General features: G+C 66.2%; 50 protein-coding genes and 1 pseudogene (1 of these 51 cut by a window edge). 17 read left to right on the plus strand and 34 right to left on the minus strand.

What is annotated here, in order from left to right:
* Nucleotides 1-266: 266 nt before the first annotated feature.
* Nucleotides 267-1190 carry a putative protein N(5)-glutamine methyltransferase gene (locus ACR65J_RS19630; RefSeq protein WP_440172220.1) on the minus strand — a complete coding sequence of 308 codons (924 nt, stop codon included), beginning with the start codon at nt 1188-1190 and terminating at the stop codon, nt 267-269.
* Between the two features lie 154 nt (nt 1191-1344).
* Between ACR65J_RS19630 and ACR65J_RS19635 the strand changes: the two genes are divergently transcribed.
* Both ACR65J_RS19635 and ACR65J_RS19640 read left to right on the plus strand, forming a co-directional pair.
* Nucleotides 1345-2406, plus strand: a complete 1062-nt coding sequence (locus ACR65J_RS19635; RefSeq protein WP_440172222.1) for a lactonase family protein — start codon at nt 1345-1347, stop codon at nt 2404-2406.
* A gap of 186 nt (nt 2407-2592) precedes the next feature.
* A complete protein-coding gene (locus tag ACR65J_RS19640; RefSeq protein WP_440172224.1) occupies nt 2593-5745 on the plus strand; it encodes an alpha-amylase family glycosyl hydrolase in 3153 nt (1050 codons plus the stop codon).
* A 69-nt stretch (nt 5746-5814) separates the two neighbouring features.
* Here ACR65J_RS19640 and malQ read toward each other — a convergent pair whose 3' ends face one another.
* The gene (gene malQ / locus ACR65J_RS19645; protein ID WP_440172226.1) at nt 5815-8037 is read right to left on the minus strand and encodes a 4-alpha-glucanotransferase; all 2223 of its coding nucleotides are present in this window, start codon (nt 8035-8037) and stop codon (nt 5815-5817) included.
* A 368-nt stretch (nt 8038-8405) separates the two neighbouring features.
* Here malQ and ACR65J_RS19650 point away from each other — a divergent pair, with 368 nt between their 5' ends.
* The 3 genes from ACR65J_RS19650 to ACR65J_RS19660 all read left to right on the plus strand — a co-directional run bounded on the left by ACR65J_RS19650 (nt 8406) and on the right by ACR65J_RS19660 (nt 10442).
* Entirely contained in the window at nt 8406-9452 is a 1047-nt protein-coding gene (locus ACR65J_RS19650) for an aldo/keto reductase (protein WP_440172228.1), read from the plus strand.
* 76 nt (nt 9453-9528) lie between these two features.
* A complete protein-coding gene (locus ACR65J_RS19655) occupies nt 9529-10053 on the plus strand; it encodes a DUF488 domain-containing protein (protein WP_440172230.1) in 525 nt (174 codons plus the stop codon).
* Between the two features lie 92 nt (nt 10054-10145).
* Nucleotides 10146-10442 carry a DUF3040 domain-containing protein gene (locus ACR65J_RS19660; protein WP_440172231.1) on the plus strand — a complete coding sequence of 99 codons (297 nt, stop codon included), beginning with the start codon at nt 10146-10148 and terminating at the stop codon, nt 10440-10442.
* 45 nt (nt 10443-10487) lie between these two features.
* Here ACR65J_RS19660 and ACR65J_RS19665 read toward each other — a convergent pair whose 3' ends face one another.
* The 10 genes from ACR65J_RS19665 to ACR65J_RS19710 form a co-directional block, all read right to left on the minus strand.
* The gene (locus ACR65J_RS19665; RefSeq protein ID WP_440172233.1) at nt 10488-11498 is read right to left on the minus strand and encodes a DMT family transporter; all 1011 of its coding nucleotides are present in this window, start codon (nt 11496-11498) and stop codon (nt 10488-10490) included.
* A complete protein-coding gene (locus ACR65J_RS19670; protein WP_440172235.1) occupies nt 11495-12106 on the minus strand; it encodes a TetR/AcrR family transcriptional regulator in 612 nt (203 codons plus the stop codon). The genes ACR65J_RS19665 and ACR65J_RS19670 overlap by 4 nt, the downstream gene beginning before the upstream one ends.
* Before the next feature lie 65 nt (nt 12107-12171).
* Nucleotides 12172-12807, minus strand: a complete 636-nt coding sequence (locus ACR65J_RS19675; RefSeq protein WP_440172236.1) for a gluconokinase — start codon at nt 12805-12807, stop codon at nt 12172-12174.
* On the minus strand, nt 12804-13880 hold the full coding sequence (locus ACR65J_RS19680; protein ID WP_440172239.1) for an L-idonate 5-dehydrogenase: 1077 nt from the start codon (nt 13878-13880) through the stop codon (nt 12804-12806). The genes ACR65J_RS19675 and ACR65J_RS19680 overlap by 4 nt, the downstream gene beginning before the upstream one ends.
* Nucleotides 13880-14650 (minus strand): SDR family oxidoreductase, encoded by a 771-nt coding sequence (locus ACR65J_RS19685; protein ID WP_440172241.1) that lies wholly within the window; start codon nt 14648-14650, stop codon nt 13880-13882. The genes ACR65J_RS19680 and ACR65J_RS19685 overlap by 1 nt, the downstream gene beginning before the upstream one ends.
* Before the next feature lie 54 nt (nt 14651-14704).
* Nucleotides 14705-15658: a 2-hydroxyacid dehydrogenase gene (locus ACR65J_RS19690; RefSeq protein WP_440172244.1), complete on the minus strand. Its 954-nt coding sequence runs from the start codon at nt 15656-15658 to the stop codon at nt 14705-14707.
* 46 nt (nt 15659-15704) lie between these two features.
* Nucleotides 15705-16466 carry an SDR family oxidoreductase gene (locus ACR65J_RS19695; protein ID WP_440172246.1) on the minus strand — a complete coding sequence of 254 codons (762 nt, stop codon included), beginning with the start codon at nt 16464-16466 and terminating at the stop codon, nt 15705-15707.
* 141 nt (nt 16467-16607) lie between these two features.
* A complete protein-coding gene (locus ACR65J_RS19700) occupies nt 16608-17621 on the minus strand; it encodes a 5-oxoprolinase subunit C family protein (protein WP_440172248.1) in 1014 nt (337 codons plus the stop codon).
* The gene (locus tag ACR65J_RS19705) at nt 17618-18349 is read right to left on the minus strand and encodes a 5-oxoprolinase subunit B family protein (protein WP_440172250.1); all 732 of its coding nucleotides are present in this window, start codon (nt 18347-18349) and stop codon (nt 17618-17620) included. The genes ACR65J_RS19700 and ACR65J_RS19705 overlap by 4 nt, the downstream gene beginning before the upstream one ends.
* 2 nt (nt 18350-18351) lie before the next feature.
* Nucleotides 18352-19137, minus strand: coding sequence for a LamB/YcsF family protein (locus tag ACR65J_RS19710; RefSeq protein WP_440172252.1), 786 nt, complete (start codon nt 19135-19137; stop codon nt 18352-18354).
* A 392-nt stretch (nt 19138-19529) separates the two neighbouring features.
* Between ACR65J_RS19710 and nac the strand changes: the two genes are divergently transcribed.
* Entirely contained in the window at nt 19530-20480 is a 951-nt protein-coding gene (gene nac, locus ACR65J_RS19715; protein ID WP_440172254.1) for a nitrogen assimilation transcriptional regulator NAC, read from the plus strand.
* 122 nt (nt 20481-20602) lie between these two features.
* Nucleotides 20603-20845, plus strand: a complete 243-nt coding sequence (locus ACR65J_RS19720) for a hypothetical protein (RefSeq protein WP_307487537.1) — start codon at nt 20603-20605, stop codon at nt 20843-20845.
* A 150-nt stretch (nt 20846-20995) separates the two neighbouring features.
* Here the strand turns inward: ACR65J_RS19720 and ACR65J_RS19725 are convergent, their stop codons facing one another.
* Together ACR65J_RS19725 and ACR65J_RS19730 are read right to left on the minus strand one after the other, a co-directional pair.
* Nucleotides 20996-21691 (minus strand): 4-carboxy-4-hydroxy-2-oxoadipate aldolase/oxaloacetate decarboxylase, encoded by a 696-nt coding sequence (locus ACR65J_RS19725; RefSeq protein ID WP_306863596.1) that lies wholly within the window; start codon nt 21689-21691, stop codon nt 20996-20998.
* Nucleotides 21692-21736: 45 nt separating this feature from the next.
* The gene (locus ACR65J_RS19730; protein ID WP_440172256.1) at nt 21737-22945 is read right to left on the minus strand and encodes an aspartate transaminase; all 1209 of its coding nucleotides are present in this window, start codon (nt 22943-22945) and stop codon (nt 21737-21739) included.
* 332 nt (nt 22946-23277) lie between these two features.
* On the opposite strand from ACR65J_RS19730, the gene ACR65J_RS19735 reads away from it, so the two are divergent.
* The 3 genes from ACR65J_RS19735 (at nt 23278) to ACR65J_RS19745 (ending at nt 27934) form a co-directional block, all read left to right on the plus strand.
* On the plus strand, nt 23278-23841 hold the full coding sequence (locus tag ACR65J_RS19735; protein ID WP_440172258.1) for a hypothetical protein: 564 nt from the start codon (nt 23278-23280) through the stop codon (nt 23839-23841).
* 265 nt (nt 23842-24106) lie between these two features.
* Nucleotides 24107-26284, plus strand: a complete 2178-nt coding sequence (locus tag ACR65J_RS19740) for an amylo-alpha-1,6-glucosidase (RefSeq protein WP_440172260.1) — start codon at nt 24107-24109, stop codon at nt 26282-26284.
* 270 nt (nt 26285-26554) lie between these two features.
* Nucleotides 26555-27934 (plus strand): MFS transporter, encoded by a 1380-nt coding sequence (locus ACR65J_RS19745; RefSeq protein ID WP_440172262.1) that lies wholly within the window; start codon nt 26555-26557, stop codon nt 27932-27934.
* Between the two features lie 328 nt (nt 27935-28262).
* Here ACR65J_RS19745 and ACR65J_RS19750 read toward each other — a convergent pair.
* Nucleotides 28263-28367: pseudogene (locus ACR65J_RS19750) on the minus strand (SDR family NAD(P)-dependent oxidoreductase); the annotation flags it as partial.
* 196 nt (nt 28368-28563) lie between these two features.
* Here ACR65J_RS19750 and ACR65J_RS19755 point away from each other — a divergent pair.
* The 4 genes from ACR65J_RS19755 (at nt 28564) to ACR65J_RS19770 (ending at nt 32546) form a co-directional block, all read left to right on the plus strand.
* On the plus strand, nt 28564-29040 hold the full coding sequence (locus ACR65J_RS19755; RefSeq protein ID WP_440172264.1) for a hypothetical protein: 477 nt from the start codon (nt 28564-28566) through the stop codon (nt 29038-29040).
* Nucleotides 29041-29050: 10 nt separating this feature from the next.
* Nucleotides 29051-30982 (plus strand): glycoside hydrolase family 15 protein, encoded by a 1932-nt coding sequence (locus ACR65J_RS19760; RefSeq protein ID WP_440172266.1) that lies wholly within the window; start codon nt 29051-29053, stop codon nt 30980-30982.
* Nucleotides 30983-31055: 73 nt separating this feature from the next.
* Nucleotides 31056-31355: a DUF4193 domain-containing protein gene (locus ACR65J_RS19765; RefSeq protein ID WP_141158469.1), complete on the plus strand. Its 300-nt coding sequence runs from the start codon at nt 31056-31058 to the stop codon at nt 31353-31355.
* A gap of 120 nt (nt 31356-31475) precedes the next feature.
* Complete coding sequence (locus ACR65J_RS19770) at nt 31476-32546, plus strand: quercetin 2,3-dioxygenase (protein ID WP_440172269.1); 1071 nt, start codon at nt 31476-31478, stop codon at nt 32544-32546.
* 75 nt (nt 32547-32621) lie between these two features.
* Here ACR65J_RS19770 and ACR65J_RS19775 read toward each other — a convergent pair whose 3' ends face one another.
* Genes ACR65J_RS19775 through ACR65J_RS19790 form a run of 4 tightly spaced genes read right to left on the minus strand, consistent with a single transcriptional unit; the run spans nt 32622 to nt 37417 of the window.
* A complete protein-coding gene (locus ACR65J_RS19775; protein WP_440172272.1) occupies nt 32622-33857 on the minus strand; it encodes a DUF3500 domain-containing protein in 1236 nt (411 codons plus the stop codon).
* A complete protein-coding gene (locus ACR65J_RS19780) occupies nt 33835-35574 on the minus strand; it encodes an FAD-dependent monooxygenase (protein WP_440172274.1) in 1740 nt (579 codons plus the stop codon). Before ACR65J_RS19780 ends, ACR65J_RS19775 begins: the two co-directional genes overlap by 23 nt.
* Nucleotides 35575-35600: 26 nt before the next feature.
* The gene (locus ACR65J_RS19785; RefSeq protein WP_440172276.1) at nt 35601-36476 is read right to left on the minus strand and encodes a fumarylacetoacetate hydrolase family protein; all 876 of its coding nucleotides are present in this window, start codon (nt 36474-36476) and stop codon (nt 35601-35603) included.
* 59 nt (nt 36477-36535) lie between these two features.
* A complete protein-coding gene (locus ACR65J_RS19790; RefSeq protein ID WP_440172279.1) occupies nt 36536-37417 on the minus strand; it encodes an alpha/beta hydrolase fold domain-containing protein in 882 nt (293 codons plus the stop codon).
* Nucleotides 37418-37653: 236 nt separating this feature from the next.
* Between ACR65J_RS19790 and ACR65J_RS19795 the strand changes: the two genes are divergently transcribed.
* On the plus strand, nt 37654-38439 hold the full coding sequence (locus ACR65J_RS19795) for a MerR family transcriptional regulator (RefSeq protein WP_440172281.1): 786 nt from the start codon (nt 37654-37656) through the stop codon (nt 38437-38439).
* A 3-nt stretch (nt 38440-38442) separates the two neighbouring features.
* Here ACR65J_RS19795 and ACR65J_RS19800 read toward each other — a convergent pair whose 3' ends face one another.
* The 9 genes from ACR65J_RS19800 to ACR65J_RS19840 form a co-directional block, all read right to left on the minus strand.
* Nucleotides 38443-38925 carry a hypothetical protein gene (locus ACR65J_RS19800; protein ID WP_440172284.1) on the minus strand — a complete coding sequence of 161 codons (483 nt, stop codon included), beginning with the start codon at nt 38923-38925 and terminating at the stop codon, nt 38443-38445.
* Nucleotides 38922-41387 carry a molybdopterin oxidoreductase family protein gene (locus tag ACR65J_RS19805; protein ID WP_440172286.1) on the minus strand — a complete coding sequence of 822 codons (2466 nt, stop codon included), beginning with the start codon at nt 41385-41387 and terminating at the stop codon, nt 38922-38924. Before ACR65J_RS19805 ends, ACR65J_RS19800 begins: the two co-directional genes overlap by 4 nt.
* Before the next feature lie 141 nt (nt 41388-41528).
* Nucleotides 41529-42545, minus strand: a complete 1017-nt coding sequence (locus ACR65J_RS19810; protein WP_440172290.1) for a bile acid:sodium symporter family protein — start codon at nt 42543-42545, stop codon at nt 41529-41531.
* 111 nt (nt 42546-42656) lie between these two features.
* Nucleotides 42657-44219, minus strand: coding sequence for an o-succinylbenzoate--CoA ligase (gene menE, locus ACR65J_RS19815; RefSeq protein ID WP_440172292.1), 1563 nt, complete (start codon nt 44217-44219; stop codon nt 42657-42659).
* Nucleotides 44220-44226: 7 nt separating this feature from the next.
* Nucleotides 44227-45552 (minus strand): MFS transporter, encoded by a 1326-nt coding sequence (locus tag ACR65J_RS19820; RefSeq protein ID WP_440172294.1) that lies wholly within the window; start codon nt 45550-45552, stop codon nt 44227-44229.
* Between the two features lie 124 nt (nt 45553-45676).
* Nucleotides 45677-46132, minus strand: coding sequence for a MaoC family dehydratase (locus ACR65J_RS19825; RefSeq protein WP_440172296.1), 456 nt, complete (start codon nt 46130-46132; stop codon nt 45677-45679).
* 53 nt (nt 46133-46185) lie between these two features.
* Nucleotides 46186-47415 (minus strand): acyl-CoA dehydrogenase family protein, encoded by a 1230-nt coding sequence (locus ACR65J_RS19830; protein WP_440172298.1) that lies wholly within the window; start codon nt 47413-47415, stop codon nt 46186-46188.
* A gap of 1 nt (nt 47416) precedes the next feature.
* Nucleotides 47417-48307, minus strand: coding sequence for an amidohydrolase family protein (locus ACR65J_RS19835; protein ID WP_440172300.1), 891 nt, complete (start codon nt 48305-48307; stop codon nt 47417-47419).
* 2 nt (nt 48308-48309) lie between these two features.
* The gene (locus ACR65J_RS19840; RefSeq protein ID WP_440172302.1) at nt 48310-49251 is read right to left on the minus strand and encodes an SDR family NAD(P)-dependent oxidoreductase; all 942 of its coding nucleotides are present in this window, start codon (nt 49249-49251) and stop codon (nt 48310-48312) included.
* A 130-nt stretch (nt 49252-49381) separates the two neighbouring features.
* Between ACR65J_RS19840 and ACR65J_RS19845 the strand changes: the two genes are divergently transcribed.
* A complete protein-coding gene (locus ACR65J_RS19845; RefSeq protein ID WP_224027260.1) occupies nt 49382-49849 on the plus strand; it encodes a MarR family winged helix-turn-helix transcriptional regulator in 468 nt (155 codons plus the stop codon).
* A 102-nt stretch (nt 49850-49951) separates the two neighbouring features.
* Here ACR65J_RS19845 and ACR65J_RS19850 read toward each other — a convergent pair whose 3' ends face one another.
* From ACR65J_RS19850 to ACR65J_RS19875, 6 genes are all read right to left on the minus strand, one after another.
* Nucleotides 49952-50431, minus strand: coding sequence for a hypothetical protein (locus ACR65J_RS19850; RefSeq protein ID WP_440172304.1), 480 nt, complete (start codon nt 50429-50431; stop codon nt 49952-49954).
* A 160-nt stretch (nt 50432-50591) separates the two neighbouring features.
* Nucleotides 50592-51308 carry a Pr6Pr family membrane protein gene (locus tag ACR65J_RS19855; RefSeq protein ID WP_440172306.1) on the minus strand — a complete coding sequence of 239 codons (717 nt, stop codon included), beginning with the start codon at nt 51306-51308 and terminating at the stop codon, nt 50592-50594.
* A 148-nt stretch (nt 51309-51456) separates the two neighbouring features.
* Nucleotides 51457-52281, minus strand: coding sequence for a class I SAM-dependent methyltransferase (locus ACR65J_RS19860; RefSeq protein WP_440172309.1), 825 nt, complete (start codon nt 52279-52281; stop codon nt 51457-51459).
* A gap of 105 nt (nt 52282-52386) precedes the next feature.
* Nucleotides 52387-52854 carry a DUF3237 domain-containing protein gene (locus ACR65J_RS19865; RefSeq protein WP_440172311.1) on the minus strand — a complete coding sequence of 156 codons (468 nt, stop codon included), beginning with the start codon at nt 52852-52854 and terminating at the stop codon, nt 52387-52389.
* Nucleotides 52851-54596 (minus strand): CocE/NonD family hydrolase, encoded by a 1746-nt coding sequence (locus ACR65J_RS19870; protein WP_440172314.1) that lies wholly within the window; start codon nt 54594-54596, stop codon nt 52851-52853. The genes ACR65J_RS19865 and ACR65J_RS19870 overlap by 4 nt, the downstream gene beginning before the upstream one ends.
* Nucleotides 54597-54627: 31 nt before the next feature.
* Nucleotides 54628-55998: an MFS transporter gene (locus tag ACR65J_RS19875; RefSeq protein ID WP_440172316.1), complete on the minus strand. Its 1371-nt coding sequence runs from the start codon at nt 55996-55998 to the stop codon at nt 54628-54630.
* Nucleotides 55999-56168: 170 nt separating this feature from the next.
* Here ACR65J_RS19875 and ACR65J_RS19880 point away from each other — a divergent pair, with 170 nt between their 5' ends.
* On the plus strand, nt 56169-57040 hold the 5' portion of the coding sequence (locus ACR65J_RS19880; RefSeq protein WP_440172318.1) for a PaaX family transcriptional regulator. It continues 64 nt past the right edge of the window; only the first 872 of its 936 coding nucleotides appear in the window; its start codon is at nt 56169-56171; its stop codon lies off the right edge, out of view.

Here is a 57040-nt window from a genome sequence, read left to right on the forward strand (position 1 = left end):
CACATTCATCCCCCCACCCCACATCGACCCCACCCAAACACCCCAACAAAACCACTACTTCAAACCACCCCCACCACTCCACCAACGACAATGAAATGTCCGCGGAGGCCTGCTTCCTTGGTGGCGGCCCGACGGTCCCCTGCGGTCAGACATGAGTTCATTCGCACCAGAGGGCCCCTGTAATTGACCGCACCAGAGGGGCGCCGTGATTGACGTAAAGCGGAAGTCGAGGATCTACGGGCCGGGGCGTTGCGGTGATGCCGGGATCAAGGGCCATCAGCTTGCCGGTGAACGGCGCCACCGGGGTGCTGCCGCCGCACTCCCTCCACCGTGCGGCGCCCGACCACCACAGTCCCGCCCAGTTCTTCCGCCCGCACTGTGCGCACAGTGAACCCGGCTGCGGCCAGGATTTCGGAGGTGCCCCCGGCCTGTCGCTCGCTGGTCTCGATGAGTAGATGACCGGAGGGAGCCAGCCACTTCATGGCGTCGACAACAATCCGCCGATGAAAGTCCAGCCCATCGGACCCGCCGTCCAATGAAACGACCGGCTCATACAGCCGAGCTTCCGGCGGCATCATTCCGATGGCCTCGGTGGGTACATAAGGAGCGTTGACGGCGAGCACCCGGACCTGGCCTTGCAGCGCGGGCGGGAGGGCCGCAAACAGGTCACCCGCATGAACGTGGCCGCCCAGCGGTTCCAGGTTCCGCCGGGCGCACCTCACGGCAGCAGGCTCGATATCCGCCGCGTGCAGCTCCACCTGCGGGGCATGGCGAAGAATTGCAGCCCCGACCGCCCCCGAGCCGCAGCACAGGTCCACCACAACCGGGGAGACCGGCAGTAAATGGTTCTGCAACAAGACAAGGGCCTGGTTGACCAGCAGCTCCGTGCGGCGCCGGGGTACGAAAACCCCGGGCTCAACCAAAACCCGGCCGCCGGCAAACTCTGCCCAGCCCAGGACCTGCTCCAGGGGGACGCCCTCCATCCGGCGCTGGACATTCCGGGAGAGTTCAGAGGGGCCGGAGTCCTCAGCCAGCAGAAGCCGGGCTTCCTCTTCGGCGAAAACACAGCCTACAGACCGCAACTGGGAGACGATCCGGTCGAAACCCAGCGGCGGGGACTGGCCATGGACATCCCGTAGTCCAGCAGGAAGCGGAGCAGCGCCTTCCGGGCAGCCGACGGGCACCTTCACGCCGGCTAGGCCCGGATCTCCGAAGAACGTCGGAAGGCCTTCGAAATGAATGAAACCATAACCACGACGCATCTCCCTTCCGCACTGCCGGAAATCCCATGCTAATCAGTGGCCCGGTACCGTCAACAGGGCCAAGTGTTGGCAGGATTGGACCATGACCAACGGGGCAGCCATCAGCAATGCAACCAGCAACATCATTTGGGTCGGTACGTACACCGCGGATGGCGGCGGCCGCGCGGACGGCATCGGCGCTGTCCGTGAGCACCCGGACGGCAGCCTCGAATGGTTAGGGACGGCAGTCGAGGCGCAATCGCCGTCGTTCGTTGCTGTCCACCCAACACTTCCCGTGGTGTACGCGGCGGCCGAGCAGCGCGGGAAAGTCAAGGCATACCGCCGCCACGGCGAAGCCGCCTTGGAACCCTACGGGAATCCGCAGCCTGCCGGCGAGGCCACCTGCCATGTCGCCGTCGACCCCCACGGCCGCTTTGTCACCGCGGCGTGCTGGGGCGACGGGCAGGTCCTCCTTTACGAGCTGGATTCCGACGGCGGCATGACCGGGCGGTTCCCCGCCGCGCCCTCGGTTGATCCCCACGCCGCCCTTTCTCCCGGTGCCCCGAGGCAAAGCCGGGCCCATGCCAGCCTGGTGCTCCAGGATGGCCGCATCATGACCACGGACCTGGGCCATGACACCCTCCGCATTTGGAACTACCAGCCGGGCGCGGGACTGGTGGCCGACCACGAGGTGGTCCTCCCCGCCGCCAGCGGCCCGCGGCACATGGTGGAACACCCAAGCGGGAACGTCTTCATCGTGTCGGAATACTCGGTGGAGGTGTTCGTGGTCCGGCCCGAGGCAGGCACCTTCGAGTTGGTATTCCGGGGACCCGCAACCGTCGGCGGAAGCCAGGAAGGCGATTCTGCCGCTGAAATCTGCCTCGGCCTCCAGGGGAACTTCGCCTACGCCGGCGTCCGCGGCTCGAACCTCATCAGTGTCCTGGAAGTTGGCGGGGAAGGTACGGAGCTCATTCCTGTCAAGGACTTTGACAGCGGCGGGAACTGGCCGCGGCATCACCTGCTCCGTGAAAACTGGCTCCACGTGGCCCACGAACGCTCGGACAACATCACCACGTTTGACTTGGACCCCATCACCGGCCTCCCAGGACCGGCACTGCACAACCTGCAGACCCCGTCACCCACCGCATTGGTGGCCGCCGACTAGCAGGACCCTCCCGCAGAACTTCCCAGTACGCTGCGTTCCCTAAACACTGGAGTAATCCAGTGCAAGCGCTTACAGTTGTGACTTGATTCACATGGACAGCATGCTGTCTTTTGGAATCCTCCTGCCGCATCCCCATGTCAACGGCATGCCTGTACAGCAGCGCTGCTTCCCAGGAAGGTCTCACCCTTGTTATTCCGCACCCCTCCCGGCGCACCCCCACGCGCCAAACTGCCGGCAAGCCCGGCAGGAACACAACCCCCCGCCGCTGGCCTACCCACCGGCAGGCGACTCGCAGCCACGTCGGCCGCCGGCCTCCTGGCCGCCGCCGTTGCCGTTTCCGCGGCAGTCCTTCCTGCCCACGGCGCTCCTGGTTCCGACGATCCGGGCTTGAAGGATGCCCGCGGCAAGGGCCAGGCATCCGCATCGGCCCTCCATTCGCTCCGTGGTCCCGTGACGGATGAGAACTTCTACTTCGTCATGGCGGACCGGTTCAGCAACGGCAGCACCGCCAATGACCAGGGCGGGCTGGGCCCAGACCCCATGGTCTCCGGCTTTGATCCCACAAAGAAGGGCTTCTACAACGGCGGCGACCTCGCAGGCCTGCGCAGCAAGATCGACTACATCCAGGGCCTGGGCACCACGTCGATCTGGCTGACCCCCAGCTTCAAGAACAAGGCAGTCCAGCCCGAGGACAAGTCAGCCGGCTACCACGGCTACTGGGTCACCGACTTCACCCAGATCGATCCGCACCTGGGCACCAATGACGAACTCAAGGCCCTCATCAACGAAGCCCACGCCCGCGGCATGAAGGTGTACTTCGACATCATCACCAACCACACGGCGGACGTCATCGGCTACCAGGAAGGGGACCGCAAGGGCTACGTCTCCAAGGACGCCGTCCCGTACAGGACGGCCTCCGGCGAAGCATTCGATGACCGCGACTACGCCGGAACCGGAACCTTCCCCCAACTGGACGCCAACACCTCATTCCCCTACAAACCCGTCCTGGCTCCCGGCGAAGAGAACCTCAAAGTGCCGGCTTGGCTGAACGACCCCACGCTGTACCACAACCGGGGCGACACCACCTTCACCGGCGAGGACTCCATGTACGGGGACTTCTTCGGCCTGGATGACCTCTTCACCGAAAATCCCAAAGTGGTGCACGGCATGGAAGACATCTACGAGTCGTGGATCGGCGACTTCGGCGTGGACGGCTTCCGGATCGACACCATGAAGCATGTCAACAACGAGTTCTGGCAGGAATTCGGTCCCAACGTCCTCAGCTACGCCAAGGAGCATGGCAAGGACGAGTTCTTCATGTTCGGCGAGGTCTTCGACACCAGCAAGAGCTTCACCTCGCAGTTCACCACCCGCAACAAGATGCAGGCAGTCCTGGACTTCCCCTTCCAGGACGCGGCCCGCAACTTCGCCTCCAAGAGCCAGGACGCCACGGCGCTGCAAACCTTCTTCGCCGGCGACGACTGGTACACCGACGCCGACTCCAACGTCTACGAACTGCCCACCTTCCTGGGCAACCACGACATGGGCCGCATCGGCAGCTTCATCAGCCAGGACAACCCCGCCGCCAGCGACGCCGAGAAGGTATCCCGTGACGAACTGGCCCACGAGCTGATGTACTTCTCCCGCGGCAACCCGGTGGTCTACTACGGCGACGAGCAGGGCTTCACCGGGCCGGGCGGTGACCAGGACGCACGCCAGACACTCTTCGCCAGCAAGGTGCCGGAGTACCTCGACGACGACCTGCTGGGCACGGACGCCACCCACGCCACGGACAACTTCAACCAAGGCCACCCGCTGTACGCCAAGATCCACGAACTGGCAGCCCTTACCAAGGAACACCCGGCGCTGCGGAACGGCGCCCACCAGCACCGCTACGCCTCGGACGGACCGGGGATCTACGCCTTCTCCCGCACCGATGCGCAGGACCAGCGCGAATACGTGGTGGCCCTGAACAACAGCGCCCAGCCACAGACGGCGGCAATCCCCACCTACATTGCCAAGCGCAGCTACACGCGGATCTACGGCGAAGGGGCCGACGAGGCCAAAACCTCGGAAGACGCCAAGCTGACGGTGACCGTGCCGCCGCTCTCCGCCGTCGTCTACGAATCCTCGGGGCGGATCCCGCACTCAAAGGCTGCACCCGCCGTCGCCCTCCAGCAGCCGGCTCCAGCGCAAAGTGACAACGGGCGCATCAACGTAACGGCCGACGTCGACGGTACTTCGTTCTACGAGGTCACCTTCGAAGCAAGGACGGCAGGCGGCGCATGGCAGCAGATCGGCACGGACGACACTGCTCCGTACCAGGTGTTCCACGACGTCGCGGCACTGGACGCCGGCACGCCCCTGGAGTACCGCGCCACCGTGCTGGACAACGGCGGGCACACCGCCACCAGCCGGAGCCGTTCGGCAAGCGTCCCCGCGCCCGTCCTGGCCCTGCAGAAGCCGGCCGAGGGCAGCAGCGTGGAAGGCAAGGTGGAACTAAGTGCCACCGCCGATCCGGAGAAGGCCAGCTATGTGGTGTCCTTTGAGCGGAGCGTGAACGGCGGGGAGTGGACGGCGGTGGGGACCGATTCGTCGTCGCCCGTGTACTCGGCAACCGATGATATCTCCGCCCTGGCTGATGGCACCAAGGTCCAGTACCGGGCCGCCATGACCGGCACGGGCTTCAGCGTCACCAGCGGCATCAGGACCGTCACGGTAGGCCAGGCGCCGCAGCCTGACTCGGTCACGGTGGCCGGATCACTGAACCAGGCCATGGGCTGCACGGCGCAGTGGGATCCGGCCTGCCCGCAGGCAAAGATGGTCCTGGACCCGGCGGACCGCATATGGCGGCTGACCGCGAACCTGCCGGCCGGGAAATATGAGTACAAGGCCGCGCTCAACGGCAGCTGGGACGAAAACTACGGTGCCGACGGCCAGCTGAATGGCCAGAACATCGTGCTGGACCACCCCGGTGGCCGGGTCACCTTCAGGTACGACAACAGCACGCACCTTCTCAGCGCCGTCTACGCGTCACAGCAGCCATCTGCCGTGGCAGCGGCCGGAAGCATGGACAGCGAGCTTGGCTGCGCCTCGGACTGGGAACCGTCCTGCGCCCAGGCGCAGTTGGTGCTGGACCCTGCAGACCTCGTCTGGAAGCTCACTGTGCCGGACCTGCCGGCGGGAAGCTATGAGTTCAAAGCGGCCCTGAATAAATCCTGGGAAGTCAGTTACGGGGCCGGCGGGGCAACGCCTGGGGCCAACATCGTGTTTGAGCACGACGGCGGCCCGGTCACCTTCCGGTACAACCACTTTACGCACGTGATCACTGCAGGCTAGGCCTGCGGAACAAACACCAGGGCCCCGCCGCTTAAGGAAGCGGCGGGGCCATGGTGCTTAACCAGCTGTTCAGGACCCGTGTATGGCCCCCTCCACCGCGGCGAGCAGTGCGTTGAAACGCTTATTGGCGGGAAGGTCGTCCAGGTAGACGGGCCTGCCGTCCGGGCCGCCCAGCGGAACCTGCCAGTTGGGGTACAGCGCCTCGGTGGTTCCCGGCTGGTTCTGGACCCGTCGCTCCCCCACCGCGTCCACCAGCGCCACCCCCAGCAGCACTGACGGCGCCTGGGCCAGCAGGAGGTGCAGCGCCTCGATGGTGTGCTCCTCCGCCGACTGTGCACCGGCCCCGCCAGCAGTCCCCTCGGAGAGGTACCCGCGTTCGCGCAGCAGGGCAAACATCTTCTCCAGCGACGCGTTGTGCTCGGCGCGTTCCTCCTGTTCGGACCGCTCCAGCAGGCCCAGCCGGCTGCGCAGACCCACGTGGTCTCCGGCCAGGTAGCCGGCCGTGGGCGGGAGGTCGTGGGTGTTCACGCTGGCGAGCGCCTGCATTCGGTACTTCTCCGGCGCAAGGGGTGAATCGCCGTCGTACTCAAACCAGAGGATGGAGGTGCCCAGGATGCCACGGGCGGCGAGGTAGTCACGCACCCAGGGCTCGAAGGTGCCCAGGTCCTCCCCGATGACCACGGCCCCGGCGCGGTGGGCTTCCAAGGCGAGGATTCCGATCAGGGCCTCATGGTCGTACCGGACATAGGCACCGTCCCCGGGGGCGTTCCCCATGGGGATCCACCACAGCCGGAACAGGCCAAGGATGTGGTCCACGCGGATGCCGCCGGCATGCCGGAGCACGTTGGCCAGCATGTTGCGGAACGGTTCATAGCCGGCCTCGGCCAGGCGCGCCGGGTGCCAGGGCGGCTGGCCCCAGTCCTGGCCCTGCTGGTTGTACATATCCGGCGGCGCGCCAACGCTGGTGTTCGGGGCCAGTACACCGCCCAGCGTCCACGCGTCGGCACTGCTGTGGTCCACGCCGACGGCGAGGTCGTGCACCACGCCCAGCCGCATGCCGGAGTGGAGCGCCGCCTGCTGGGCGTTTTCCAACTGCTCGTCACAGATCCACTGCAGCCAGCGGTGGAACCCGATCCGGTCCGCCAGCTTCTCACGCAGCGCCTCCGCCTCCGGTCTACCGATGGCGTAGGCCGGATCCGTCCACAGGGCATCGCCCGGCGGCAGGTCCTCGCGGATGGCGGACCACAGCGCAAAATCGTCCAGGCCGCTGCCGGAGATGCGGCAGAATTCATCGAACGCTGCCTGCCGGGAGGGCGAGCGCCGCGTGTGGTACAGCATCTCCAGTGCTTGCAGCTTGGCTGCGAAGACGGCGTCCCGGTCCAGCCGTTCGCCTTCCTTGTTCAGTCCTGCCACTTCCTCGTGCAGCTTTTCCAGCGCCGCACGTTTCCGGGGCCGGAGGTACGCCAGCTCGGGGATGGCCTCCACGCGGATGTACAGGGGGTTGAAGAACCGGCGGGTGGAGGGCGAGTAGGGCGAGGGCTGGACGGGCGGAACGGGCTCGGCGGCGTGCAGCGGGTTGACCAGTACGTAGTCGGCACCTCGGGCGCCGCTGATCGCCGCCAGGTCCGCCAGGTCGGCAAAGTCCCCGATGCCCCAGGACCGCTTCGACCGGAGCGAATACAGCTGCGTGGCCAGCCCCCAGCCGCGGCGCTCCTCCAGTGGCTTGGCGGTGCCCAGCCGGGCGGGCGTAACCACCAGGACGGCAGTGGCCGTGGCACCCTCCGACTCTGCCTGCAGGGTGTGCCAGCCCAATGGCAGGTCCTCGGGAAGGGAGAACGTGGCACGTCCGGTGGAGACGCCGTCGACCTCCCTGGGCTCGATCCAGAGGTCCTGCTGGGCTGCTTCCCGCGATCCCGCTCCGCCTTCAAGGATGATGCTCAAGCTCGCGGTGGCACCGTCCCGTACGTGGACCGGCACCTGCGCCGGTTCGCCCTCCTTGACGACGACGGCGGGCGGCAGCATCCGGCGCCAGGGCGCCAGTTCCACCTCGGCCAGGGCGGCCTCGATCTGCTGGTTGGTGTGCGCCTGCACTCCCAGCGCCGCCAGCACCTTGATCAGCGTCGGCTCGGCGACGGAGTGGGGAAGGCCGTCCCAGCCCTGGAAGGACGTGCCCACGCCATGCGCGTCGGCCAGCTGCTGCAGCAGGTGCGGATCCACCGGCCCCGTGGCATCGGCTGGAGGGCCTGCGGGAATCGGTGGCCGTGCTGCGTGCTGCTGGTCTGAAGCCGTCATGGGTGTCCGCCTCGTCTGTGATGGTCCCGGAACTTACAGTGCTGCCTGTCGTGCCGGGCGCTCACACCCCAGTGCACAACCGTTGGTTCAGATTATTGCAGGGCGGCGCGGAGGCGAAACCCACGCCGCAGCCAGGCGCGTCAAGACGGGCTTAAGGTGTGGATCCTGGCTGCTACGGATGGAAGTGCGGGGTCACGCTCCATCGCTTACGCGGCCCGGCTGCTCGCCACAAAACGTCATCCCGGCGGTCCCGGTTACTCCATGCGACGAAAAGCGAAGGACTAAAACACGAATCTGCGGCTGCCTGCCGAATCTGTGTAGCGTCGTGACCGATCCAGGGCACGGCAACTGAGTGGAGGAGACCGGAGATGAGCCTTAGCGAGCTGCGGGTGTTCGGACGGTCGGGTACTCCCATCAGTCCCCTCACCCTTGGGACCATGAATTTCGGCGAGGGGACCGGCAATGGCCAGGGCGCCCCCACGGGGGCTGATGAGGGCATCCGCATCATCCATGCAGCACTGGACGCCGGCATCACCGCGATTGATACCGCGGACGTCTACTCGCAAGGTGAATCGGAGCAGGTGGTGGGCCGTGCGCTGCGCGGCCGCCGGGATGACGTCTTCCTGGCCACCAAGTTCCACGGCCAGATGAGCCCCAACCCGGCGCACTCCGGAAACTCCCGGCGCTGGATCACCCAGGCGGTGGAGGGCAGCCTCCGCCGGCTGCAGACGGACCGCATCGACCTCTACCAGGCGCACCGGCCGGACTACAACACGGACGTCCTGGAAACCATCACAACCCTGAATGACCTGATCCGCCAGGGCAAGATCCTGTACTACGGCACCTCGGTGTTCACGCCGGCACAGCTTGTGGAGGCGCAGTGGCTGGCCACCACCAACCACCTGGTCCCGCCGCTGGGCAACCAGGTTCCGTACTCCATGCTGGTCCGCGGCAACGAACGCGATGTGCTGCCCATCGCCCAGCAGTACGGGCTGGGTGTCCTTGCCTACGGCCCGTTGGCGGGCGGCTGGCTTTCGGGCAGCTTCGTCCTGGAATCGGGCAGGCCGCCCACCCGGGTCCACACGCTTCCCGGCCGGTACGACCTGTCCGGGCCATCCAGCGAGCGCAAGCTGCTCGCCGCAGACTCGCTGGCCCGCCTGGCTGACAAGCTGGAGATGTCACTGGTGGACCTGGCCGTTGGGTTCGCCCTGGCCCACCCCGCCATCAGCAGCGTGATCATCGGCCCGCGCAGCGAGGAACATCTCCAGGCGTACCTGCGCGCGGCGGACGTCCGGCTGGGCGAATCGGTGCTGGATGCCATCGACGACCTGGTGCCCCCGGGAACCAACTTCGTGGAGCGGGACGCGGGCGCCATCGTGCCGTCCATCGAGTTCGCGGAATTACGACGCCGGTAACCGGCTTTCCGGGGCCTGATGCCACAATGCCGCGGAACCGGGGCACGGCGGAAGGCACCTGCCTATGATGGCCGGGATGGAAACGCTGTTCACGATCGGCCACGGCACCGCCTCCCAGGAGGACTTCACAGCGCTGCTGCAGACCGCGGGGGTGACGTCGCTGGTGGATGTGCGGATCGGGCCGGGCAGCCGCAAGCATCCGCATTTCGGCAAGGACCAATTGGCCGTGTGGCTTCCGGAGGCTGGCATCGGCTACCGCTGGGAGAAGCGGCTGGGCGGCTTCCGCAAGCTGCTCCCGGACTCTCCGGATACGGCCCTTCGCAATGAGTCATTCCGCGCATACGCCGGCTATATGCGCAGCGATGACTTCCTGACGGCCGCCGCTGAGCTGGTGGCCGCTTCCCAAGCGGCACGGACCGCCATTATGTGCAGTGAAACCCTGTGGTGGCGCTGCCACCGCCGCCTCATCTCGGACCACTGCGTCCTGCTGGCCAGCCTGCCCGTTGAACACCTGATGCCGCCCGCCAAGGCAGTTCCGCACGTTCCCACCAAAGGCGTACGGGTATTGGGGAATGAGCTGCGCTACGACGTCCTGGAATGAGGGCAGCCTGGGCCGTTGAAACTATTGACTAACCGGTAGAAGGCTCCTACGGTCGATACCGTCACCGCCTCCCAGGGAAACAGGGGCCCGCCATGCCAATGTCCGATGAGGAGCGACGCCTGCTCAAGGAGCTCGAACTGGGGCTGATCGCGGACGATCCCCATCTGGCCATGGAGTTGCTGTCCGGCTACCCGGCGCGCCGTTTCCCCGCAGGCCTGTTGCCGGGGATGGTGTCGGCGCTGATCGGCATAGTGCTTATCGTCGCCGGGGCCGGGATCCCCGCTCCGGGTGCGGTAGTGCTGGGGATCCTGCTGCTGGGGCTGGGCGCCTGCCTGCTGCTGGGCCCCACGGTCCTGGCCCGGAGTGCTGGGCGGCAGCGCACCGGCTGATCCCGCAGCGGTTCCTGCCCCAGTGCGTTATCTATGCCGTTGCCTTCATTGCTTTGTCGGGCGTGGTCCTGGCATTGCCGCCGCCAGCCCTGGAGTTCCTTTTGGTTCTGCTGCCGGGCGGGTGCGTGGGGTTAGGATGAACAGGCTGGCCAGAACGACGGCGGCGCCAAGCCAGCCGAGTGCCGGAAGCCTTTCGCCCACCACGAGTACCGCCAGGACGGCAGCCACCACGGTTTCCAGCAGGGAGATGCTGGTGGCCGTGCTCGCCCCCACCCGGGCCAGGCCCCAGCCGAACAGGAGGTACCCGGCAAACATCGGCACCACTGCCATGTAGGCACCCACGCCCGCGTAGCCCCAGGACTCCAAAAGCGGGCCGCCCGTCAGGGCGAGGACAGGCATCAGGAGGAGCCCGCCCAGCCCGAAGATGCTTCCCATGGCCGCCCTGGGGGTGACCCCTTGACCGGTGAGGCGGTGTGCCGCCCAGGAATACAGGGCATACGTGGTGCCGGCCAGCAGCCCAAGGAGGATTCCCACCGTTGAACCCCAATCCGTGAACGCTCCCGCAGCCGCCGGCGCAGCTGCGGGAGAAACTGATCCTGCCGGGGCGTGACCGGCTAAGGACAGCAGCGCGGAGCCGCTGACTCCCAGCAGGGCGCCAAGAATCCATCGCCGGCTCAGCGGCTTCCTGTCCGCGAAGCGTTCGATGAGGGCTGCGGCGACGGGGGCCGAGCCGATCGAGACGACGGTTCCCACTGCCACGCCGGAGAGGTGCATGGAGCTGTAGAAGGCCAGCGGGTAGGTGGCCACCGCCGCGGCACCGAGCGACAGCAGGCGCCACCGTTCGAGCAGGCTGCCTGACTGGACGGCGATGTGCCGTGCGGCGAAGAGGGCCTGCAGCAGGCCGCCCAAGCCCATTGCGACGGCGCCAATCGCCAGTGGACTCACGGCGGGGGCAAAGGTGGCTGCGGTCCCGGTGGTACCCCAAAGGACGGAGGCAGCCACAATGGACATCGCTCCCCACAGCTGTGCCTTGGGATGGCTGCGGCTGGTGTTCATAGGGCGTCCAGCAGCTGTCCGGCGATGCGGCCGGCTTCCTTCAGCGGGCCGTCGTAGCCTTCCAGGCCGGCCCTGGCCATGGCGCCTTCGAGCAGGAACGCCAGGTGCGCAGCGATTGCGGGGGCCTGTTCTTTCCGGCCCGGCAACAACCCCGCCACGTGCCGCGCGAGGAGTTCCTGCACTTCTTCCTTGTGGCGGCGCACAGCGTCCCTGCCAGGGTCCCCGGCCGGCAGTTCCGCCGCGGCGTTGAGCAGGCCGCAGCCCCGGAAGCCGTGCTCGTAAGCGAAGTTGGCGTGGTCCAGATAGGCATCGAAGACCGCCAGGACCTGGCCACGCGGTGTCGTCGCCGTTTCCAGCCGCTTGCGGTAGAGCCTCAGCCATTCCTCGTGGCGGGCCTCCAGATATGCAGCCACCAGGTCCGCTTTGGAACTGAAGTTGTTGTAGAGGCTCTTCTTGGCCACTCCAGCCTCGGCAGTGATGGTGTCGATCCCGGTGGCGGCGACACCATTCGCATAGAAAAGGCGCGCTGCAGCCTCGAGCAGGAGCTCGCGGGCGGGAGGCCGCGCAGGGCTCGAGCGGGAAGGGGTCGAGAGGCCTGAAGCAGCCATGGGCACTCCTCGCAAAGGTGGTAGGTAGACCAGTCTACCTACCACCCACATTTCAAGGAAAGTCCTCAGGCGGAGCGGAGAGCGTCCAGGGAAGACACGGGTCTTGCCTGCGCCATCGGTTCACCTGCCTCGAGCTGCCGGACCACCGATTCCACGAGGACATCGAGAGGCTGCGTGATGTCGGCAAGAACGTGGGCTTCGCCCTCCTCCAGGTCCTCCAGCGCGGCGAACTGCGAGTCCAGCAGCGTGCGCGGCATGAATTCGTGGGCGCGGGCGTCCATCCGCACCCCGATGGTTTCCGCGCTGCCGGCGAGGTGGACGAACACCAGGTCCGGCGCGTAGCCGCGCAGCAGGTCACGGTACCGGCGCTTGAGCGCGGAGCAGGCGACAATCGGCGGCACTGCTGGCCCGCCGTCGTCCGTTCCTGCAAGCAGGCCGGTCTCTCCTGCAAGCACGCCGTTTTGTTCCGCAGGCAACACACCCTGTCCTGCAAGCAGCCCGCCCAGGACGGCGAGCCATGGTTCCCGGTCGCTGTCGGTCAGCGGAATCCCGGCGCCCATCTTTTCCTTGTTGCCGGCCGGGTGGAAGTCGTCGCCGTCGAAGAACGGCTTGCCCAGGCGCCGGCCCAGGAGGGCACCAACGGTGGACTTGCCGCAGCCGGAGACTCCCATCACCACCAGCGGAGGCAGGTGCCCGCTCATTGGGCCTGCCCCGCATCGCCGAAGGAGAGGAGCACCTTGCCGGAGCTCGTGGAGTCCCTGGCTACTTCGAAGGCGTGGAGCGCGTCGGCCAGCGGGAATTCGTGCGTGATGACGGGCTCGATGTGCAGGGTCCCGTCGGCCAGGGCAGTGATGACGTCGTCGATTTCATCGTTGAAGCGGAAGGAGCCCAGCAGTTGAAGTTCGCGGGTGATGGCCAGGGAGATGGGCACCGGCTGCATGCCGGTGGGCAGCAGCCCCACCATCACCACGGTGCCGCCGCGCACCGCGCCGCGGATGGCCGAGGCCAGCCCGTGGTGGTTGCCGGAGGATTCGATCACGACGTCGGCCTCCACGGTGGCGATGGCTTCGGTGTCCGCGGCGTTGATCACCTGGTCGGCGCCCACGGCCGTGGCGATCTCCAGCGGTTTGGGATGGAGGTCGACGGCGGTAATCCGCGCGGCGCCGGCACGCTTCAGGACGGCGACGGCGAGGGCACCGATGGGGCCGGAGCCGATGACCAGCGCAGTTTTGCCGCGGACATCCCCGGCCCTGGACACTGCGTGCCAGGCGACGGACGCGGGTTCGATCAGTGCCGCGGTGCGCAGGTCGATGCTGTCCGGAAGCGGGCGGAGCATCCGGACAGGCAGCGTGACGTAACGGCTGAATGCACCATCCTTGTGCGGGTAGCGGGCGGCGCTGCCAAGGTACGTGCAGCCCGGCGACAGGTTGGGCCGGTCCGCCGGGTAGCGCGCGGCGCCGGGACCGGGCGTTGCGGGGTGGACGGCGACGGCGGTCCCTGCCTGCGGACCGGAGCCATCCGCCGCTGCGCGCACCACCACGCCGGAGATTTCGTGGCCCAGGACCAGCGGCGCCTTGAGGATGGACTCCCCCGCCGCACCGTGCAGCCAGTAGTGCAGGTCCGAGCCGCAGATCCCGCCGTAGAGGACCTCAACCACCGCTTCGTCAGGTGCGGGCTTGGGCAGCGGGACCTCGTCGATCCGCAGGTCGCCCGCGGCATGGGCCACCAGCGCCGGCCCGGTGGCGGGCAATGCGATATCAAGGGACGTTGCCATCAGACCACCACCGTCATTCCGCCATCGATGAAGATGGTCTGTCCGTTCACGAAGTTGGAGCCGTCCGAGGCCAGCCACACCACCGGACCGGCCAGGTCCTCCACGGTGCCCCAGCGGTGGGCCGGCGTCCTGCCGAGGATCCAGGAGTTGAACTCCTCGTCATCCACCAGGTTCTGGGTCATTTCGGTGTGGATGTAGCCCGGTGCAACGGCGTTGATCTGCAGCCCTGACGCTGCCCATTCGGCGGTCATGGCGCGGGTGAGGTTCCGCAGGCCACCCTTCGCGGCGATGTACGGGGCGATGGTGGGACGGGCAAGGTCGGCCTGCACGGAGCAGATGTTGATGATCTTGCCCCGGCCCCGGCCGATCATGTGCCGGGCGGCTTCGCGGCCCACCAGGAAGGCGCTGGTGAGGTCAGTGGAGAGGACGCGTTCCCAGTCGGCCACGTCCAGGTCCAGCATGGGGACCCGGTGCTGGATGCCGGCGTTGTTCACCAGGATTTCCAGCGGACCCACGTTGTCCTCGATCCAGCGGATGCTGCGGGCGGCAGCACCGTCGTCGGTCACATCGAAGGCGATGCTGTGGATCCGGCCCGGCGGGAACTCCGCCGCCATGGCAGCCGCTGCATCCTTGAGACGTTCTTCGTTGACGCCGTTCAGCACCACCGTCGCCCCGGCGTCGGCCAGCGCTTTGGCAAGGGCCGAACCGATGCCCCTGCTCGAACCGGTGACCAGGGCTACGCGCCCCGTGAGATCAAAAAGCCCTGTCATATCCTGGCTACTTCCTCTTCATAGTCGTTTTGCATCAGATCCCGGCGGCGGCCGTTAGAACGGGCCCTGCTGGAAGGGCCCGTTCTGCACCAGGTTGGCCGGGGTTTGGCCGGCGGCCAGCGCCTCGAGCTGCTGCTTCAGGAGTTTCAGGATCCGGGGCTCAAAGGCCGAGGCGTTGCCGCCCACGTGCGGGGTGATGAGGGCGTTCTCCGCGGACCACAGCGGGTGGCCGGCGGGAAGCGGCTCCGGATCGACCACGTCGATGGCGCACTGGAGGCGGCCGGAGACCACTTCGCGGGTCAGGGCCTCGGTGCTGATGACGGCGCCGCGGCCCACGTTCACCACCAGGGCTCCGTCGGGCAGGGCGGCCAGGACGTCCCGGCCCACCAGATGGTGGGTGTTGTCATTCACGGGCAGGACGGAGACCAGGATGTCGTGGTCCGCGGCGAGGGCCACCAGTTCGTCCGGGCCATGGACCTGCCCGTCGGCGTCCGTGCGGGCCGTGCTTCCCACCCGGGTGATAGTGACTTCGAACGGTTCCAGGCGGCGGGCCAGTTCCTTGCCGATTCCGCCGATGCCCAGCAGCAGGACCTTGCGGTCGGCCAGGGACTGGCGGCGCTGCGGCTTCCAGCTTTCGACCTGTTGGTCCTTAACGGCCTGGTCGATGCCGCGCAGCTTGGCGAGCATGAGGCCAACGGCCAGTTCCGCGGTGGCAGCTGCATGGACGCCCGAGGCGTTTGCCACTGCGGCGCGCGGACCGGCGGCCTCGCAGACGCCGTCGTACCCTGTTGACTGCGTCTGCACAAACTTGAGGTCCGGGACCTTGCCCAGGGAACCCAGCACTGCCCCGGCATTGATGTAGGGCAGAATGACGCCGTCGATGCTGCCCAGGTCCCCACCGGGGGCTTCCTTCATGTCCCATACCACCCCGTGCAGGCCGCCGGGAAGCGGCGACAGGTCAGCCAGGAGCTGGGGGTCGGGAAAGCTGACGGTGTGCACGTGCTGCATTGGTGGGGACCTATCGGTTGGTGGTGGTTGAAGAGCGGGACGGGTGTCAGGCGGTGGGCTCGCGGCGGTCGAAGGTCAGGCCGCCCGGGACCTGGAAGGTGGGCATGAGTTCAAGCATGCCAACATTCACGTGCCGCGGCGTCTCAATGGCGTAATCAAGGGCGTTAACAATGTCGTCGGTAGTCAGCGATTCGTAGCCTTCGTAGTACGTCTTCCAGGCTTCTTCCATGGCCTCGGGGCTGCCGCCCAGGTTGCGGCCGAAGATTTCGGTTTCCACGCGGCCCGGGCAGATTTCGGTGACCCGGATGCGCTTGCCCACGGTGTCGTTGCGGAGCTGGCGGGAGATCTGGTGCACGGCGGCCTTGGTGGCGTGGTAGACCGTGTGGCCGTAGAAGTTGTAGACGCCGGCGATCGAGCTGATGTTCACCACGTGGCCCAGGTCGCGCTCCACCATGCCGGGCAGCACCAGCCGGGTGAGCTGCAGCAGCCCGCGGAGGTTCACGTCCACCAGCTCGTCGATGTCCTGCTCGGAGGAATCCAGGATGTTGCCGGGCCGGGACACACCCGCGCAGTTGACCAGGACGTCCACTTTCAGGTCATTGACGACGGCGGTCAGGGCGGCGGTGTCTGTCAGGTCCACCACGTGCGGGACGACTCCCGTACGGTCCGCCAGTTCAGCGAGGCGTTCCTCATTGCGGGCCACCGCGTGGACGGTGAGGCCGCGCTTGGCCAGCCGTTCGGCGATGGCGGCGCCCATGCCGGTGGATGCACCGGTGACGAGGGCGGTGGTGTAGTCGGAAAAAGGCATTGGTACTCCAAAAAGTGCGAATGGGCGGGCTCTTGCGTCCGGCAATGGGCTGGACGTAGTAGCCCCGGGTTGGCAGGGGTTAGGGATCGCGTAGCGGTTTGTGGGCGCGGTCCTTGGCGGTGGGAAAAGCATTCATGATGTTCAGGCTCCTGACGCTGGGCTGAGTTCGTACCAGCGCTGGCCGGCGCCGATCCCGAGGAGACCGAAGACTGTGTTGATGGTGTTCCGTAATTTGTCCAGTTCCAGGCAGGCTGTGCGGTGCATGGCTGTTGCTTCAGCGACGGTTGTCTTTCTGAAGGTGACGGTATGTCCAGGCCTGGCTTGGGCCAGGAGGTCCAGGGAGCGGCTTGTGACCACTGCCAGGACCGGGTAGCCCGCCGTGACGCCGCGTCCCCGGTGCAGCACCAGCAGTTCCTCCCGGGATGGGACCTCGATGGCTCCGACCGGAACGCCGCGGGAGAGCACTTCGGACGTGAGCTGGCGCTCGGGAAGGGCACCACCGAGCCGCAGTCCGATGTGGTTGCTGCGGGGGCTTACGGTGTACTGCGTGGTGAACAGCAAGTCGGCCGTGTCCCCGAATTCCGCCACGTCCGGCCCGTCGGTGACATCGATGACCGGGTTGGTGGTGAAGTCGGGTTTGGTGAGGCCCAGCCGGAACAGCGGCAGGCCAAAGTGTGGCTGGGTGATCGGCGCGGTGGTCTTCCGGGTTTCCAGGCGGAAGCCCTCCACGAGCTTCAACCCGAAGCCCACCACAGTGTCAGGGGCGCAGCTGACCAGCAGGCTGGGGACCGTGAAGGATCCGTGGACGGCGATGTAGGCCCGGAGACCGGTGCGGATTCCGCGGACAGTCACTGTTTCGCCAGCCCGGACAGATACCGGCTCCCATTGCGGGCATTCACGGCCGCCCACCGTGAGGTCCAGGGGTGCACCGGTGACCGCGATGAGCAGGTCGGTGGTGGCCCGCATCCGGAAGTCCAGCGCGGTGAGTTCCAGCAGGGGGTCGTTGTCTTCGTTGCCGGCAAGGATGTTCGCGGCTTTGGCGGAGTACTGGTCCAGGGCGCCGTTGACGGGGAGGCCGTAGGCGGGGCCCTTCGTCCGGCCGAGGTCGGTGACCACGGAGTGGCCAGGCTGCAGGATGATCAGTGACCCGGTCATGGCCTTGCCTCCAGGAACTGCCCGGCGAAGTTTCCGAAGTCCTCGGCGGGAATGCGGTAGAAGCGCAGTTCGTCGCCGGGAACGTAGGGCACCAGGGGTTCGCGTGCTGCGTCCAGGACCGTCAAGGGGGTCTGGCCGATGACGCACCAGCCACCCGGCGCCACTGCGGGCGCGATGACGGCCTGGCGTCCGGCCACGGATACGGCACCGGCGGGAACGGACAGCCGCGGGTCCTTGAGCCTGGGAACGGGGGCCGGGAAGTCCGGCCCGTCCATCATGGGCGATCCTGCCGGGGCCCCAAGGCAGCGGATGATGTAGGTTTTGGCCGTGTGCCTGGCGATGACGTCCTCAATGTCGAGGCCTTGGTGCTCTGCCACGCGGTCCAGGTCGGGCCCGTAGTCGCCGCCGTACACCACAGGCACTTCGAATTGGCGCGGTTCCCGCAGGGTGGTACCAACAAAGTCCAGTTGGCGCATTCCGAGGAGGACGAACGCCCGGACCTGGCGCGCTGAGGTGAGGTAGGGGTCGAATTCGACCAGGACGGAGTCGTAGGTGGGAACGGCGCCGTAAATGCCGTCGACGCCGGCGGTAGCCAACCAACCCGCAAGGGAGTGGACGGTGGACCAGTTCGCTTCCGCGTCACCGGACCGTGCCACCACGCGCAGGGCGGCGTCACCTGACTCGTAGATGTCCAGCGTTGTCCGGCTGGTCGTCGTTGTGGCGGCCATGGTCAGGAAACCCTCTGCTTTGCAGAGAGGACCTCTGCCAATGGGGCGATGGTGATGCCTGCGGCGATCAGTTCGCGGCGGATCAGGCGGGCCAGTTCGACGGCGCCCGGGTTGTCGCCGTGGAGCAGCACCGTGTCTGCCTGGATGGCGATGTCCCTGCCGGAGGCAGTCTCGATGAGGCCTTCGGTGACCATCCGCACGGTGCGCTGGACGATGACGGAGGGGTCGTGGATTACGGCGCCGGGCTCGCTGCGCGGCACCAGTGTCCCGTCATCCTGGTAGGCGCGGTCCGCGATGCCGACGATGGCCACCCGCAGGCCGCGCTCTACCGCCGCGGTGGCGAGTTCACCGTCCTGCGCCAGGATGATCAGCTTCGGGTCCACCCGGACGGCGGCATCGGCTACGGCTCCGGCATAGTCCGCCCGGGTTGCCACCAGGTTGCCCAGGCGGCCGTGCGGTGCCAGGTGGGAGACGGAACCGCCGTGGTAGGCGGCAAACGCCGACAGGGCTCCCAGCTGGTAGATGACGTCGGTGCGGACTTCGTCAGCTGTGAGGTCCATGGCCCGGCGGCCGAAGCCGCGGAGATCCGGGAAGCTCGGATGCGCACCGATGCCGACTCCCGTCCTGACACATTCAGCCACGGTGGCGTCCATAATGTCAGGGTCCCCTGCGTGGAAGCCGCAGGCGATGTTGGCGCTGGACACGATTTCCAGCAGGGCTTTGTCGTCACCCATCGAGTAGGCGCCAAAACCTTCACCAAGATCCGCTACGAGATCGACTGTGGGCATTACGGGCCTTCCTCTGCTGGTACTGCTGGTGTAAATCAGTGTGGCATCGGGATAGGAGCCACACAAAGACGAATGCGGTATCACGCTATAGGGAACAGTTATGACCTTCTCCGGGCGCTATGGCAGCCCAAAGAATGTACGGGGTCCTTATTTCGTGACTATAAGAATGATGCTTCCAATAAACCGTTTTCCTGCTTATGCGCAAAACATATGCCGCCATCAAAATCGGCGATGGCTGGGGCGGGGATAGAATGTTCTGGTCACTGGAAAGTCATCTGCAATTAACCTATGCCCGAGACTCGGATCACACAAAGACGTAATGCCTGTCCCGCCATAGCGCCAACGTATGACCCCGCATGCTGTATCGTCCCCGGCTGGAAAAGAGGAGCTCTATGGACACCCGGAAGCTGGCGTACTTCGTGAAGATCGTCGACTCAGGAAGCATCACGAAGGCGGCCGCCGCCCTCCACGTGGCCCAGCCGGCGCTGAGCCAGCAGGTGTCGGCCCTGGAAACGGAGCTGAAGCAGCGGCTCCTGATCCGGAGCAAGCAGGGCGTGGAGCCGACGGCGGCCGGCCATACCCTGTACCGGCACGCGCAGACCATCCTGCGGCTCGTGGAGCAGGCCAGGATCGATGTGGCAGCTTCAGGGGCGGCGCCTTCCGGCCGCGTATCCATAGCAATCGCCCCCTACAGCATGGCGTCCAGCTTGACCCCGAGGATTATCAGCGAGGTGGGGCGGCGCTACCCCGACATCGTGCTGCACCTGACCGAGATTTACGGCGGCGTGCTCAGTGAGGCCATCAAGAACGGGCGGCTGGACATGGCACTCATCTACGAGCCGGGGCCCATTCGCGGGGTGCAGTTCACCACCCTGATCGTCGAGGACCTGTACCTGATCGTGAACTCCCGGCGGGAGCTCCCGGTAGCGGCAGACGCGGACACGATCACCCTGGACGAGGTGGCCGACGTCGGGCTCTTCCTGCCGGAACAGATCCACACGCTGCGGCAGGTGGTTCAGGCGGGCATCGACAGCAGGGGCCTGAAGTTGAAGCTGGTGGGCGAGGTGGAATCGGTCCCCTCCCTCACCCGGCTGCTCCGTACGGACCTCGGAGCCACCATCCTGCCAAAGTCGGCTGCGGACGCCCTGTTCCACGAGGAGGACTTCCGGGTGCTGCGGATCGTTGAACCCGCGCTGCAGTGCAGGATCGCACTCTGCACTCCTGACCACGAGCCCTTGTCCGAAGCCGCGTCTGCCGTCCTGCTGGTACTCAAGGAAATGCTGCAGGAAATACTCCGGAGTAAATATTCCGCGCTCCCCACCACGCCGTTCACGGCATCATAAGCGTGCCTTATCAGGTCACTCTGCTTTAGTCTTATTCAGGTAATTCAGCAGGTCCTAGGATAAAAGCCATAAAGGTTCGCCAAAGGCGCAACCGCGGCAATTAATTTCCCTGGAGTCCCGCCATGAAAAAGATCACCAGCGTGCAGTACCGGAAATCGGCTGAAAGAAGGATCCAGCTCAAAGCCGGCACCGGTTCCCACTGCCCCACCAACGGCTTCTGGCGTCCAGAGGACGCGCCCGCCACGGAACCGGTCTTCGTGTTCGAGGGAAGCATGATGCCACCCGGAAAACGCGGCTCCACGATGTGGTACCTGGACGACGCCCAGGTGGGACCGCCCGCCCACCTGCTGCCCGGCATGAACTGATCGGCTCATTGACTTTAGAGCGGCAAGAGGAAAGGCCCGGGGTTCCGAAAGGAACCCCGGGCCTCTGTCGTATAAACCCCATCGATTGCTGAGTATCTGCCGTTATGAGGGCTCAAAACGGCAATTACGCAGCAATCGATGGGTGTGGAGCTACAGCGCTGGCTCCAGTTCGGCGTCCTCCACCAGCAGGCCCTTGGCCTTCAGCACGTCCGTCAGTTTGCACAACTCGATGGTGGTGCCGCCTTCCTTGTAGCGGCGGATGAGGTCGTCCTCAGCGTCCACGCGCGCCTGCGACAGCTTAATGACTTCCTCGATCTCATCCTTGCGGACCACCACCACGCCGTCGGCATCACCCAGCAAGACATCGCCCGGGTAGACAATTTCGTCGCCGAACACCAGCGGATGGTTGATGGGGCCAATGGTTTCCTTGACGGTCCCCTTGATGCAGACACTGCCGGAGAACACCGGCAGTCCGAGTTCAATCAGGTCCTTGGTGTCGCGGACACCCGAATCCGTGACCATACCGGCCAGGCCTTTCGCCTTCATGGCGTTGCCCAGCACGTCGCCAAACGTCCCGGCTTCCTCGTACTCCCCGGCTGCCACCAGGACAACGTCGCCCTTCTGGGCGTAATGGATGGCCACCTGGAGCATCAGGTTGTCCCGCGGGGCGCAGACCACGGTGACGGCGGGGCCGCAGAAGGACATGCTGCGGTCGATCGGCTTGATCTTCGAACTCAGGGCACCTTTGCGGCCCTGTGCTTCGTGGACTGTGGCGGAGGAGAACTTGGAAAGCCGCTGAACGGCGTCTTCGGAAGGCCGGTCGAATTTCGTCTTGACGTGGATCATGGGGTGCTCCTGTTGTTGGAAAGCGTGGGTAATGTGATAGTCGGGTCAGGCCAGAGCCGTGACGGCCTTTTCGATGGCAGCGATGGATTCCTCGATCACCGGCAGCCCGGTGGCGTAGGAAATCCGGAAGTAGGGGCTCAGTCCGTACGCCGAACCCTGGATGACGGCAACAGACGCCGCTTCCAGCAGGTACAGCGTGAAGTCCTCGTCGTTGGTGATCTGCCTGCCGTCGGGCGTCGTCTTGCCGATGACCCCGGTGCAGTTGACGTACGCGTAAAAGGCACCTTCCGGCGTCGTGCACTGCAGGCCCTTGACGGCGTTCAGCCCGGTAATTGCCGCATCGCGCCGTTCGCGGTACACCTCGACGCTCTCGCGGACGAATGCCTGGTCTCCGGTGAGAGCCGCGGCGGCAGCTGCCTGGCTGATGGAAGACGGGCACGAGGACATCTGGGACTGCAGCTTGTTGATGGCAGCCACCAGGGCCGCCGGTCCGCCGGCGTAACCCAGCCGCCATCCGGTCATCGCGTAGGCCTTGGAGACCCCGTTGGTGACCAGCACACGGTCCTTAAGCTCAGGGGCAACGGCCACGAGACTGGTGATGGGCTCATTGCCGAAGTGGATCTCGTCGTAGATCTCATCAGTGAGGACGTAAACGGCAGGGTGGTCCGTGAGGACGGCGGCCAGGCCTGCCAGTTCTTCGCGGGAGTACACCGCTCCGGTGGGGTTGGAGGGCGTGTTGAGGATGACCCACTTGGTGCGCTCCGTCAGTGCCCCTGCCAGTACCTCAGGGGTGAGTTTGAAACCGGTGTCCTCACCACAGGAAACGATGACGGGGGTGCCTTCGTTGGCGAGCACCATGTCCGGGTAGGAGACCCAGTACGGTGCGGGAACGACAACCTCGTCGCCTGCATCGAGTGTGGCCATGAACGCGGTGAAGATGACCTGCTTCCCGCCCCCTCCGATGGTGATCTCGCCGGGCCCGTACTGCTGGCCGGTTTTGCGATGCAGCGTCTGCAGGATGGCCTTTTGCAGTTCGGGCGTCCCGGTGACCGAGGTGTACTTGGTTTCACCGCGGCCGATGGCTGCGATGGCAGCGTCCTTGATGTGCTGGGGCGTGTCGAAATCCGGCTCGCCGACCGTCAGGTCCAGGATCCGGCGGCCCTCGGCCTTGAGTTCCCGCACGCGGGCCGCCGCGGCAACGCTGGGTGAGGATTTGATACGGGTTACGCGTGATGCGGGCACGAATTCAGGCATGGTTTCTTCCAGGCTTCCGGTACGGATGAGGGTGGCTCATTCGAGCCTAGGGAAGGAGCCGCCCTCTTGGATAAGACCTAAAGTGCGTGGACAGATAAGCAGCCCTTATGACAGGAGCAGCCAGAACTTTCGCCTATTGCTCCACGCACTTTCGGTATTGCCTTCCAGGCTTGCCGACGGCGTAACCTCCAGGGTGGATAACGGGCCCGATGAAGGCACAGCATCGGCCCCCGCGACGCCTTCCAGGCCGGCAGGCCGAACCGCGGGAGAGGTACGCCCGCCGGCGTGAAGCCGCGCGGGCATGGAAACACCAACGGAGACAAGGAGCAGAGGTGCCCGGCAGAGAGATTAAGGAACGGATACCTCCGCGTACAGCCAGCACCGGGACGGGCGGGGCCGGCGTAGCAGCGTACCGGTACCGGGGCGTCCCGAAGCCGGACCCCGCCCCGGCCCGCGCCCAACAAGCCCTGGCCATGCTGGCCCAGCTGCGGACGACCCTCGCACTTCGCTCCAGCAGGGTACGTGCCCTCACCGCCGAGCTGGGTGACTGCCTTGCCCAGGCCGTGTGCGATGGTGTGAAGGTTGCCGCCGTCGCGAAGGCCGCCGGCCAGCCTGCCGCCAGTATCCGGTCTGCCACGCTGGCACGCGGCGAGCTGTACCCGTCCGGCCAAACCCGAAGCGGGCATCTTCACCTCATTGCGGGATTGGCTTCGGAGCTGGCGGCAGCCGAAGGCGCCCGGAGTGATGCGGAAGAACAACGAACGCAAGTACTGGCCCTGGCCAGGAAAGCCCAGCTCCTTGACGACTACCAACTTGCCGGGGCAAGCGGCCTGAAGTCCGACGAAATCCGCAAAATGACCAGGGGCGTCGGCTTGCGTGTGGCCCAGCCGCAATGATCGTCCCGGCTGATCCGCTGCCGGCGGGCTTCCGCCCTCCCAAAGAGTCCTCATGCGTCGCCCACCTCGGCCTGGCGGGCCGTGTATCAACTGAGGCGCACTCGTCATACCAGTCCCTTGCCCGCCGGTATGGAGGAGTCCCGGCGCAGCTTTGCCTCTCCGCTCTGGCGACGACTGGCAAGCAAGCGTAGCGTCTTTTCCAAGAGGCCGCCGCAAGCACGGTGTCTGCTTTTCGGCGCTTCGGTGAGCCGCGGAGGAGGCCGGAATGGTGGGATGGAATGCGGATACGGCCGCCGGTCCGCTAGGAGCCGGCTCTATGACGTTGGTCGAGGGCTCATCCTTCTGTATTTCGTCATCGAACGGGGATATTCAGGCCGATCGTCCGCATGGCCTCTTCGTGGCTGACGTCAGGATCCTTTCAATCTGGCGACTGACAGTGGGCGGACAGGCGCTTGAAACACTCACGGCGGAGACAAAGGAGCCCTTCCGTGCAGCATTTGTAGCAAGGATCCCACGGTCCGATGGCTACGCGGACAGCCCACTGATCGTGGAACGGCTGCGGGAGGTCGGGGCCGGCCTCCAGGAGCAGCTCACCATCTACAACTACTCCCAGGAGCCGGCCGAGTGCCTCGTCGTCCTGGAAGTAGGGGCCGACTTCGCGGACCTCTTCGAAGTGAAGGAAGCACGGATCCGGCGACGGTGGGAGGAAACACAGGAAGCCGACGATGGACTGCTCACCATTCGGGGCAGTTGGCAGGACGTCCGCAAAGGCACCGCTATCCACGCACCTGGTGCCGAAATTTTCGGTAACACCGTCCAATATCGGGTGTCAGTACTCGCTCATGGGCAATGGAGCACGGTCCTGACCGTTCTGCCCACTGACGATGGAGACCACGCACCGGCTTTCGCCCATTCCGGGGGAGACACCCTGTCCCCCCGAGACCGCCGGCGGCGGGAATGGGTGGCAAAAATCCCCATACTGCAGGTGGCCAACCGTTCGGTGGAACGGACCCTGCGCCGCAGTTATGACGATTTGGGCGCTCTTAGAATCGAGGACCCCGACCATCCGGAGCGGGTTGTCGTCGCCGCCGGGGCACCCTGGTTCATGACCCTGTTCGGAAGGGACTCCTTGTGGGCCTCGGTGATGGCGTTGCCGGTAGACCCGTCGCTCGCCTTGGGCACACTCCAGACCCTCGCCGACCGCCAGGGCTCCGTGGTGGACCCTATGACCGAAGAGGAGCCAGGCAAGATCCTCCACGAGGTCCGGCTCGATGTCTCCAGCGGCCTGTCCTTGGGCGGCAAGTCGAACTACTACGGCAGCGTGGACGCCACTCCCTTGTTCCTGATGGTGCTTGGAGCGGTGAGCCGGTGGGGATTCGCAGCCGATACCATCCAGGCTCTCTTACCCCACGCCGACCGGGCAGTGGACTGGATCGTGAACTACGGCGACAAGGACGGCGACGGCTTCGTTGAGTACCAACGGCTCAATGACCAGGGACTGATCAACCAGGGATGGAAGGACTCCTGGGACGGCATCAACTTTGCCGATGGAACCCTGGCGGAGCCGCCGGTCGCGCTTTGCGAGGTACAGGCCTACGTCTACGTCGCCTACCTCTCACGTGCATGGCTGGCCTACGACGCCGGTGACATCACCTTGGGCAAAGACCTCACGGGCCGCGCTGCCCGGCTGAAGAAGCAGTTCAACGAGCAATTCTGGATCCCCGAGCGCGGCTACTACGCCATCGCCCTCGATGGCAGGAAACGGCAGGTCGATGCCTGCGCCTCCAACATGGGACACTGCCTGCTCCAAGGCCTGATCGACGACGACAAAGCCCCCCAAGTCGCCGCGCATCTGATGTCACCGGAAATGTTCAGCGGCTGGGGCGTACGCACCCTGGCCAGCAACATGGGCGCCTACAACCCGGCCAGCTACCACAACGGGTCCGTCTGGCCCCACGACAACGCCATCATCGTCGCAGGGCTCCTCCGGTACGGCTTTGTCGCCGAAGCGCAAAGAATCGCCACCGGCATGATGGACGCGGCAGAGTTCTCCGACGGCCGCCTGCCGGAACTGTTCTGCGGCTTCAGCCGGGACCACCTCGCCACCCCCGTTCCATACCCCACCGCCTGCTCACCACAGGCGTGGGCAGCCACCGCACCCATCCAGATCGTGTCCAGCCTGATGCGCTACGACCCGGTCGTGTCAGCCGGTGGAGTGTGGCTCGATCCCGTCCTCCCCCATTCCTTCGGGGACCTGCACATTTCCAACGCCCCGCTTGGCAACGGCCGCATCACCATCGATATCGCGGACTCCCTCCCCTCCATCAAGGGACTACCCCCGGGCATGGTGCTTCATCGCGGCCACCGACCCTGGATGTCCGAACTGGTCGAGGAAGCGGTGCGACGTCGTGGAAACACCCGCCCCACGGCAAACCCTCGTTAAAGTCCCCGTTCCACGGCGGGCTTCCTGTTGTCCAAGGTCTCCGGTTCTTCGACTCCAAGCCATAACAAATCGCTATGTAGGTACATAAAAGCCGACTTTGTGTGACCCACACCGCAAACGTTAACTTGATGTCTGGGGCCGCCGCAAAGCCGTAAACACGACTTGCGAGAGAGCTCACAGCAGGACCAACCGGATATTCCACCCGAGATCTTTTTCCGAGAGCCCAGATGCAGCGGCAGCCGGTGTTCACCCATCACCAACGGAGACGAAATGACAGAAACCACACTTCCCAGGAAGACCCCGGTCAAAGCCGCAATCGCGGCCTGGATCGGCACGACGTTGGAGTACTACGACTTCGCGGTGTATGGCACCTCGTCGGCGTTGGTTCTGAACGTCCTCTTCTTTTCACCCGAGCTGCCCCAGGGCCTCAGCGTGCTGCTCGCCATGATCACCTTCGCGGTCGGCTACGCGGTACGCCCCCTCGGCTCCCTCATCCTGGGGCCGTTGGGTGACCGCCGCGGCCGCAAGTTCGTCATGATGATCACACTGTTCGGCATCGGCGGCTGCACCTTCCTGATCGGGTGCCTGCCCACGTACGCTCAAATCGGTCCTCTTGCTCCGGTCTTGCTCGTGCTAATCCGCGTCATCCAGGGACTGTGCCTTTCCGGCGAGCAGCCCAGTGCCATTACCATGAGCCTGGAGCATGCTTCCGAAGGCCGACGCGGGTTCCTCGCGAGCTTCACCACGTTGGGTTCCTCCTCAGGCACGCTGCTCACCCTGCTGGTCTTCATCCCCATCGCCGCTATGCCCTCGGAGCAGTTGCTGAGCTGGGGTTGGCGGCTGCCGTTCTGGGCCTCCGCCATCGTGGTCGTCGCTGCATACCTGATCCGCCGCCACATCCAGGAGCCGCCCGAGTTCGTAAAGGCCCAGGCCGCCAACGTGAACGTTGCCCCACTCCGGCATCTTCTGCGCTTCCACTGGCGTGCGGTGCTGCGGATCGTATTCTGTGCCCTCATCGCGGGCACCAGCTACATGATGCAGACCTTCTCGGTAGCATTCGGGACCGCCGGGTACAAGCTGGATAAGCCAACCATGCTCCTGACGACCACAGTCTCGGCCGTGATCGCCCTCGGAATCACGCCCCTGGCGGGATTCCTTGTAGACAAGATCGGCCGCAAAACGATGTTCCTTATCGCAACGGGCGGTGCAGGCATCACTATGGTGCCCTACCTGTGGTCAATTACGACCGGCAACTGGTCGCTGATCTTCCTGTTTGGCATCATCAACTATTCCCTCTTCTACTCAATGGTGAACGCGTCCTGGCCGTCATTCTTCGCGGAGATGTTCCCCGGCCGGCTGCGCGTCTCCGGGCTCGCCCTTGGCACCCAGATCGGCTTCGCCATCTCGGGCGTCATCGGCCCCGTCCTCTCGACAGCACTCGCTGGCCCCGACCTGAAAGATTGGATCGGACCGTCCATGGTCGCGCTCGGGTTCATGGTCCTGGCAGGAATTTCAGCCCTCACCGCCAAGGAGACCAAAAAGTACACGCTCAAGGAGCTCGACGAGGTGCAGCAGAGCGAGCGGGAAACGTCCGTCCTCACGGCCGCGGCCATGTCCCCAAGCACAGCTGCCCGCGGCCTCGCTGGTTAGCCCGAAAAGCAGAGGTGACAGGTTATCGCCCCTGAGCTGATCGCCTACCAGCTGCACGGGCCACGACATTGATTCCGTTGTGAACAAAGTGAAGACCTCTTAGTGACGGCCCCAACACAGCCATCCACTAAGAGGTCTTCCTGTTCCGCCTGTAATGCCCCCTGGCTGTACTGCCCAGGGACGTTGGTCGGGTGAATGCGAGGACCCGCGGGAGCCGTTGACCCAAGGGTGAGGACCTGCGTCTGCACGAACTTGAGGTCCGGGACCTTGCCCAGGGAACCCAGCACTGCCCCGGCGTTGAGGTAGGGAAGGATGACGCCGTCGATGCTGTCAGGCCGCCCGGGACTTGGAAGGTAGGCATGAATTCAAGCATGCCAACATTCACCTGCCGCGACGGCTCAATGGCGTAATCAAGGGCGTTAACAATGTGGTCAGGACTGGGGCCCAGGCACTAGGCGAGGTCCGAGCAGTCCTCGCCGGCGCCACTTTTGCTCTTGACTTAGCTGCAACGGCGTTCTAAATTCAAGATATTCGTTTTTAGAGCGAGGTTCCCATGACTATTCACCTGCGGCCTCCGGCGCATGGCACCGCTTGCCAGACCCGGCTGCGCCAAGGCCGGACGGCATGACATGGACTGGCAAGGATGGGGACTGTTCGGGCTCCTGGCCACTGCAGTCCTGACGATCATCATGATTGCGGCCCAGATGGCCGGCTTGACACGGCTGGACCTGCCACTGGTCCTGGGCACCCTGGTGACACCCGATCCTGACCGGGCACGTGTTGCCGGCTTCTTCATCCATCTGGCGGTCGGCCAGATGTTTGCCCTTGGCTATGCCGCGGCGTTCGCCCTTCTGGGCCGGGCCACCTGGTGGATCGGCGCGTTGCTGGGCCTGCTGCACGTGGCGGTGGCCCTCACGGTCATCCTGCCGCTGCTGCCCGGCGTTCACCCAAGAATGGCATCCACCCGGGCGGGCCTGGCCACCACTGCCGTGCTGGAGCCGCCTGGACTGCTTGGTTTGAATTACGGCATCCAGACGCCTGCAGTAGCCATCGTGGCGCATGTAGCCTACGGGGCCCTGCTGGGGATTCTGCTGAGGGCGCTGTGAGCAGGCCGCTATGAGCATCGCATTCGAGCGGAAGCGCTCCCGTTCGATGGAAGAATCCTCCGTGACCGAGCCGCCGAAGCCGCAGCCCGCCGTCGGCCCCTTCCCCGGCCCCGCACCCGCGCCCGCACCCGAGCCCTCGCCATGGCAGCCCGCTGCCATCGCGGACTACGGCATGCTCGGTGACACCAGGACCGCTGCCCTGGTGTCCTCCAAGGGGTCGGTGGACTGGATGTGCGCTCCGGCGTTCGACGGCGAGCCTATCTTCGGTGCCCTGCTGGGCGGACTGGAAGCAGGCCAGTTCGTCGCCGGACCCGCCGGACCCGCCCACCTGCTCCAGCGCCATTACCGCGGGAACACCGCAACATTGGAAACAACGTGGTCCACTGGCGGGGCCCGGCTGACGCTCACCGAAGCGATGGTTGCTGAAGTGTCCGGCGCCTTGCTCCCCACAACGCTGCTGGTGCGGCGGCTCAGCGCCCACGGCGGCCCGGCAGCCGCCGTCGTCCGCTTTATTCCACGGCTGGGAGAAACGCATCGCGTGCCACGGACCAGCCGGAGGGCGCGGGACCTCGTGTGTGAATGGGGACCATTGGCGTTGTCGCTGGGCTCCAGCGAGGGGTGCCCGCTCCCCGACGGCGAAGAAGAGACACTGGTGGTGCACCCCGGCCGTCCCGTGACCCTGGTGTTGTCCGTCGCGTACGGCGAGCCGCTGATCCACGTTGACCCCGAGGCGGCCTGGCACCTGGTGCTTGAGGACGAGCGACGGTGGGAGGCATGGTCGGAGGAGGTGGACGCTGACATCCCGTTCCGCGAACAGGTCCTGCGGAGCCTGCTCACCCTGCGCCTGCTCACCTATTCACCGTCCGGTGCCCCAGTGGCAGCACCCACCACGTCGCTGCCGGAAAATCCCGGCGGCATCCGGAACTGGGACTACAGGTTTGCTTGGCCGCGGGACGCCAGCATCGGTGTCGCCGCATTCCTGCACGCGGGCAAAACGGATGTGGCCCTGAACTTCTTCGGCTGGCTGCTGCACGCGAGCCGGCTTCAACGGCCCCGGCTTCCGGCACTGCTCACACTATCCGGCCGGCCGGTCCCCCGCGAGCGCGAGTTGCGTGGCTGGCCCGGGTATTCAGGGAGCGTACCGGTGCGCACGGGCAACGGGGCGGCTGGGCAGCATCAGCTGGACGGCTACGGGTGGGTGCTGGACGCGGCATGGGTGCTGGTGCAGGGCGGCCACCGGCTGTACTCGGAGACCTGGCGGGCCATGCGCGGATTCGCCGACAGGGTGGCCGCGTCCTGGGCCGCCCCGGATGCGGGCATCTGGGAAATCCGTGATGATGCCGCGCACCACGTCCACTCCAAACTCATGGCGTGGCTCGCCCTGGACCGGGCGCTGCGCATTGGCGCCACCCACCGCCTAAGCGCCCGGCAGCGGCAGCGCTGGCTGTCCGCGCGGGACCAGCTGGGCACGGAGATCCGGGGCAGGGGCGTCGACCCCGGGCGGGGCACCTACACGCGGACCTATGGATCAGCGGACCTGGACGCGGCACTGCTGGTTCTTCCGTTGATTGGGCTGGAGGACCCGCAGGCTGATGTTGTCCGCCAAACCGTTGACGCAGTACGCGCCGAACTGAGTGCCGGCGACCCTCTCGTGTTCAGGTATCCGCCCGGCCAGGACGGCCCGGAAGGCGGCGAGGGTGCTTTCCTGCCCTGTTCCTTCTGGCTGGTACAGGCCCTGGCCCTGACCGGCAGGTGCAGGGAGGCGGTGGACGCCTTCGGCGCGCTGCTGGACCTGGCCTCCCCGCTGGGACTCTTCAGCGAAGAACTGGATCCCGCCTCCGGTGCCTTCCTGGGCAATTACCCCCAGGCCCTTACCCACGCCGCCCTGGTCCAGGCCGCGCTGGCCCTAAGGAAAAACAGCCCCACCCGGAATGGGAATTAGTTGCGCCCATCCGGCGTTGTCGATCTGTCCAGAACAATCTGGACATCAGCAGCTGGACAGGAGAACACACCACATGTCAGTTGACTACGACGCTCCGCGGGTGGCTCCCGAGGAAGAGCCGAACGTCGCCCTGGAGGAGCTGAAGTCCGATAAGTCCGGCCGCCGGGAGGCCGCTCCCGACATGGACGAAACGGACCTCGCGGACAGCTTCGAGCTGCCCGGCGCAGACCTCTCCAACGAGGAACTCCTCATCCAGGTGGTGCCGGTGCAGGCAGACGAATTCACGTGCATGTCCTGCTTCCTGGTCCACCACCGCAGCCAGTTGGCCCGGGAAAAGGATGGAAAGAAGTACTGCAAGGAATGTGAGGGGTAGCAGGGGGCCGGCCACGTTTGGGTTTCAATCATTGGAATCCGGGCTCGTGGCCGGAGCGTGGGACAGCCATGATGTAGGTCACGCTCCGGCAAGTCCGGCCGACTGGAAAGAAGGAAACCCATGTCCCTCAGCGTTGAGGAAATGAACAAGCAGCTCCCGGCGGCCAACACGCTGCCCGGCGAGGCGGTCCCGTATTACATGGCGTCGGGCGAAGGCGCGCGCTACGAGATCAACGGCCAGCTGGTCACGGTCATCGCACGCGCCGCCGACACCGGGGGCATCTTCAGCGCAGCCTACATCTCCGGCGGCATGGGCGCTGAGTCCCCGTTCGTCAGCCACAAGGTGGAGCACAAGACGCTCTACGTTTTCGACGGGATCCTGCATGTCTGGCTGCCGGGCGAGAGCCGCATCCTCACTCCCGGCGACTCCGTGGTCATCCCGCCGAACACCCCGCACACCTACCGGATGGCCAGCCACTACACCCGCTTCCTGAACTGGATGACCCCCGGGGGCGGCGAGGCGTACTACGAGCGGGTGGGCACGCCCATCGACTCGCACGTCCCGCCGGTCCGGCCCGGCCACAAGGCCGGCCTGCAGGAGCAGGCAGAGGTGGGCGCCGAGTTTGGCATCACGTTCCCCGACGTTGAGCGTGTGGCGCCGTCGTTCAAGCACGACGCCGGCCTGCCGCCAACGCAGAGCCCGTACTTCCTCAGTGCCGGGGAGGGTGAGCGCATGGTCAGCTACCAGACCATGTTCACTTACCTGTCCCGGCCCGCCAACACCGGTTCCAACTACTTCGCCGTGCACACCAAGGGCGCCAAATCCCCCTACATTCCGCTGCACTTCCACTCCCAGCACACGGAGAACTTCCTCTGCACCGAGGGCCGGATGTGGCTCTACGCCAACGGCCGCGAGATGCTCCTGACGAAGGGCGATTTTGTGCACGCCCCCGCCGGGACCATCCACTCGTTTGCGCTCGATGCCCACAACACCCAGATGGTGGGCTTCCTGACGCCGTCGGTGTTCAACGGCTTCTTTGAGTACTTCAACGAACCCACCGAGGACTACATGTACACCGAGGGGGGCGAGCCCTACATGGACATGGAAGGCTTCGGCCGCGCCCAGGCCGAGATGGACCTGACCGTCGTCGGCCCCCCGCCCCAGCGCCGCACAGCACTGGACATCGCCTAAGCCACATCCATTGCTCCGTAATTGTCGTTTTAAGCACTGAAAACGACAATTACGGAGCAGTCGATGAGGGGTGGGTCAGGAGGCGGCTTGCCTGACCAGTTCGCGGCCGTAGTCGTTGCCGTTGGGGGTGCGGACCACTGTGTGCATGTGGAACGGGGCGGGCTCATCGTTACTGAGGAAGACGCCGGTGTGGTGGTCCAGTTCCAGTACCACTACCGGGCTCTGCACCCGGAAGTAGAACGCTTCCTCACCTTCCCAGCCCCCGATCCAGCTGAAGAACGTCTCACCGTAGTGCTCCTGGATCTCCCGGCGGCGGGCGGCACGGGGACCGTCCGGCAGGTAGGCGATGAAGTCCTCCACAACGGCGTCGAGCAGCTCCCGGGCGCGGGCGGGCATGCGCGCCACACGGATCCCCTCGTAAGGGATCACCCGGTTGTCCTGGAAGCAGCCGCCCAGGTGCCGCTCGTCGCCCGGGTGGAGGCGCCCTTCGGGCATGGCCAGGTCCACCATCTCCGCATAAACAACAGCGCGGGCCCGCAGGTCCGAAGGCAAGGCGGCCATCAGCTGCCGGGCCAGGGCGATGCGCTCTTTGAACACCTTGACGCCCTGGTGCGGGCCGGCGTCGATCATGTCCGGCTCGGCGCCCATGAACACCGGCGAAATCACCAGCTGCGTCCCGGCCACCAGGCAGTTCAGCGCCGCGTGGTGGCCGAACAGCTGCCACCCCCAAGGTTCGGTTTCGGACGGTTCCCCGTACAGGGCGAAGTTGTAGCTGAACTCGTTCAGGAGCAGCGGCAGCTCCACCAGGTCGCCCAGGAAACCGTTGATCCGCATCAGGTTCCGCACCAGCTCAAAACCGGCCGGGCTCAGCGAAGCCTCCACAACCCCCAGCACGGCATCCCGGACAGGAAGATCCAGCTCGTCCAACCGCAGCCCGGTGTCGTGCTGCATGAACTCGGGGTTGGCCCAGCTCTGCCACTCCGGCGCGTCCACGGCGTAGCAAAGCTTCCGGGCCTGGTCCGCGGTGACAGTGCCAAGCAGCTTCCGCGCCGCGGATACCATGTCCGCGGTAGGTGCTTCCTCCCCCGGCCGGGCCGGCACCAGGGGGTACAGGCCTTCCCGGCGGACGCCGTCATTGGTGATGCCGCTGAACGGTTGGGGATAGAGCTTCCGCCAGCCCTCGATCATGGGCCCGGCAAACGCATCGCTCTTGGCAAAGTCGGCGTACTCTCGGGCGTCCAGCCCCCGGATGCCCGCCACGCGGGGGTGGTCCGGGGCAAAGAGGAATTCACGGAATGACGGCGTCGACACGGGCGCTCCTGGTCTCGATGGAAGGTTCAGGTTCTTCAGGACGTGCGGGAGGAAAAGCCGGCGCCCAGCCCGCAGCGACGGACAACGCGCGGGCGGCCTCGCCCGGGGAGTTGCCGCGCCAGGCCACGTGCTGGTCGGGACGGACCAGCAGCGCACTTGCGCCCCACAATTCTGCGAGGTGCCTTCCGTCGTCGGAAGGCCCGACGGCGGCGACCGTCACCGGGATGCCCTGCCGGGCAGCGGCTGCCAGCACCGGCTCGAAAACCTCGGCGGCGGGCACCCCTCCCAGCGCCCCGGCGTCGGCCAGCAGTGTGAAGCCCGCACCCAGGGCGCTGTACAGGGACCGGGAATCCGCCAGCCAGGCGTGCGGCAACAGGGCCCCCGGAGCAGCGGACGGAACGTACCGGATGGGGTCCTCGTCGGGGAGGGCCGAACCGTCCGGCACCACCACGGATGAACCGCCATAGTCGTAGCCCAGCACCAGGCCCAGGGAATCGAACTCGCTCTGCTTCACGGCGAGCGCCCGGTGCGCAGCCCCGCGGGCGGCATCCCCCGCAGACCCGGCCGCAACCAGCTCCGGGTCCGCGAAGTGGTAGGCAAGGGCCTTGCCGTTCTCCGCAGCGTCACGGATGGTGCGTGCAGCCACCGGCCGCCGCTCTTCCCCGTAGCTGGCAAGGAGTCCGGGCCCAGCCCAGCCGTTGATCGTGGCGGCGAGCTTCCAGGCCAGGTTGGCGGCGTCGCCGATGCAGGTGTTGAAGCCGTGGCCTCCCCAGGGCGGGTTGAGATGGGCGGCGTCCCCCACCAGGAAGACGTTGCCCCGGCTGTACTCGGGAGCAAGCAGCATCCGGGCCGTCCACGGGTCGGTGGCCACCACCTCGATCTCCACGTCCGCACCCACCAGGGAGCTGACCATCGCGGCTGCCTCCCCCGCAGTGACGGTGACGGACGGATCCACGCCCTGGACGATTGCCCACCACATGCCCTCACGGTCCATGGGTCCCACCATGCCCGAGGTCTCCGAGCCCACCACCCAGTACTGCACCGCCGGGTCCAAGGAGACAGCGGACGCCAACGACGCCGAGCGGAAGAGGATGCTGATGTTGGACAGCTCGGCGGAGCCGCCTTCCAGCCGCAGCCCCAGGCTGCGGCGCACGGCGGAGGACCCACCGTCGGCCCCCACAACGTATTCCGCGGCGATGATGCGTTCGGCCCCTTCGGAATCCATGACGACGACGGCGCAGGGTGCCGCGGCTGCCCCGCCTTCAGGGACACTGACGCCAGTGACGGTCAAGCCCGTCACGAAGGTCACCAGCGGGTGGTCTGCGACGGCGGCCCGGAGCACCTCCTCGAGGACGGGCTGGGGCACCTGCTGGCCGCACTCCGGCTGCGGCCCGTAACGGCCGGAAACCAGTTGGAAGGCGTTGCGGAACCGGCGCAGCTCATGGGCGGAAGGTCCGGTGAGGCCGGTGCAGAAGATGACGTCCTGGGCGTACTCCACCGGCAGCGGCGCCGCGTCCCGGAGGACCTCGGCGAGGCCCAGCCGGCGCAGGTGCGTCATGGTGCGGGCATTGGTGGTCTTGGCACGGGGCCGGGTGTGGTCCAGCGTGGTCCGCGGTTCAATGACGGTGCTGGGCACGCCGCGGGAGGCGAGGTCCAGTGCCAGGAACAGTCCGCTGGGGCCGCCGCCGGCGATCAGGACCTGTACCTCCGATGGCACGTCGGCAGTGTGATGGTATGCGTTCATCAGGCACGGCTCCGGAGCGAAAGACCGCCCACCGGCGTGGTCAGGGTGCCCAGCTTCTCGATCTCCACTTCCACGGTGTCGCCGGGCTGCAGCAGCCATTGCGGGGTGCGTGCGTAGCCAACTCCTTCGGGAGTGCCGGTGGCGATGACGTCCCCTGGGTGCAAAGTGAAGGTTTCGCTGATGAGCGAGATGATGGCCGGGACTGAGAAGATCATGTTCCGGGTGTTGCCGTTCTGGGCTTCGATGCCGTTGACGCGGGTGCGGACCTGCAGCCCGTCGCGCAGGTCGCCAACCTCGTCGCGGGTGACCAGGGGTCCCAACGGGCCGCTGAAGTCGCCGTTCTTTCCCAACGTCCACTGCGAGGTGAGCTTCTGGGCCCTGCGGGAAGTGATGTCGTTGAACGTGGAGTAGCCAAAGACGGCATCCGCCGCGGTGTCCTCGTCGGCGGACTCCACGCGGCGGCCGATGTAGGCGGCCACCTCGCCCTCCCAGTCCAGGCCTGCCTCGCCCGCGGGGACCGGGACGGGCACGTTGCCCACGGAAAGGGACGCGGTCCAGCGGGCGAACAGGGCGGGGTACGGCGGCAGTTCCTGGTCCTTGAAGCTGCCCTCCGCCGCGTGCGCCTTGTAGTTCAGCCCTACGCAGATCACTCGTGCGGAGGCCGGGACGAGCGGCACTTCGGTGACGCTGCCGCGCTCAAGCCAGCGGCCGGCGTCGGACGTTTCCGTGTCTCCCGCAACCAGCGCTGCCGCCTTGTCCTGCCAGCCCTCGGCGTCGGCCCAAAAGTCGTTGACGGACGTGAGCGGGAGGACGCGGGAACCGGCGAGCGCCGCTGCCCAGGGTCCGCCGTGGTGGGTGATGCCGATGAAGTGCATGGGAGGCCTTTCGGGTCTGGTCCGGGGTGCGCGTGCTCCCCCGGCATGGTGGTGCGGAATCAGTGCCGCATTGCCTGGCGGCGGAGGAAATCGATGGTGGCAGCTATGGCCTTTTCCGCCGCTTCGCTGCTCCCGTCCGGGTTGGCCCACATGTGGTCCGAGCCGTCCAGCAGGAGGAGTTCGACGTCGTTGCCCGCGCCTTCCAGTGCCTCGGCCAGCGATGTGGACTGGGCTACCGGGACGAACCGGTCTGCGGTTCCGTGGATGAGGAGGAAGGGCGGGGCGTCTGCGTGAATGTAGGTGAGGGGGCTCGCGGCCCTGGCCTTGTCCGGGGCGTCGGCGGGCTGCGCACCGATGAGCAGTGCTTCGCGCGAACCGGGATCATCCGCGCGGGCGACGGCGTCCGGCCGTGCCTGTTCACCCATGCGCAGCAGGTCGGTGGGCGGGTACCAGGCCACGACGCCGGCAACGGAGTCGTCGCCGTCCGGCCCGTCATTGCCAGCGTGGCCGGCAAAATCCGCTGTCCCCGCGGTCAGGCCCAGGAGGCTGGCGAGGTGGCCACCTGCCGAGTCTCCCCAGGCATAGACCCGCTGCGGGTCCACGCCGTATTCAGCCGCGTGGGCACGGAGCCAGGCGACGGCTGCCTTGGCGTCCAGCAGCTGGGCGGGGAAGGTGGCAACCGTGCTGAGGCGATAGTCGGCCGAGGCCACCACAAACCCCGCATCCGCCAACAGCTTGAGGGGGCTGAGCCCGAAGCCATCAACAGCGGGGCCCAGTGAGGACCGCTCCCCCATCCGCCAGCCGCCGCCGTGGAGGTGGACCACAGCAGGCCGGCCTCCCTGGTGCGTTTCTCCTGCGGGAAGGTAAAGGTCCAGCAGCAGCGGCTCCGCGTTCCGTGGCCGGGCGAACTCGATCCCCTTGAGGATCCGCAATCCCGTCATCGTTGACTCCATGTGTAGCGCGCCGTTTCTGTGCTGTGTTTACCGAACTGCTGAAGGGGCTGGCCCGGGCCCACACCGGCACCCGCGTCCATGGACTCAACTCTGGGCCATGCCTGCGACCGCACGCGCGGCCAGTTTCACTGAATGAAACTGGTTCGCTCCGCGCGGGAGCCTGCCCACGATTGGCGTGAGACGGGGTTGAACCTGACGTGGCGTCAGGTCCTACGGTTGGCGGTATGGAACAACCGGAAAAACCCCGCTGGAGCGTTGGCGAACTGGCGGCCGCAACGGGAGTCACCGTCAGGGCGCTGCACCACTACGACAACATCGGACTGCTCCACGCAAGCGACCGGACCGCCGCCGGCCACCGCCGCTACACCGAGCCTGACCTGCGGCGGCTCTACAGCATCCGGACGCTCCGCAGCCTGGGCGTGCCGCTCGGCGAGATCGCCCCGGTGCTGGACGAATCGGGCGGGAATCCGGAGTCCCTGCAAAAACTGTTGCTGCGGCAGCTCGATGCCTTGGGTGAGCAGGCGCTGCAGCTGGAGCAGCTCCAGCGGACCATCCGGGAGCTGCTGGCACGCCTCAGCGGACAGGGGCACGCAGAGCCCGCCTATTTCACGACCGTTTTGGAAAGGATGACCATGTTTGAGAACTACTTCACCGAGGACCAGCGCCGGGAGCTGGACGAGCAGCGTGCCCGCCTGGGCCGGGAAGCTGCGGATGAATCACGGACCGAGTGGGTGGGCCTGGTTGAGGAGGGCCTGCGGCAGGTCGACGGCGGTGTCCCCGCCACCAGCCCCGAGGCCCGCGAGCTGGTGCACCGCTGGGATGAGCTGGGCTCCCGTTTCCACAGCAGCGAGGGCACCAAAGCGGCAGCCCGCAGCATGTGGGCAGAGAACAGTGCCGAACTGAGCCAGGCCCTGCCGTGGACCGCGCAGCAGATGCAGGCGCTGGTGGCGCACCTGGAGGCGGCCCGCGGCACGGGCCAGGACACGGCGGCGGACGGCGGTCTCAGCTGACGTTTAGCTGACCAGGACCTGCGTGGCGGATTCCTTGAGCTTGCCGTTGGCCCACTTCATCTGGCGGATGGTCTGCGGATGGCACTTCTCGGCCAGGTCCAGCAGGTTGCGGTCTTTCATCCCCTGGGCGGCCTGCGCCAGCAGTTCCCAGTCAGCCGATACCCCGCAGGCCTTCAGGTAGAGCTCGCGGAGGTCGCGCAGCAGCAGCATTCCGGTTTCGGGACGCCGGCCCACCATCTCGCTGCCCTTCTCCCGGATCGTTTCCATCAGCCCTGCTTCGCTGCGCGGCTCCGGGTCCAGGTCTTGGCCGTAGTTCTTGGCGATGTCCGCAATGTCCCGGACGTGCTGCTGCGACCAGCGCGCCAGGTCCCGGGCAAGGTGGTAGATCTCGTGGTCCACCTTGTGCCGCTCGGAGATGACCAGCAGGTGGTGTGCCAGGTCATTCTCTGAGCGGTGCATTTCCTCCAGTACCAGCCCGAATTTCATCGTTCCCCTCCTGCCGTGCCGGCGGTCTCGTCGGCCAACGCGGTGGCTATGCCCTTGGTCCTGGCGTCGTCCGGGAAGTCGCCGGCCGGCGCCGAGGCGGTGTTGGTGGGCGCCGGGGAGGGCCCGTCACCGCCGGAAAGACGGGTAATGCGGGCTGCCGCCGTCTTGAAGATGGGCTGCTTGGAGGCCGCATCCCAGTCCGTGATGGTCAGTTCGTTCGCTGCCCGCCCGGCCCCGTCCGGCTGGTGTCCGCCCTTCGTGTCCCAGTAGCCGTAATGGAAAGGCAGGAACAGCACGCCGTTCCTGATGCCGCTGATCCGCACCTTCGCACGGACGGAACCGCGGGGTGTCTCCACCTCCGCAAGGTCGCCTTCGGCAATCCCATACGCGCCGGCGTCGTCCGCTGACAACTCAACCCAGACGTCCGGCGCGGCGGCCTGCAGCTCCGGCGCCCGCCCTGTCTTGGTGCGGGTGTGGAACTGGTAGAGCGTGCGTCCGGTGATGAGCTGGAGCGGGAAGTCCCGGCTGGGCAGCTCATGCGGCGGCATGTACTCGGCGGCCTTAATGATGGCTTTGCCCTCCGGGTTGAGCGCCTTGTACTCCTTGGGTTCCACGGGCGCGCCGGTGATGAGGTCGCGGCCATAGGTTTCGCAGTACTCGGGGTGCGCCCAGAACTTTCCGTCAGCGTAGATGCGTTCGGTACCGTCCGGGTTTTCCTCGTTGCAGGGCCACTGGATGCCGGAACCGCCGCGCAGCTTGTCGTACGTGATGCCGGTGTAATCGCACGGCCTGCCCCGGGTGCATTCCTTCCAGGCTTCAAACGCGGACTCCGAATCATGCCACTTGATCAGCGGCTGCCCGTCCTTGTCCTGCAGCCCCATCCGGTGCGCGTAATCGATGAAGATCTCCAGGTCGGCCTTGGCCTCGCCCGGCGGGTCGACGGCCTTCTCAGAGAGGTGCACGGTGCGGTCCACGTTGGTGAACGTGCCGGTCTTTTCGCCCCAGGTGGCGGCGGGAAGCACGACGTCGGCCAGCTGGGCGGTCTCGGACAGGAAGATGTCCTGCACCACCAGGAACAGGCGGTCCTGTTCCAGGATGCTGCGGATGCGTGCCAGCTCGGGCAGTGAGACGGCGGGGTTGGTTCCGCTGACCCAGAGCATCCGGATGGAGCCGTCCTCGGCGTACCGCATCATCTGCATGACGTGGGTGGGCGGCGAGTAGTGCGGGATGGACATGGGATCGATGTTCCAGACCCGGGCCAGGTCCTGGATGTGCGCGTCATTGGACCAGTTCCGGAAGGCGGCGAGGTCGCCGTCGGCCCCGCATTCACGGGTGTTTTCGGCCGTGGGCTGGCCGTTCATCTGCAGGATGCCGCAGCCGGGTTTGCCCAGCATGCCGCGGATGATGTTGACGTTGTTGACCTGCACGGCGGCGGCGGTGGCCTGGTTGGACTGGTAGAAGCCCTGCAGCACCGTGGACAGCAGCCGCTGGGCGTGGCCAATGATGCTGGCTGCCTCGGAGATCTGCTCCGCCGGGACACCGCAGATTTCCGCCACGAGGGCCGGCGGGTAGTTCTTGACCTCTTTTTCGAGCTCGGAGTACCCCACGGTGTTCGCCTGGATGTACTCCTGGTCCACCCAGCCGTTGGTGATGATTTCGTGCAGGATGCCGTTCATGAGGGCCACATTGGTGCCGGGCCGCGGGGCCAGGTGCACGGTGGCGGCCTTGGCCACGGGCGTCATGCGCGGGTCCACGCAGATGATCTTGGGCGGGTTGGGGCCTGCCAGCCGGTCCAGCATCCGGGTCCAGAGGACGGTCTGGGTTTCAGCCACGTTGTGCCCGTACAGGGCGATCACGTCGGCGTGGTCCACGTCCGTGTAGGAGCCGGGCTGGCCGTCACAGCCGAAGGATTCCTTCAGCGCCTCCCCCGCAGTGGCAGTGCAGAGGCGGGTGTTTCCGTCCACGTGGTTGGTGCCGATGCCTCCGTGGGCCATCGTTCCCAGGGTGTAGTACTCCTCGGAGAAGAGCTGGCCGGTGGTGTAAAAGCCGAGTGCGCTTGGGCCCTGCTCGGCCAGCAGCACCTTGGAGCGGTCCACGATGCGCTGCATGGCGGTGTCCCAGTCCGTTTCCACCAGCTTCCCGCCCTCGCGGATCAGGGGTTTGGTGAGCCGGTCCTTCGACCCGTTCGCCTGCCAGCCATACAGGTCCTTCGGTCCCAGCCGGCCGTGGTTGACCCGGTCCACGGCCCGTCCCCGCACGCCGACAATCTTGTTGTCCTTGACGGCGATGTCCATGGCGTCGCCGTTGGAGTGCAGGAGCGAGGCCGTCTGGACCCACCGGTCCACGTCTTCCGGCACCACCCCTTCGGCCAGGTGGGTGTCCACCCTGACCGGCCAATCACCGCCGCTGCCGTACGGCGTCCTGGTCCCCCATGGTTCAGCTATTCGGTCAATCCGAGCCATCTGTCCATCTCCTCGCAGGAACTGGTGGGCAGCGCCGAAACGGCGCTGTCCCTACCGGCTCCCGTACCCAGAATGGGCTGGCGGAAACGGTCGGCTAGCGGGCTGGGGGCGATGGCGGTGCTGGTCAGGCCTGCTTCCCGGCTAAGCCCGCTCTTCCTGGAGCACCCGCTTGTCCTGCAGCGGACGCCGGGCCAACCAGGCCGCCACGATGGCCCCGGAGATGTTGTGCCACAGCGAGAAGACAGCGGACGGCAGCGCGGCCAGGGGTGTGAAGTGGGCGGTGGCCAGCGTCGCTGCCAGGCCGGAGTTCTGCATGCCGACTTCGAAGGCGAGGGCGCGGCGGGCTTTGTCGTCCAGGCGGCCCAGCTTGCCGGCAAGGTAGCCGAGGCCCAGCCCGAAGCCGTTGTGCAGCACCACGGCGAGGAACACGATGGCCCCGGCCTCGATGATCTTGTTGGCGCTCCCGGCCACCACGATGGCCACGATGAGGGAGATCACGACGGCGGACACCCACGGAAGCGCGGGCAGCACCTTGGCGACGAGCTTCTTGAGGAACAGGCGGGCGAGGAGGCCGGCCACCACCGGCAGCAGTACCGTTTTTACGATGTCCAGGACCATGCCGGCGGCGTCGATCTGCAGGTACGAACCCGCAAGGAACAGGACCAGCAGCGGGGTGACGATCGGGGCGATCAGGGTGGAGACGGAGGCCACCGCCACGGAGAGGGCAACATCGCCCTTGGCCAGGAAGGCCATGACGTTCGAGGCCGTGCCGGAGGGTGCGCAGCCCACCAGTATCACGCCGACGGCCAGTTCGGGCGGCAAGTTGAGCGCGCCCGCGATCAGCCAGCCGGCGCCGGGCATGATGATGTAATGCGCCACGATCCCCAAGGCCACGGCCCATGGCCGCTTGGCCACCGCGGCGAAGTCCGGCGGGGTCAGGGTCAGGCCCATGCAGAACATGATGATGCCCAGCAGGTAGGGCACGCTGGGGGCCATGGGTTTGAAGACTCCGGGGAGCAGGAAACCGAGGATGCCTGCGACGACCACCAGGATGGGGAACACCGTCACCGCGATGCGGGCGATCCTGCTTTCCGCTTCGAGCGCGGGGTTGACGGGTGTCCCGTCCGGGGAATTTTGGGGTTTAGTTGCCTCAAGCATCCAATAATGGTGCACTGTCCTATAAGATTCCGCCAATTGATGACCGTGAACGGTAACAACGGCGGAAACCCCCACGGCCCCCAGCAATGTGGACCGTGGGATGTTCCTCCGTCAGAGCTGCTTCCGGAGCTCCATCTTGCGGATCTTGCCGCTGGCAGTGCGCGGCATGTCCTCCACCACCACCAGCGACTTAGGGATCTTGTAACGGGCAAGCCGGCCGTCAAGGAAGCTGCGCAGTTGCTCCGCGGTCAACGATTCCCCCTCGCGCAGCGTGACGATCGCTTGGGGGACCTCACCCCACTTGTCATCGGGGATGCCGATGACGGCCACGCTGCCCACGGCACTGTGCTCGGAGACGACCGCTTCCACCTCCGCCGGGTAGATGTTCTCCCCGCCGGAAATGATCATGTCCTTGAGCCGGTCCGAGACGAACAGGAAGCCTTCCTGGTCCCGGTAGCCCATGTCGCCCGAGCGGAACCACGCCCCGTCCGCGTAGCTGGCGGCAGTGGCCTCCGGCCGGTTCCAGTACTCCTTGATCACGTTGGGGCCGGAGATCTGGATTTCCCCCACCTCGCCCGGCGCCACCGCACCGCCCATGGGGTCGGCGATCCTGACGTCGGTGAAGAAGTGCGGCAGGCCTGCCGAACCGGCCTTTTCCCGTGACCGGTCCACGGGAAGCATGGTGACGCCGGGGGCCGTTTCGGTCATGCCGTAGCAGTTGGTGAAGCCGATGCCGCGGTCCTCGTATGCGTCCAGGACCCGGCGGGGAATGGCGGAGCCGCCGCAGGTCAGCTTGTCCAGGGAGCTAAGGTCCGCAGTTGCCCATCCGGGATCTTCGCAGAGCAGCTGGAACGTGGTGGGCACCCCGTTGAGGGTGGTGACCTTGTGCTCCTGGATCAGTCCCAGGACCCTGGCGGGATCGAACTTGGCCTCAAGGACCACGGTGGCACCCTTCAGGAGCATGGGCAGCAGCCCCATGTCCAGGGACGCCACGTGGAACAGCGGCGAGATCATCAGCGCCACGTCGTTGCGGTTCAGGTCCATGTCCACGATGGTGTTGATGCAGTTCCACGTGATGTTCCCGTGCGTCAGCAGCGCACCCTTCGGCTTGCCTGTGGTCCCGGAGGTGTACAGGATCATGGCGCCGTCGTCATGGCCCACCGGCACGTCGACGGGTTCGGCGGCTGCCGCCTGCAGCGCCTCCTCATAACGCTCAACCGCTGCAAAGTGTCCGACGGCGGCGGGTGACGTCACGGTGGAAGGTTCCGTCCCGCCGTCGGCCGCTACGACCAGGCGGTGGGTCACCACTGTCCCTTCCACGGCGGCCGATGCGGGCGCTTCCAGGGCGCCCGCGTTGACCAGGAGCCGTGCTCCGGAATCCTGCAGCTGGAACTGCAGCTCGGGCGGGGCAAGCCGGGTGTTGAGCGGCACGAAGATGGCGCCCAGGAGGCCGCAGGCGAAGAACGTCTCCACGAAGGAGGGGTGGTTATCGCCCAGGTAGGCCACCCGCTCGCCTTTGACCACTCCCCTGTCGCCGAGCGCGTTGGCCAAACGCCCGGCCCGTTCGGCGAGCTCTTCGTAGCTCAGGGTGCCCGCTGCTGACAGCAGGGCCGTCTTGGCGCCCGACTTCCGGCGGCGGCGCTGCAGCCAAGAGCCAACTCCGTTGTTGTCCATGGTTCTCCTAACGGACCGTGGTGAGGTCGTTGTTCTTAGATTCCCGCGTCAGGGCGATGAAGACAATCGAGACCAGCGCCATGACGGACAGGAACACCACCACCGGGAGGATGTTCTGGCCGGAGTCCTTGTAGAGGCCGGCGATGATGCCCGGGGTGAAGCCTGCGCCGATGAGCGTGGCCAGCTGGTAGCCCACTGCAGCGCCGGTGTAGCGGGACGTGGTGCCGAACTGTTCGGAGACGAAGGCCGCCAGTGGCCCGTAAAGGGAGGAGTGCAGGATCAGCGCCACGGTGAAGGCCAGGAAGACCAGGCCCACGTTGCCCGAGCCGAGCATCCCGAACATTGGGAAGAGGTAGGCGATGAACAGGGCCAGGCCTGAAATCATCACGGGGCGGCGGCCGAAACGGTCAGACAGGCGGCCGCCCAGCAGGACGAAGACGATGGAGATGGCCGAGGCTCCCGCGAAGGCATAGAGCACGCCCTGCTGCGGCGCCCCCTTCGACACGGCATACGTCACCGAAAACGTGGGAAGCACCACCTGCAGGCCGAACCCCGCAGCGCCGGCGAACATGATCATGATCAGTGCCTTGGGCCGGCGGAGTACGTCCAGCAGCGGGATCTTGCGCTTGGCACCCTGGGCCTCTTCCCTGGCCACTGCCTCGGCGAAGATGGGGCTTTCGGAGACCCGGAGGCGGACGAACATGCCCACGATGAGGAGCACAAAGGACAGCAGGAACGGCACTCGCCAGCCCCAGGCCAGGAAGGCATCCTGCGGCAGGGCCGAGAAGATGCCCATCACCACGGTGCCCAGCACGGCACCGGTGGGGGCGCCGGCGTTGACGAACGATGCCGCAAAGCCGCGCCGCTTGGGGTCGGAGTGCTCCAGCGCCATGAGCGCGGCGCCGCCCCATTCACCGCCGACGGCGATCCCCTGGCAGACCCGCAGCAAGACCAGGAGCACAGCGCCCCACGGTCCGATCACGCTGGCTCCAGGAATCACGCCGATGAGGGTGGAAGCGATGCCCATCATGGCCATGGAGATGATCAGCATCCCCTTGCGGCCCACCTTGTCACCGAAGTGGCCGAAGATCACGCCACCCAGCGGCCTGGCCACGTACCCGGCGGCAAAGGTGGCGTAGGCGGCGACGACGCCCACCCATTCGTCCGTGCCGGCGAAGAAGACCTTGGGAAAGGCCACTGCTGCGGCCGTGGCGTAGAGCAGGAAATCGTAGAACTCGATGGTGCTGCCCAGATAGCTGGACAGGATGACCGTGCGCGCTTCCTTGCGCTTTGCGGCCGTACCCGCAGGTGCGAGCGTGGTGTGTCCGGACATGGCTGTTCCTAAAGACGGAGGAATTCGGGGTTTTTGGGGTTGCCTGAGGCGGCGGCGCCGAAAGGGGCCCCGCCGGTGCAGTGAAGGGGTTACTGCCGGTGGTGCGCTTTGCCTAAGAAGGGGCCTACTTATAGAAGCGGGCCAGGAATTCGGCAACGACGGCCGGGCGTTCCTGCCCTTCGATTTCGATGGTGGCGTTGACCTTGATCTGCGCGCCGCCCTTAACCTCAGTCACCTCCGCGATGGTGGCCTGCATGCGGACCTTGGAGCCCACCTTCACAGGTGAGGTGAAGCGGACCTTGTCCAGCCCGTAGTTGACCTTGGTGGTGACGCCGTCGACATCGAACAGCTCGCCCCAGAACGGGATGATCAGGGACAGGGTGAGGAAACCGTGGGCGATGGGGGCACCGAACGGGCCGTCCTTCGCACGTTCCGGATCGGTGTGGATCCACTGCTGGTCATCCGTGGCGTCGGCGAACAGGTTGATTTGTTCCTGGGTGATCTGGCGGTAGTCGGTAGTGCCAAGGTCCTTGCCGGACATGGTGAGCAGGGTGTCGAAATCGACCACGAGATTGGGCATCGTTGCCTCCTGGGCTGGTGTGTGGTTGAGGTGCTTTGCAGGTGTTGCAGGACTTAGCGGGTGAAGGCGCTCTCGCCGGTGAGGGCGCGGCCGATGATAAGGGCGTTGATCTCGTGGGTGCCTTCGTAGGAGTAGACGGCTTCGGCGTCGGCATGGAAACGCGCGACGTCGGTTGCCAGGGTGATGCCGTTGCCGCCCACCACTTCGCGGGCCAGGGCTACGGTGTCGCGCATGAACAGGGACGTCTGCATCTTGGCCAGGGCGGAGTCCTGGTCGCGGTAGATGCCTTTTGCCTGCTGCTCGGTAAGCCGGACCACCAGGGACAGGCTGGCGGTGACGTTGCCGAGCATGCGGGCCAGTTTCTCCTGGACCAGCTGGAAGGAGCCCAGGGTGCGGCCGAACTGCCTGCGTTCGTTGACGTAGGCGAGCGCGGCCTCGAAGGCGCCGGCAGCCATGCCGGCGGCGATCCAGGCCACGTCCGAGCGCATGGCCCGGAGCATTGCCGCGACGTCCTTGAAGGAGTTCACGTTGTGCAGGCGCATGGCCTCGGGGACCCGGACACCGGTGAGGGTGATGTGGGCGTTCTGCATCATCCGCAGCGAGGTCTTGCCCTGGATTTTCTCCAGGGTGACGCCGTCGGCTGTCCGGTCCACGAGGAAGGCCTTGACCTGCCCGTCCGCGGTGTCCCGGGCGAATACTGCGAGGACGTCCGCGGTGGCTGCGCCGCCGATCCAGCGCTTGGCGCCGTCAAGGATCCAGCTGCCGTCGGGCTGCCGCCTGGCGGTGGTGGAGAGTCCGCCGGCGATGTCCGATCCGGATTCCGGTTCGGTCAGCGAGAAGACGCCTTTGAGCGAGAAGTCGATGACCTTGGGCATCCATTCGGCCTGCTGTTCCGGCGAGGCACCAACGCGGATGGAGGTTCGGAACAGGCCTGCCTGGGCGGTGTACCAGGTGGCCAGGGACGCGTCCGTGCGGGCAAGCTCGAAGATCCGGAAGCCCTGGTAGATGCCGCGGGCCGGACCGTGTTCTGCACCGGTGGCGCCTGTGAGTTCGGCCGGTTCCATCAGGTCCAGGTCGATCAGCGGCCGGGCGAGCTGGTCCGGAAACTCACCGCGTTCCCAGTACTCCGCCAACAGGGGTTTGGCTTCGGAGTCGAGGAAACTCCGCAGCCGGGACAGGACCTGGCGCTCCTCGGGCGTGAGGAGGGACTCGGCCTCGTACCAGTCCGCTGCTTCGTAGAGCCGGGCACCCAGGGCGGCATCCGCCGTCGTAAGCGCGCCCATGTCAGGCCCCCAGCCCGAGGAGGCGGACCGCGTTGTCCTTGAGGATCTTGGACCGAACCTCGTCCTTCAGCGGCAGGTCCGAGAAGGCGCCGAGCCATTTTTGCGGGGTGATCAGCGGGAAGTCTGTGCCGAACAGCACCTTGTCCTGGAGGTAGGAGTTGGAGGCCTTGACCAGGGATTCCGGGAAGTACTTGGGCGACCAGCCGGAGAGGTCGATGAACACGTTGGCTTTGTGCGTGGCGATGGAGTTGGCCTCGTCCTGCCATGGCACGGACGGGTGGGCCATGATGATCTGCAGGCCGGGGAAGTCCGCGGCCACGGCATCCAGCAGCAACGGGTTGGAGTAGGCCAGCTTGATGCCGTAGCCGCCAGGAAGGCCTGCACCCATGCCGTTCTGGCCGGTGTGGAAGATGGCGGGCAGGCCCAGTTCCTGGAGGGTTTCCCAGAGCGGGTAGAAGCGCTCGCTGGACGGGTCGAAGCCCTGCAGGGAGGGGTGGAACTTGAAGCCGCGCGCGCCGAGTTCAATGGCCTGGTGCTTGGCCCCGGCGATGGCATCCTCGCCGGTGCGCGGGTCCACGCTGCCGAACGGGATCAGGACGTCATTGTTCCGGGCGGCACCGGCGATGAGTTCGGGGATGCTGTTGGGTTCGTGCTTGAGCTGGGTGCGGGCGTCCACGGTGAAGACGACGGCGGCCATGTTCAGTTCGCGGTAGACCTCGGCGATGCGGTCCAGTGACGGGGTGCGGTCCTCGGCCTTGAAGTACTTGGCCGAGGCTTCGGTCAGTTCTTCCGGCAGGGAGCCGTGGCCGCAGCTGTCCACCTCAAGGTGGACGTGCATGTCGATGGCATCGAGCTTTGTGGGGTCGATGCCCAGTTCGTAACGGTCGGCCATGGTCAGCGGGCCTCGGCGGCCTGTGCGGGCTTCAGGTCCTCCGGCAGCGGGAGGAATTCCTCGCCGTAGCTTTGGAGCGTTTCGGCGGTGAACAGCTGGCCGGCGTTTTCCTGCAGCGCCTCATAGCTCCAGCCGCCCTCACGGTACTCGGTGGTGGCCGCTTCCGGGTGGGTCCAGACCTGCAGCCGGTCACCGCCGGCGCCGATGGCCTGGCCGGTGATGTTGGCTGCCTCGTCGGAGGCGAGGAAGGCAACCAGTCCGGAGACGTCGTCGGCCGTTCCAAAGCCCAGGTCGTGGCGGAAGAAGGACGGCATGGCCTCGCCGCGCTCGTCCGCCTCCACGGCCTTCTGGAAGTACGGCACGGTCTTGGTCATGGCGGTGGCGGCCACGGGGATGACGCTGTTGACCGTCACGCCGGCCTTCTTCATTTCCAGCGCCCAGGTGCGGACCATGCCCACGATGCCGGCCTTGGCGGCGGCGTAGTTGGTCTGGCCGAAGTTGCCGCGCTGGCCGGTGGGCGAACCGATGGTGATGATGCGGCCCTGGACGTTGTTTTCCTTGAAGTAGGCGTAGGCCTCGCGGACGCAGGTGAAGGTGCCCTTGAGGTGGACGTTGATCACCAGGTCGAAGTCCTCGTCCGTCATCTTCAGCAGGGACTTGTCGCGGAGGATCCCGGCGTTGGTGACCAGGATGTCCAGGCCGCCGAAGGCGTCCACGGCGCCGGCCACCAGGGCCTTGGCCGCGTCGGTGGTTCCCACCGGGACCACCACGGCTGTGGCGCGGCCGCCGTCGGCCTCGATCTGCGCGACGGCCTGTGCGGCGGTCTCGGCGTTTACGTCATTGATGACGACGGCGGCACCCTGGCGGGCGAGTTCCCTGGCGTAGGCAAGGCCGAGGCCCTGCCCGCTTCCGGTGACGATTGCAACCTTGCCGTTCAAGCTCATGGCCTGCTCCTTCGCATGCGCCGGCCGAAGCCGTTGGGGTGGTCCCACTGCGGTGTGAGATCCTTGTTGGAATCAATGAAATTACGGATCATTGAAAAAGTCAACGATTGTTTTTTACACCGGAGTTGTGATGGCCACCTTGGGCACCGAAGTTCAGACCCCCCGCCTTGCGGCAGCCAGGATCGGCAGCGATGTGGGCCTGCTGCTCGCCAAGCTGCACGCCGCCGGCTCGGTACTGAACAACAAGGCATTGGCTGACTTCGGGCTGCGCGAGCGGTCCTTCTCCATCCTGACGCTGGCGTGCAGCGGACTGGAGCCCACGCAGCGGGAACTGGCGGATTTCCTCAGCCTGGACCCCAGCCAGGTGGTCACCCTTGTGGACGACCTGGAACGCCGCGGCCTGGTGGAACGGGCGCAGGGCAAGCAGGACCGGCGCGCCAAGATCATCGTCTCCACAGCCGAGGGGCGGAAGATGCACGCGAAGGCCCGCACCGCCATGGACGCGGCCGAGCTGAACCAGCTGGCCGTGCTGTCCGGGGAGGAGTCGCAGGAATTGAAGCGCCTGCTCCGCAAGGCGCTGTGGGGCGCGGCGGAGTAGGCGGCAAAGGGAACGGTGCAAGGCGTTGCACCGTTCCCTGATGATGTTTGGTCTCAGACTGCCGGCCGGCCTGCCACTTATTGCTCCCCCCGGAACAGGCTTCTACATACGGCCCGCGGCCAGGTCCGCGTCGACGTTCGGATCAGTGCGCTTGGCTTCCTGCTCCTGGGGGCTTTCCGATGATGAGGGTTCGGATCTGGAACCCTTCATGGACCGCCACACGGCCGCCCCCGCTGCCAGGGCGGCGATTCCTGTGATCAACCACCAGATCCTGGACGGGGATTTCTTGGCCTGGATCGGGGCCGGGGCAGCAGCTCTAGGTCCGACCCGCATCAGTTGCTCATGGACCCTGGGAGTGATGGTTTCCACGCCCCCGGCAAGCTCGTCGGCCAACCGCCGCAACAGCGCCTGGAGCCGCGGGGAGGCGGTTTCGATGCCGGTATCGAGTCCGGCGACCGCTCTCTGCAGGGCCGTTTGGACGCCAGGGGTGGCCCATTCCCTGCCCTTGGCCAGCTGCGTCATGAGGTTCTCGGAAAGACGATGAACCTGCTCGGATTCCGTCAGTGGTTTTGCTGTCCGCATCGATGCCTCCTGTGGATGGTAGTGGGGACAGGCTAGGCCCGCCGGAACAGCCTGGAAAGGGTCTTTGGTGCTTTGACAGCGTTCTTAAGACGGGGCAGCCGCGTTCCGACCAGGACCAAGCGTGACGACGCATCCAGCCGGCAGGTTCGGGCCGGCTAGATCAGGACCGGGCTTCCCTTCCGGCTCCGCGGGCGAGACCGACCCGGATATTGCCGGTGAGGTGCACGAGTATGCCGACCAAGAGAAACGCGGCGAGTACCAGGGCGCTGGTGGCGATGACCGCTGGCCAGCCGCCGTCGAGCCCCGGGTTGAGGAAGTCGTAGGGGTACCAGCCGTCGAGGGCACCGCGCACCCAGGAGAAGATCAGGAACACCCCCGGGTAGCAAAGCCAGACGAGGGGCCGCCGCCACGGGCCTCGGACGGTGCGCGTGACCAGGAGCCAGTCGAGCCCCGCGACCAGCGGTGCGATGCGATGGGTGACCATCCACGGCCAGTACATGTCCAGCGTCCACCACGGTTCGTCTGGCGGAGCCACGAGCACCACATAAATAATGCCCGTCATCACCAGGTAGAACGCGAGGGCGCCGAAGAGGTGATCCCACCACCGCGGCAGCCGCGCACGCGGCCGCACGACGGACACAAGGAACACGAGTCCGAGGACGAGGTTTGACTGGAATGTGAACTGGGAGATGAGCTGGGGGATGTCGACGGAGTTGCCGGGCTGGGTCGCGTCGTATAGCTCCTGGCCGAGAGCCGCGAGCATGGCAAGTCCGGCGCCGCCGCGTACTAGACGGATCCAGAGACGGTCCGGATGCAGCGCCCGGTTGGCGCCCACGTTGCGTTGAACCGGAGGACTCAGCGTCGGCACGTCGCTCATGGCATCAGCGTAGTGTTGCGTCAAGCCAGGCCCCAGGGTCAAAAGGACCGGGTTACCACCAACCGCCGCGTCAGCCACGAGTCGCGTCACGAGGCACGTGTGCGGCATGAAGTCCCGCGGAAGCTAAGTGTTTGGGACGCTCTGGAGATCAGGACGGCCGCCAGCACACGAACATGACGGTCCTGATGCGCCGCTCGGCGAGGTTGGCCACCTGGTTGGCCGTCATCTGCGCGAAGCTGTCGCCAAGGAAGGTCGCGAAGGTCACCGGTGGTGGCCCCTCGCGATGGGTTTTGGCGAGCATCTGCCGAAACCAAGCAAGGCTCTCCTCCGACGAGTCGTTTTCCGAGACGACATCAAAACCTGCCGACGGGAGGAGCTCGCGCATCTCCTCCAGCGTCGCGGGAAAGCTTGTCGAGGAGTCAGCGGCCCACGGGACCGGGTAGTGTACTTCACCCCCTTCACCCTGCAGGACGTCATAAACCACGAACCTGCCGCCCGGCCGGAGGACCCGGAAGGCTTCCGCGTACAGCCCGTGCTTGTCGGGAATGTTCATCGCCACGTGTACGGTCATCGCCGCATCCACAGATTTGTCGGGAAGGCCGGTGGCTGTGGCGTCCCCAACCTGGAAGCGGGTCCGGCCGGACAATCCTGTCCACTCCGAAAGCGCCGTCGCTACCTGGCAGAACTCCGGGGTGAGGTCCACCCCTGTCACCGTGCACCCGGTCAACTCGGCGAGGGTCCGCGCGGGGCCGCCCAATCCGCTGCCGAGGTCGAGCACCTGGGAATCGGCAGTGAGGGCGAGCGCCTCGATGATTTCCAGGGTTGCCCTGCGGCCACGGATGTGGAACTCGTCAACAGCAGCGAGGTCGGCCGGCCGCAGCGCCGTGCGGTCCACACCGGCCGCGTCCAAGGCAGAACCGATGGCAGCCACAAGTCCGCCGGGGCCGGTGTAGAACGCCGAAACCTGGTTCATTGCGCCATCCTCACACCGGGTGGCCGCAGGGTCAACGTGAAGCCCTTGCCAGGTGGGGCGCGGAGCAGGAATGGAGCCCGACGACGAAAACCCTCCGCCACGGCGTCAGCGGACGATGAAGACGGCGATCCTCACTGCGTCCGGGTACCGCTCGCCGGTGCCGACGGCAACCACGTGGTTGAGCCACGACCATTCCTTGGACGCCGTGGAGAACCGGAGTGAACACCGGAAGTAGATGCCGGCCGGATCCACCGCTTCGCCCCGGTTGAGCCTGGCGATGTCCGCCGCCGAGCCATGCCGCAAGGCGCTGTTGTGCACGTGGATCAAGGCCCCGTCACTGGTTTCGAGCATGTAGCGGGCGTCGAGCTCGGTCAGTTCCGGGCTGTGCAGGAGCTGGAAGTCGGCACCGCCGGGCAGCACTGTGCCGGAGAGCGAGGGCCCGGTTACGGTACCCCCGGTGATCGGCACAATCCTGCGGTGGCCGGTGGGGGCGGGCCCGGCGTCGATGGGCGCCTGCACGTTGACGCTGAGCTCGGCGAGGAACTCCAGCGGCGGCGGGGCGGGCGTCCTCACAGGATCCCCACTGTCAGGCGGCTGGGGAACGCGGCGCCCGCGTGGATCCGCTGGTTGGCGGTGACAGCCGTCCCGGAGTCATATGCCAGCATGCCGGTATTGAGGTTCCGGTCCCAGCGCGGATGGCAGCTGGAGGTGACCTGGACCCGGAGCCGCTCCCCAGGGGCGAAGGTCAGGGCTGTCTCCCAGAGGCTGATGGTGTACTCATAGATCCGGCCAGGATCGATGGGCGCCGGCGGATGCCCCTCCGAGAAAAGCCCGGTTCCGGCATAGGCATCCCGCCAGGAAGCGCGGATGATTCCGTCGGCGATCCCAAGGGAGACTCCGTCTGCCGACACCCTGCAGAGCCGGACCACCCAGTCAGTGTCCACGGCGCTCGATGAGGCGAAAAGTGTGGCGGTCACGGCGCCAAATATAGTGGTCTGTTCCTCGAACGGCCGGGAGGTGAAGACTGCCACATCCTCGCGCGCCTCGACCGCGTCCTGCCGCGCCGGACCAGCCGGAAACGGCCCGGCCAGCATGGTGGCCCCTCCGGTGGTGGGCACCGGATCCAGGGGGTCGTAGGCGTACTCGACGGCACCGTCATCCGGGGCGTGGTCAAGCAGCTCCCCTGCGGCGGAAAGGAACCACGACTGTTGCCGTGACGGTTCCGGCAACGTGTCGAAGGCCCGCCAGCGGTTTTCGCCCAGGAAATAGACCAGCACGTTGGGGACGTCCGCCATTGCTTGCTCATCCGCTTTGAGGACGGCGTCAAACCACGCTGTGTGGAGGGAGGAAAGGTCTCCATGGCCGTCGACGATGCCGGCGGAAGCGGCCGCCCCGAAGTGGATGTCCGGGTAACCGCCGGAGAGGTTGGTGTGCGTCCAGGGCCCCAGGATGAGGCGGGGTTCGATGCCGTGGAGGGTGCGGCTGAGGGCTGCCTGGCGGCGGTACTGGTCCAGGGTATTCGGTGCGAAGATGTCGAACCATCCACCGATATGGAGGGTTGGCAGCCGCACGGGTTCGGCCGACGCGGCATCCCACAGCCGGCAGAAGCTGCTTCCCGGATCCTGGCCGGCGGATGGCGTCACATGGGTGCGGAGGAAGGTCCCCACCCGGGGTTCCAAGTCCCGCAGAGGCAGGACCCCGTAGCAGGAACCGTCGGCGAATCCAGCGTCCAGGGCAAGCCATTCCCGGAGTTCCTTGCCGCGCCGTTCGGGATCGTCGCCATGCTCACGCATCAGCTCGTTGAGCGATATCGAGGCGTGGCCCCAGGCGAGGCGGCTGCCGAGCTCGTGCGCGCCGCCACGGTACAGGGCACCGTTGTTGGCGTTGCCGCCCGCCGAGACACCCAGCGCCAGGGCCTTGAGCCCGGCGGGGGCCAAGCGGGCCGCCCGCCACTGGGTTTCCGCGAAGTAGGACCGGCCCCACATGCCTACCGCGCCGTTGGACCACGGCAGGTGCGCGGCCCACTCGACCGTTGCGGCGCCGTCGGACGCTTCATTGACGGACGGCTCAAAGGTGCCGTCCGAGCCGAACCTGCCGCGGCAGTCCTGCATCACCACCACGTACCCGGCCGCCGCAACGGTGACGGGATTGAAGTAGGCCGAGTTGACCGCCAGGTCCCGCCCATAGGGAGTCCGCGTCAGCAGCACCGGGAAGGTGCCGCCCGGCGCGTCCGGCCGGTAGACGGTGGACCGGAGGATGGTTCCGTCGGTCATGGTTGCTTCAATATCGCCGTCGACGACGACCGGGTAGCGCACGTGCGTGCCTTTCGTTTGCGTTGTGGGGTGCCTAGGCCGTGGCGGCAGGCTGCCTGCCGAGGTCTTCGGTGCGGACACGGTATGTTTCCTTGACCCACACGGCTGTCACCAGGGCGGAGATGAGGCAGCATGCCGCGGTAAAGATGGCCACCGGAAGCCAGCCGACGGGGCCGGGCTGGACGATTCCCGCGGCAATGGCGGGCGCGAAGCCTGTCACCACCAGGCCCAGCTGGGATGCGGTGGCGGCCCCCGTGTAGCGGATCCTGGTTTCAAACATTTCCGCTGTCATGGACGGGCCCAGCGGGTTGACCATGCCGTAGCCCACCGTCATGAAGAGGATGGCGGTGGCAAAGATCAGCGGGACCGATCCGATGCTGATTGACCAGAAGAAGGCGAAGGCTGCCACTGCACAGATGATGTTGCCTGTGATGAACACCGGTTTCCGTCCAATCCGGTCCGCCAGGATGCCGGCGTAGGGCTGGACGACGATGCCGAGGGCGGCGGTGACGATGGTAACGGTGAGCATCACGGCGGCGGGAACTCCGAGCTTTCCGGCGTAGGCGAGGCCAAAAGCCGCAAACACCGAGGAGACGACGCTCCACAAGCCGAACAGGATCACCTTGAGGATGGTTGCCCAGTGGTCGCGAAGCACTACCTTGATGGGCAGCTCCCGCTGGCTTCCTGTTTCCTTGGCGGCTTCGAAAACTTCGGATTCGGGCAGGCGGAGGCGGATGTAAAGGCCGATGCCGACCACCAGCAGGCTGGCCAGGAACGGGAGCCGCCATCCCCAGGAAAGAAGTTCCTGCTCAGGCAGGAGTGACACGGCCAGGAAGGCGAGGGACGCGAGCATGATGCCTGCCACAGCGCCGGTATTGACCCAGCTGGCGTAGAAGGCGCGCTTGTTGCTGGGGGCATGCTCCATGGTCATGGTCACTGCGCCAACGGATTCGCCGGCGGCCGACGCCCCCTGCACGGCCCTGAGGAAGACAAGCAGGACTGGTGCGGCGGCCCCGATGGCCGATGCCGGCGGCAGGCAGCCGATCAGGAACGTCGCGATGCCCATCAGGACGAGCGTCAGGACCAGCATCTGGCGCCTGCCAACGCGGTCACCAAAGTGTCCGATCACGGCTGCGGCAACGGGCCGCACAACATATCCGATACCGATGGTGGCCATGGAAAGCACCATGCCCAGCGACGGGTCGATGCCCGGGAAGAAGATCTTGTTGAAGATCAGGGCGGAGGCTGATCCGTAGATGAAGAAGTCGTAGTACTCAAGGGTGCTTCCGATGAAGCTGGCCATGGCGGCCCGGCGGGCGTTGGCGCTGCCTGCCTGCGCTGGTGTGGAAACTGGTGTGGCACTCGGGGACAACGGTGTCACCGGGCCGATGGGACCTGCGGTCATTGCGGATCTCCTGGAAAGTGATGATTCAGCAGGCGCCTGCTGGGGACTGTGCGTGCCGGCGCGGGATGTGGGCCGGATCACTGAGCTAAATGTTATGCGCTTATTACGACGACCGTCAATAAATGTGCAAAGTAAATTTGCTGCGACGTGTCAGCCTGCGAAGATGGGGTGTGACTTCTGAGCCGCATCCTTTCCCTGGCGGGCCCACCGAGCCCCGTGTGGCCGCCGAGGAAGTCAACTTCCCGCGCCCGTTGAAGGGCTCGGCGTCGCAGCACCTGGTGGTCACGATGCTGGCGGACTATTGGCGCGACTACACCGGGTGGCTGCCCTCCCGGCTGATTGTGTCCCTGGCCGCGGCCCTGGGCGTCAGCTCTTCCGCTGCCTCAACAGCCCTCAGCAGGCTCGCAGGGCGCGCCGTCCTGGAACAGTCGAGTGCCGGGCGTGCTTCCCGCTACAGGTTCACCCCGGAGGCGAGGGCCCGCCTGGAAATCGGTGTGCGCCAGATCAGCGGCTTCGGCTCCGAGGACCGCCCCTGGGATGGCATGTGGACCGTGGTTGCCTTCAGTGTTCCGGAGCGCTCGCGCGAACTGCGCGAACTGCTGCGGAGCCGCCTCAAATGGCTGGGATTCGCCCCCCTGTATGGGGCGGTGTGGGTTTCCGCGTGGGATACCGCGGACGATCTGGAGGATTCCTGCCGCCACCTGGGCGTGGAGAACTACGTCATCTTCCGCAGTGCCGGGGAAGGGCTCCGCGGGCGGCCGCTGATTGAGGCTTGGGACCTGGACGAAGTGCGCCGGCAGTACACCCCCTTCATCAACGCCTACCGCCAGAAAGCGGAGGTCCTGGCCGAAGGACGCCTCCCGGGGGAAGAGGCTTTTCGGTTGAGGACCGAGGTGATGGACGCCTGGCGGGCGTTCCCCTGGGAGGACCCCGGGCTCCCCCCGGAGCTGCTGCCCCGCGATTTCCCCTTGTTCGAGGCGCGCCGCATCCTCGTCGCCCTCTACAACCCGTTGCTGGAGGATGCCCGTTCCTACGCGGAGGA

The organism is Arthrobacter sp. SAFR-044 (assembly GCF_059414985.1).

Excerpts from the sequence above, each read along its gene's own strand:
- ACR65J_RS19840 (WP_440172302.1), bottom strand. The coding sequence starts at position 49,251 with ATGAGCTTGAACGGCAAGGTTGCAATCGTCACCGGAAGCGGGCAGGGC.
- ACR65J_RS19720 (WP_307487537.1), top strand. The coding sequence starts at position 20,603 with ATGAAAAAGATCACCAGCGTGCAGTACCGGAAATCGGCTGAAAGAAGG.
- ACR65J_RS19635 (WP_440172222.1), top strand. The coding sequence starts at position 1,345 with ATGACCAACGGGGCAGCCATCAGCAATGCAACCAGCAACATCATTTGG.
- ACR65J_RS19655 (WP_440172230.1), top strand. The coding sequence starts at position 9,529 with ATGGAAACGCTGTTCACGATCGGCCACGGCACCGCCTCCCAGGAGGAC.
- ACR65J_RS19705 (WP_440172250.1), bottom strand. The coding sequence starts at position 18,349 with ATGGCCGCCACAACGACGACCAGCCGGACAACGCTGGACATCTACGAG.
- ACR65J_RS19845 (WP_224027260.1), top strand. The coding sequence starts at position 49,382 with ATGGCCACCTTGGGCACCGAAGTTCAGACCCCCCGCCTTGCGGCAGCC.
- ACR65J_RS19860 (WP_440172309.1), bottom strand. The coding sequence starts at position 52,281 with ATGAACCAGGTTTCGGCGTTCTACACCGGCCCCGGCGGACTTGTGGCT.
- ACR65J_RS19835 (WP_440172300.1), bottom strand. The coding sequence starts at position 48,307 with ATGGCCGACCGTTACGAACTGGGCATCGACCCCACAAAGCTCGATGCC.
- ACR65J_RS19685 (WP_440172241.1), bottom strand. The coding sequence starts at position 14,650 with ATGACAGGGCTTTTTGATCTCACGGGGCGCGTAGCCCTGGTCACCGGT.
- ACR65J_RS19710 (WP_440172252.1), bottom strand. The coding sequence starts at position 19,137 with ATGCCCACAGTCGATCTCGTAGCGGATCTTGGTGAAGGTTTTGGCGCC.
- ACR65J_RS19770 (WP_440172269.1), top strand. The coding sequence starts at position 31,476 with ATGTCCCTCAGCGTTGAGGAAATGAACAAGCAGCTCCCGGCGGCCAAC.
- malQ (WP_440172226.1), bottom strand. The coding sequence starts at position 8,037 with ATGACGGCTTCAGACCAGCAGCACGCAGCACGGCCACCGATTCCCGCA.
- ACR65J_RS19805 (WP_440172286.1), bottom strand. The coding sequence starts at position 41,387 with ATGGCTCGGATTGACCGAATAGCTGAACCATGGGGGACCAGGACGCCG.
- ACR65J_RS19730 (WP_440172256.1), bottom strand. The coding sequence starts at position 22,945 with ATGCCTGAATTCGTGCCCGCATCACGCGTAACCCGTATCAAATCCTCA.
- ACR65J_RS19670 (WP_440172235.1), bottom strand. The coding sequence starts at position 12,106 with ATGGCTGCTTCAGGCCTCTCGACCCCTTCCCGCTCGAGCCCTGCGCGG.
- nac (WP_440172254.1), top strand. The coding sequence starts at position 19,530 with ATGGACACCCGGAAGCTGGCGTACTTCGTGAAGATCGTCGACTCAGGA.
- ACR65J_RS19790 (WP_440172279.1), bottom strand. The coding sequence starts at position 37,417 with ATGACGGGATTGCGGATCCTCAAGGGGATCGAGTTCGCCCGGCCACGG.
- ACR65J_RS19820 (WP_440172294.1), bottom strand. The coding sequence starts at position 45,552 with ATGTCCGGACACACCACGCTCGCACCTGCGGGTACGGCCGCAAAGCGC.
- ACR65J_RS19765 (WP_141158469.1), top strand. The coding sequence starts at position 31,056 with ATGTCAGTTGACTACGACGCTCCGCGGGTGGCTCCCGAGGAAGAGCCG.
- ACR65J_RS19800 (WP_440172284.1), bottom strand. The coding sequence starts at position 38,925 with ATGAAATTCGGGCTGGTACTGGAGGAAATGCACCGCTCAGAGAATGAC.
- ACR65J_RS19850 (WP_440172304.1), bottom strand. The coding sequence starts at position 50,431 with ATGCGGACAGCAAAACCACTGACGGAATCCGAGCAGGTTCATCGTCTT.
- ACR65J_RS19725 (WP_306863596.1), bottom strand. The coding sequence starts at position 21,691 with ATGATCCACGTCAAGACGAAATTCGACCGGCCTTCCGAAGACGCCGTT.
- ACR65J_RS19665 (WP_440172233.1), bottom strand. The coding sequence starts at position 11,498 with ATGAACACCAGCCGCAGCCATCCCAAGGCACAGCTGTGGGGAGCGATG.
- ACR65J_RS19660 (WP_440172231.1), top strand. The coding sequence starts at position 10,146 with ATGCCAATGTCCGATGAGGAGCGACGCCTGCTCAAGGAGCTCGAACTG.
- ACR65J_RS19680 (WP_440172239.1), bottom strand. The coding sequence starts at position 13,880 with ATGGCAACGTCCCTTGATATCGCATTGCCCGCCACCGGGCCGGCGCTG.
- ACR65J_RS19855 (WP_440172306.1), bottom strand. The coding sequence starts at position 51,308 with ATGAGCGACGTGCCGACGCTGAGTCCTCCGGTTCAACGCAACGTGGGC.
- menE (WP_440172292.1), bottom strand. The coding sequence starts at position 44,219 with ATGGACAACAACGGAGTTGGCTCTTGGCTGCAGCGCCGCCGCCGGAAG.
- ACR65J_RS19745 (WP_440172262.1), top strand. The coding sequence starts at position 26,555 with ATGACAGAAACCACACTTCCCAGGAAGACCCCGGTCAAAGCCGCAATC.
- ACR65J_RS19740 (WP_440172260.1), top strand. The coding sequence starts at position 24,107 with ATGGTGGGATGGAATGCGGATACGGCCGCCGGTCCGCTAGGAGCCGGC.
- ACR65J_RS19675 (WP_440172236.1), bottom strand. The coding sequence starts at position 12,807 with ATGAGCGGGCACCTGCCTCCGCTGGTGGTGATGGGAGTCTCCGGCTGC.
- ACR65J_RS19795 (WP_440172281.1), top strand. The coding sequence starts at position 37,654 with ATGGAACAACCGGAAAAACCCCGCTGGAGCGTTGGCGAACTGGCGGCC.
- ACR65J_RS19785 (WP_440172276.1), bottom strand. The coding sequence starts at position 36,476 with ATGCACTTCATCGGCATCACCCACCACGGCGGACCCTGGGCAGCGGCG.
- ACR65J_RS19875 (WP_440172316.1), bottom strand. The coding sequence starts at position 55,998 with ATGACCGCAGGTCCCATCGGCCCGGTGACACCGTTGTCCCCGAGTGCC.
- ACR65J_RS19695 (WP_440172246.1), bottom strand. The coding sequence starts at position 16,466 with ATGCCTTTTTCCGACTACACCACCGCCCTCGTCACCGGTGCATCCACC.
- ACR65J_RS19690 (WP_440172244.1), bottom strand. The coding sequence starts at position 15,658 with ATGCAGCACGTGCACACCGTCAGCTTTCCCGACCCCCAGCTCCTGGCT.
- ACR65J_RS19825 (WP_440172296.1), bottom strand. The coding sequence starts at position 46,132 with ATGCCCAATCTCGTGGTCGATTTCGACACCCTGCTCACCATGTCCGGC.
- ACR65J_RS19700 (WP_440172248.1), bottom strand. The coding sequence starts at position 17,621 with ATGACCGGGTCACTGATCATCCTGCAGCCTGGCCACTCCGTGGTCACC.
- ACR65J_RS19755 (WP_440172264.1), top strand. The coding sequence starts at position 28,564 with ATGGACTGGCAAGGATGGGGACTGTTCGGGCTCCTGGCCACTGCAGTC.
- ACR65J_RS19810 (WP_440172290.1), bottom strand. The coding sequence starts at position 42,545 with ATGCTTGAGGCAACTAAACCCCAAAATTCCCCGGACGGGACACCCGTC.
- ACR65J_RS19650 (WP_440172228.1), top strand. The coding sequence starts at position 8,406 with ATGAGCCTTAGCGAGCTGCGGGTGTTCGGACGGTCGGGTACTCCCATC.
- ACR65J_RS19830 (WP_440172298.1), bottom strand. The coding sequence starts at position 47,415 with ATGGGCGCGCTTACGACGGCGGATGCCGCCCTGGGTGCCCGGCTCTAC.
- ACR65J_RS19760 (WP_440172266.1), top strand. The coding sequence starts at position 29,051 with ATGAGCATCGCATTCGAGCGGAAGCGCTCCCGTTCGATGGAAGAATCC.